The organism is Gottschalkia purinilytica (genome assembly GCF_001190785.1).
GTDB lineage: Bacteria > Bacillota > Clostridia > Tissierellales > Gottschalkiaceae > Gottschalkia_A > Gottschalkia_A purinilytica.
In genome coordinates this window covers 1-57671 of the sequence record NZ_LGSS01000019.1, presented here as the reverse complement: position 1 = coordinate 57671, position 57671 = coordinate 1, and the positions used below count along the sequence as shown (strand labels likewise).

At 29.1% G+C, this 57671-nt stretch carries 50 protein-coding genes, 1 pseudogene and 1 riboswitch; of the genes and pseudogenes, 33 read left to right on the top strand and 18 right to left on the bottom strand.

The annotated features are described in order from the left end of the window. Window positions 1-19: 19 nt before the first annotated feature. The 18 genes from gyrA to dnaA form a co-directional block, all read right to left on the bottom strand. The gene (gene gyrA / locus CLPU_RS14520) at window positions 20-2452 is read right to left on the bottom strand and encodes a DNA gyrase subunit A (RefSeq protein ID WP_050378546.1); all 2433 of its coding nucleotides are present in this window, start codon (window positions 2450-2452) and stop codon (window positions 20-22) included. Window positions 2453-2671: 219 nt separating this feature from the next. Then, window positions 2672-4741, bottom strand: coding sequence for a methyl-accepting chemotaxis protein (locus tag CLPU_RS14515; protein ID WP_050378545.1), 2070 nt, complete (start codon window positions 4739-4741; stop codon window positions 2672-2674). Between the two features lie 322 nt (window positions 4742-5063). Next, entirely contained in the window at window positions 5064-7133 is a 2070-nt protein-coding gene (locus CLPU_RS14510) for a methyl-accepting chemotaxis protein (RefSeq protein ID WP_050378543.1), read from the bottom strand. A 174-nt stretch (window positions 7134-7307) separates the two neighbouring features. After that, complete coding sequence (locus CLPU_RS14505; protein ID WP_050378540.1) at window positions 7308-8150, bottom strand: ABC transporter permease; 843 nt, start codon at window positions 8148-8150, stop codon at window positions 7308-7310. Window positions 8151-8159: 9 nt separating this feature from the next. Beyond that, on the bottom strand, window positions 8160-9104 hold the full coding sequence (locus tag CLPU_RS14500) for an ABC transporter permease (RefSeq protein ID WP_050378539.1): 945 nt from the start codon (window positions 9102-9104) through the stop codon (window positions 8160-8162). Window positions 9105-9270: 166 nt separating this feature from the next. Next, complete coding sequence (locus CLPU_RS14495) at window positions 9271-10866, bottom strand: ABC transporter substrate-binding protein (protein WP_050378537.1); 1596 nt, start codon at window positions 10864-10866, stop codon at window positions 9271-9273. A gap of 200 nt (window positions 10867-11066) precedes the next feature. After that, a complete protein-coding gene (locus CLPU_RS14490; protein ID WP_050378535.1) occupies window positions 11067-12914 on the bottom strand; it encodes a TRC40/GET3/ArsA family transport-energizing ATPase in 1848 nt (615 codons plus the stop codon). A 184-nt stretch (window positions 12915-13098) separates the two neighbouring features. Next, complete coding sequence (gene arsD / locus CLPU_RS14485; RefSeq protein ID WP_050378533.1) at window positions 13099-13407, bottom strand: arsenite efflux transporter metallochaperone ArsD; 309 nt, start codon at window positions 13405-13407, stop codon at window positions 13099-13101. A 12-nt stretch (window positions 13408-13419) separates the two neighbouring features. Continuing rightward, a complete protein-coding gene (locus CLPU_RS14480; protein ID WP_050378531.1) occupies window positions 13420-13821 on the bottom strand; it encodes an arsenate reductase ArsC in 402 nt (133 codons plus the stop codon). A gap of 11 nt (window positions 13822-13832) precedes the next feature. Then, complete coding sequence (arsB, locus tag CLPU_RS14475) at window positions 13833-14900, bottom strand: ACR3 family arsenite efflux transporter (protein WP_050378529.1); 1068 nt, start codon at window positions 14898-14900, stop codon at window positions 13833-13835. A 42-nt stretch (window positions 14901-14942) separates the two neighbouring features. Then, window positions 14943-15284: an ArsR/SmtB family transcription factor gene (locus CLPU_RS14470; RefSeq protein WP_235436193.1), complete on the bottom strand. Its 342-nt coding sequence runs from the start codon at window positions 15282-15284 to the stop codon at window positions 14943-14945. Window positions 15285-15590: 306 nt separating this feature from the next. Beyond that, complete coding sequence (locus CLPU_RS14465) at window positions 15591-16052, bottom strand: GNAT family N-acetyltransferase (protein WP_050378528.1); 462 nt, start codon at window positions 16050-16052, stop codon at window positions 15591-15593. Between the two features lie 280 nt (window positions 16053-16332). Then, complete coding sequence (gene gyrB, locus CLPU_RS14460; RefSeq protein ID WP_050378526.1) at window positions 16333-18243, bottom strand: DNA topoisomerase (ATP-hydrolyzing) subunit B; 1911 nt, start codon at window positions 18241-18243, stop codon at window positions 16333-16335. 33 nt (window positions 18244-18276) lie between these two features. Further along, entirely contained in the window at window positions 18277-18576 is a 300-nt protein-coding gene (gene remB / locus CLPU_RS14455) for an extracellular matrix regulator RemB (RefSeq protein ID WP_050378523.1), read from the bottom strand. A gap of 15 nt (window positions 18577-18591) precedes the next feature. After that, complete coding sequence (recF, locus tag CLPU_RS14450) at window positions 18592-19698, bottom strand: DNA replication/repair protein RecF (RefSeq protein ID WP_050378521.1); 1107 nt, start codon at window positions 19696-19698, stop codon at window positions 18592-18594. Window positions 19699-19811: 113 nt separating this feature from the next. Then, complete coding sequence (locus CLPU_RS14445) at window positions 19812-20021, bottom strand: RNA-binding S4 domain-containing protein (RefSeq protein ID WP_050356385.1); 210 nt, start codon at window positions 20019-20021, stop codon at window positions 19812-19814. Window positions 20022-20159: 138 nt separating this feature from the next. Beyond that, window positions 20160-21257 (bottom strand): DNA polymerase III subunit beta, encoded by a 1098-nt coding sequence (dnaN, locus tag CLPU_RS14440; RefSeq protein WP_050356384.1) that lies wholly within the window; start codon window positions 21255-21257, stop codon window positions 20160-20162. Window positions 21258-21493: 236 nt separating this feature from the next. Continuing rightward, on the bottom strand, window positions 21494-22831 hold the full coding sequence (dnaA, locus tag CLPU_RS14435) for a chromosomal replication initiator protein DnaA (RefSeq protein WP_050356383.1): 1338 nt from the start codon (window positions 22829-22831) through the stop codon (window positions 21494-21496). Window positions 22832-23430: 599 nt separating this feature from the next. Here dnaA and rpmH point away from each other — a divergent pair. The 33 genes and pseudogenes from rpmH (at window position 23431) to CLPU_RS14265 (ending at window position 57592) form a co-directional block, all read left to right on the top strand. Further along, on the top strand, window positions 23431-23565 hold the full coding sequence (gene rpmH / locus CLPU_RS14430) for a 50S ribosomal protein L34 (RefSeq protein WP_050356382.1): 135 nt from the start codon (window positions 23431-23433) through the stop codon (window positions 23563-23565). Window positions 23566-23626: 61 nt separating this feature from the next. Further along, window positions 23627-23968 (top strand): ribonuclease P protein component, encoded by a 342-nt coding sequence (rnpA, locus tag CLPU_RS14425; RefSeq protein WP_050356381.1) that lies wholly within the window; start codon window positions 23627-23629, stop codon window positions 23966-23968. Window positions 23969-23972: 4 nt separating this feature from the next. Next, a complete protein-coding gene (gene yidD, locus CLPU_RS14420) occupies window positions 23973-24182 on the top strand; it encodes a membrane protein insertion efficiency factor YidD (RefSeq protein WP_050356380.1) in 210 nt (69 codons plus the stop codon). A gap of 15 nt (window positions 24183-24197) precedes the next feature. Beyond that, a complete protein-coding gene (locus tag CLPU_RS14415; protein ID WP_050356379.1) occupies window positions 24198-24971 on the top strand; it encodes a YidC/Oxa1 family membrane protein insertase in 774 nt (257 codons plus the stop codon). A gap of 1 nt (window position 24972) precedes the next feature. After that, a complete protein-coding gene (gene jag / locus CLPU_RS14410) occupies window positions 24973-25599 on the top strand; it encodes an RNA-binding cell elongation regulator Jag/EloR (protein WP_050356378.1) in 627 nt (208 codons plus the stop codon). A gap of 581 nt (window positions 25600-26180) precedes the next feature. Next, a pseudogene (locus CLPU_RS14405) lies at window positions 26181-26560 on the top strand (MerR family transcriptional regulator). Continuing rightward, window positions 26553-27728 (top strand): RNA-guided endonuclease InsQ/TnpB family protein, encoded by a 1176-nt coding sequence (locus tag CLPU_RS14400; protein WP_050356377.1) that lies wholly within the window; start codon window positions 26553-26555, stop codon window positions 27726-27728. Before CLPU_RS14405 ends, CLPU_RS14400 begins: the two are co-directional and overlap by 8 nt. A 170-nt stretch (window positions 27729-27898) precedes the next feature. After that, a complete protein-coding gene (mnmE, locus tag CLPU_RS14395) occupies window positions 27899-29281 on the top strand; it encodes a tRNA uridine-5-carboxymethylaminomethyl(34) synthesis GTPase MnmE (protein WP_050356376.1) in 1383 nt (460 codons plus the stop codon). Between the two features lie 32 nt (window positions 29282-29313). After that, a complete protein-coding gene (gene mnmG, locus CLPU_RS14390; RefSeq protein WP_050356375.1) occupies window positions 29314-31224 on the top strand; it encodes a tRNA uridine-5-carboxymethylaminomethyl(34) synthesis enzyme MnmG in 1911 nt (636 codons plus the stop codon). After that, window positions 31217-31933: a 16S rRNA (guanine(527)-N(7))-methyltransferase RsmG gene (gene rsmG, locus CLPU_RS14385; RefSeq protein WP_050356374.1), complete on the top strand. Its 717-nt coding sequence runs from the start codon at window positions 31217-31219 to the stop codon at window positions 31931-31933. Before mnmG ends, rsmG begins: the two co-directional genes overlap by 8 nt. A gap of 131 nt (window positions 31934-32064) precedes the next feature. After that, a complete protein-coding gene (noc, locus tag CLPU_RS14380) occupies window positions 32065-32859 on the top strand; it encodes a nucleoid occlusion protein (RefSeq protein WP_050356373.1) in 795 nt (264 codons plus the stop codon). A 539-nt stretch (window positions 32860-33398) separates the two neighbouring features. Next, complete coding sequence (locus CLPU_RS14375; protein WP_050356372.1) at window positions 33399-34172, top strand: ParA family protein; 774 nt, start codon at window positions 33399-33401, stop codon at window positions 34170-34172. 1 nt (window position 34173) lies between these two features. Then, window positions 34174-35043 (top strand): ParB/RepB/Spo0J family partition protein, encoded by an 870-nt coding sequence (locus CLPU_RS14370; protein ID WP_050356371.1) that lies wholly within the window; start codon window positions 34174-34176, stop codon window positions 35041-35043. 160 nt (window positions 35044-35203) lie between these two features. Then, window positions 35204-36115 (top strand): PhzF family phenazine biosynthesis protein, encoded by a 912-nt coding sequence (locus tag CLPU_RS14365; RefSeq protein WP_050356370.1) that lies wholly within the window; start codon window positions 35204-35206, stop codon window positions 36113-36115. A 625-nt stretch (window positions 36116-36740) separates the two neighbouring features. Then, window positions 36741-37232, top strand: a complete 492-nt coding sequence (locus tag CLPU_RS14360; protein ID WP_050356369.1) for an NADH-quinone oxidoreductase subunit NuoE family protein — start codon at window positions 36741-36743, stop codon at window positions 37230-37232. Between the two features lie 152 nt (window positions 37233-37384). Next, window positions 37385-39262 carry an NADH-quinone oxidoreductase subunit NuoF gene (gene nuoF, locus CLPU_RS14355; protein WP_082154256.1) on the top strand — a complete coding sequence of 626 codons (1878 nt, stop codon included), beginning with the start codon at window positions 37385-37387 and terminating at the stop codon, window positions 39260-39262. A gap of 17 nt (window positions 39263-39279) precedes the next feature. Continuing rightward, complete coding sequence (locus tag CLPU_RS14350) at window positions 39280-40212, top strand: NADH-quinone oxidoreductase subunit G (RefSeq protein ID WP_050356368.1); 933 nt, start codon at window positions 39280-39282, stop codon at window positions 40210-40212. An 18-nt stretch (window positions 40213-40230) separates the two neighbouring features. After that, entirely contained in the window at window positions 40231-42900 is a 2670-nt protein-coding gene (fdhF, locus tag CLPU_RS16825) for a formate dehydrogenase subunit alpha (protein WP_082154255.1), read from the top strand. A 1-nt stretch (window position 42901) separates the two neighbouring features. Further along, window positions 42902-43399 (top strand): ferritin-like domain-containing protein, encoded by a 498-nt coding sequence (locus tag CLPU_RS14335; RefSeq protein WP_050356365.1) that lies wholly within the window; start codon window positions 42902-42904, stop codon window positions 43397-43399. 145 nt (window positions 43400-43544) lie between these two features. Further along, a complete protein-coding gene (fdhF, locus tag CLPU_RS14330; protein ID WP_050356364.1) occupies window positions 43545-46214 on the top strand; it encodes a formate dehydrogenase subunit alpha in 2670 nt (889 codons plus the stop codon). A gap of 1 nt (window position 46215) precedes the next feature. Beyond that, complete coding sequence (locus tag CLPU_RS14325; RefSeq protein WP_050356363.1) at window positions 46216-46713, top strand: ferritin-like domain-containing protein; 498 nt, start codon at window positions 46216-46218, stop codon at window positions 46711-46713. 1 nt (window position 46714) lies between these two features. Further along, window positions 46715-47206: a MogA/MoaB family molybdenum cofactor biosynthesis protein gene (locus tag CLPU_RS14320; protein WP_050356362.1), complete on the top strand. Its 492-nt coding sequence runs from the start codon at window positions 46715-46717 to the stop codon at window positions 47204-47206. Window positions 47207-47221: 15 nt separating this feature from the next. After that, window positions 47222-47821 carry a molybdenum cofactor guanylyltransferase gene (locus tag CLPU_RS14315; RefSeq protein WP_050356361.1) on the top strand — a complete coding sequence of 200 codons (600 nt, stop codon included), beginning with the start codon at window positions 47222-47224 and terminating at the stop codon, window positions 47819-47821. A gap of 19 nt (window positions 47822-47840) precedes the next feature. Next, window positions 47841-48623 (top strand): formate dehydrogenase accessory sulfurtransferase FdhD, encoded by a 783-nt coding sequence (gene fdhD, locus CLPU_RS14310; protein ID WP_050356360.1) that lies wholly within the window; start codon window positions 47841-47843, stop codon window positions 48621-48623. Continuing rightward, a riboswitch (molybdenum cofactor riboswitch) is annotated at window positions 48592-48709 on the top strand. Its footprint overlaps the gene before it by 32 nt. A gap of 276 nt (window positions 48710-48985) precedes the next feature. Next, the gene (locus CLPU_RS14305) at window positions 48986-49888 is read left to right on the top strand and encodes an ABC transporter substrate-binding protein (RefSeq protein ID WP_050356359.1); all 903 of its coding nucleotides are present in this window, start codon (window positions 48986-48988) and stop codon (window positions 49886-49888) included. 116 nt (window positions 49889-50004) lie between these two features. Beyond that, entirely contained in the window at window positions 50005-50694 is a 690-nt protein-coding gene (locus tag CLPU_RS14300; RefSeq protein ID WP_050356358.1) for an ABC transporter permease, read from the top strand. A gap of 1 nt (window position 50695) precedes the next feature. Beyond that, window positions 50696-51328, top strand: a complete 633-nt coding sequence (locus CLPU_RS14295) for an ATP-binding cassette domain-containing protein (protein WP_050356357.1) — start codon at window positions 50696-50698, stop codon at window positions 51326-51328. 1 nt (window position 51329) lies between these two features. Further along, window positions 51330-52556: a molybdopterin molybdotransferase MoeA gene (locus CLPU_RS14290; RefSeq protein ID WP_050356356.1), complete on the top strand. Its 1227-nt coding sequence runs from the start codon at window positions 51330-51332 to the stop codon at window positions 52554-52556. A gap of 24 nt (window positions 52557-52580) precedes the next feature. After that, the gene (locus tag CLPU_RS14285; RefSeq protein WP_050356355.1) at window positions 52581-54473 is read left to right on the top strand and encodes a molybdopterin biosynthesis protein; all 1893 of its coding nucleotides are present in this window, start codon (window positions 52581-52583) and stop codon (window positions 54471-54473) included. 31 nt (window positions 54474-54504) lie between these two features. Continuing rightward, a complete protein-coding gene (gene moaA / locus CLPU_RS14280) occupies window positions 54505-55461 on the top strand; it encodes a GTP 3',8-cyclase MoaA (RefSeq protein WP_050356354.1) in 957 nt (318 codons plus the stop codon). Between the two features lie 3 nt (window positions 55462-55464). Further along, the gene (gene moaC / locus CLPU_RS14275) at window positions 55465-55935 is read left to right on the top strand and encodes a cyclic pyranopterin monophosphate synthase MoaC (protein WP_050356353.1); all 471 of its coding nucleotides are present in this window, start codon (window positions 55465-55467) and stop codon (window positions 55933-55935) included. Between the two features lie 42 nt (window positions 55936-55977). After that, complete coding sequence (locus tag CLPU_RS14270; protein WP_050356352.1) at window positions 55978-56421, top strand: MOSC domain-containing protein; 444 nt, start codon at window positions 55978-55980, stop codon at window positions 56419-56421. A gap of 109 nt (window positions 56422-56530) precedes the next feature. Continuing rightward, entirely contained in the window at window positions 56531-57592 is a 1062-nt protein-coding gene (locus CLPU_RS14265; protein WP_050356351.1) for a hypothetical protein, read from the top strand. Window positions 57593-57671 lie beyond the last annotated feature (79 nt).

Here is a 57671-nt window from a genome sequence, read left to right as displayed (position 1 = left end):
CTCTTTTTATAGTAATATTTTATTCTTCTTCTGCAATAACCTTTGCCACCGAAACAACTCTGTCATCTTTATCTGTTTTCATAAGTCTAACACCTTGTGTAGTTCTACCCATTCTAGAGATATCAGATACTTTTAATCTTATTATAGTTCCAGAGAGACTAATAAGCATAACTTCATCTTCTTTATCTACTATCTTGGCACTTATTAGTTTTCCTGTTATATCTTCTTTTATATTATAAGTCTTAAGGCCCTTTCCACCTCTAGTCTGAATTCTGTAGCTAGAAATTTTAGTTCTTTTACCATATCCACGTTCACTTATTACTAGTAGGTCTTTTCCTTCTTCTATTAAGTCCATTCCTACTATCTTATCTCCTGGCTTTAATGTTATAGCCTTAACCCCTCCAGCTGTTCTTCCCATATCTCTTACATCTTTTTCATTGAATCTAATAGACATACCATAGGAAGTTACTAAAATAATATCATTTTCACCATTAGTTCTTTTAGCACTTATAAGCTCATCATCTTCCTTTAAGCTTATACCAATAAGTCCATTTTTTCTTATATTTCCGAACTTATCTAACTTAGTTTTCTTAATAATCCCCTTTTCAGTAACTAAAGTTAAATAATCATCAGGACTAAATTCTTTTATAGGAATAACTGCTGTAACTTTTTCAGTTGGATTCAATTGTAGAAGATTCACAATTGCTGTACCTTTTGCTTGTCTCTTAGCCTCTGGAATTTCATATGCTTTAAGTCTATATACCCTTCCCTGATTTGTTAAGAATAGTATATTATCATGTGTAGAAGTTATAAATAAATGTTCTACAAAATCTTCTTCCCTTGTTGTCATTCCAGATACTCCTCTTCCACCTCTTCTTTGAGTCTTATAAGTATCTTCTGGAAGTCTCTTTATATATCCAAAGTGAGTTAGAGTTATTGCAACATCTTCTTCTTGTATCATATCTTCTATATCAAAATCTTCCTCTGATGCCGTTATTTCAGTTCTTCTTTCATCTCCGAATTTTTCTCTTATTTCTACTAGCTCATCTTTAACTATTTTATAGATTAATTCGTCACTAGCTAATATTTCTTTTAATCTATTAATTTCTTTTATAAGGTCTTGATATTCTTCCTCTATTTTTTCTCTTTCTAATCCAGTTAACCTTTGAAGTCTCATATCAAGAATAGCTTGTGATTGTTTTTCTGTTAATCCAAACTTACTCATTAGACCTTCTTTAGCTTCTATAACTGTTTTAGAGTTTCTAATTAGACTTATAACTTCATCTATATGATCTAATGCAATTCTTAATCCTTCTAAAATATGAGCTCTTTCTTCAGCTTTATTTAAATCAAATTGAGTTCTTCTTACTATGATTTCTTTTTGATGGTCTAAATAGTGTCTTAAAACTTGTCTTAAATTTAAAACCTTAGGCTGTCCATTTACTAATGCAAGCATTATTATACTAAATGTATCTTGAAACTGAGTATATTTATACAAGTTATTTAAAACAATATTAGGATTAGCATCTCTTTTAATTTCAACAACAATTCTCATTCCCTCTCTATCTGACTCGTCTCTTAAGTCTGAGATGCCTTCTAATTTTTTATCTCTTACAAGCTCTGCTATCTTCTCTATAACTCTAGCTTTATTAACTTGATAAGGAATCTCAGTAACTATTATAGATGCTTTTCCTTTGTCATTATATTCTATTTCCGCTTTAGCTCTAACAGTTACTTTTCCCCTACCTGTTCTATATGCTGACTTTAATCCTTCTCGTCCCATTATAGTTGCGCCTGTAGGGAAGTCTGGACCTTTAATATATCCTATAAGCTCGTCTACCGTAATTTCTGGATTGTCTATCATTGCAACTATACCATTTATAACCTCTGTTAGGTTATGTGGTGGAATAGAAGTTGCCATACCTACTGCTATACCTGAAGATCCATTTACTAGTAAGTTTGGAAATCTACTTGGCAATACTTTTGGTTCTTTTAATGTCTCATCAAAGTTAAGTCCGAAGTCTACTGTTTCTTTGTTTATATCTCTTAACATTTCCATAGATATTTTTGACATTCTAGCTTCTGTATAACGCATTGCAGCAGCACCGTCTCCATCTATAGATCCAAAGTTACCATGTCCATCTACAAGTAAATATCTAGTTGAAAAGTCTTGTGCTAATCTTACCATAGCACCATAAACTGGTGAATCACCATGTGGATGATACTTACCTAGTACATCTCCAACGATACGTGCTGATTTTCTATAAGGCTTATCATGAGTAAAGTTTAACTCATTCATAGCATATAGTATTCTTCTATGAACTGGTTTAAGTCCGTCTCTAACATCAGGTAATGCCCTACTAACTATTACACTCATAGCATAGTCTAAGTAGGACTTTTTCATTTCATCTTCTATATCTATATTGACTATCCTTTGTTTCTCGTCACTCATTAAAATCCTCCTTAAGGTAAAATCCTAAGTATAAAGTAAACCGAAATACATAACTACCCATTTAAATTATAATCTTTATTTTTATAAAAATCAAATTATTGACAACAGTATAGAACTGTTGTCAATATACATATATACTAGGATTATTGACATAAAAGTCACTTACTAACCAAGTAACCTCCTTCTAAATTAGTATGTATAATACTTATAAGGACATTTTTAGACTTTAAAAACTCTAACTATTTCATTTAAATCTTCCCCCATGTTTGCTTGTGTTTCAGAAACATTAGCTATTTCTTTTATGGCATTTGCTATTTCTTCTATTACGATAACCATATCATTTGATTTTGATGTAGTATTCTCAACTGATGCCGCTACAATATCTAATGAAGATTTCACTTTTTCTATTGAATTATATATTTGTTCACTTGTTATATTAAAACTTTTTATAAGCTCTCTTATCATTTCTGCATCTTTTAAATATTGACTCCCTGTATTAACTAGTGATTCATAGTCTTTTATAACAGTGTTATCAAAAAAGTTTAATATATTATTTGCATTATCTGTCATGTTATTAAAAGCACTTTGTACTAAGCTAACTGTATTTTTAATCTCTGCTACTGTGTTTTCTGATTGCTGAGCTAATGTTCTTACTTCTTCCGCAACTACACTAAATCCTTTTCCATGTTCTCCTGCCCTTGCTGCCTCAATTGCTGCATTTAGTGCTAGTAAATTAGTTTGTTCAGCTATACTAGATATGATTTCTGCCATATTCGATATCTCTTCTACAACTTTTGCTTCTTTTATGGCTTTTAGTATTTGTGTTTGATTTTCTTTATACATTTCTTTCCCAAGATTCATAGAGTCCTCAGCATTTTTTCTTAAGTTATATGCTCTATCTTCTATTTCCTTTGCTAATGCATTTCCGTCCTCTACCTTTTTAGTAAGTTCTCCTACCTTTTCTGTAATATCTTGACCTTCATTAGCAGCTATACTAGTTGAAGTATTGTTTTCAATCATAACTGAAGCTATTTCTTGTATGTTAAAACTAATTGATTCTGACTGTGCAAAAACTTCTTCAGTAGTAGCTGATAGTTGTTGGCTCATGGCCCCTAACTCTTGAGAATTATATATTACTTTTTTTATCAGTTCATTTATATTTTCTACAGCCTTGTTAATAGCTTTTTCCAACATTCCAATTTCATCTTTACTACCTATATTTAATTTTTTATCAAAGTGTCCTTCTCCAAAATCTTCTACAAATTTAACTACTTTTTTTAATGGTATTGTTATTTCCCTGGACATATAAATAGTTAAAATTATTCCCATTATAGTTATAATAATGAGTATTACTATTATTGCTTTTGTAATTTTATTTAGTGAACTAAAAGCTTCTTCTGAATGTTGCTCTATAATGAGTCCTACTTTCTGATTACCTAATTTTATAGGTTTACAGAATCCTAGTACATCTATTCCTTCATGATTCTCGTATTCACTTATATGATGTTCTGCTTTATTTTTAGATATGTGTTCTACTAATAGTCTAGATCCTTCAGTATTTACTTTATCTTTTAGTACAGAGTCTTCAGTAAGTTTTCCTCTCTTTGGTTTTGTTAATAATAATCCTTGTGAATTAATTAAATATGCATCTGCTGTTTTTCCTATTTTTTCTACATAGTGCATCATTGAACTTGTAAGATTTTTACCTTCTACCATTGTAGAAAATGTGCCTATTACTTTATTTGGACTTTCAGTGGAATATATAGGTATGGTATAAAACATGGCATTAAGCCCTTCACGTAATTGATATAGATCTTCTAACTTTTCTTTTCCTTCTAAAGCTTGAGATATGTAAGGTCTGTCCTTAATGTCTACCTTTTCTATTACATCTTTGTTAGTTGTTGAATAAACAACTACTCCATTCATATCTGTAATAGAAAACTGATCATATTCCAAGTCTTTTTGCATTTGAGGTAAATATTCTTCTAAATTTGCATAATATTTTTTCCACTCTTCTGATTCGATACTATTATTTTGTAGAAACAATAGTGCATCTACTATGTACTTATTATCTCCTACTACCTTTGTATCATCTTTTAAATATGTAAAAAATTCATTTAGCTCTTCTTCTATTATTTCTGAAAAAGCTATACTACTTTCTAATTGATCATTTCTTATATTCTCACTTACCTTATCAGAAACAAAATATCCCATTACAAGTATTGGTATTAGTCCCACTAAAATAAACATAGCTACTAACTTTTTACCCATACTAAGTCTCTTAAGCATTGTAAATAGTCCCTCCTTGTTTTTTTTATAAGGCTTAAACACTAATAATTATACCATTTTTGTCATATTTTTGTCGTATTTATCATATTATAGTGTAATTATCTCAAATATGTCATCTGCTAAAATAAGATAAGCCTATGTAAATAAGTATAGTAAAGGCTATCTTAAAGGTCTAAAACTCCCTTAAAGATAGCCCACTTTTTATCTCAAAACAATATAATTATCATCTTATAAATAACTATACTATTAAAACTTTTAAATTTATGAAAAATCGTTAGTGTCATTCTTAACTTTTATAGACATTATCAAAATCAAATAATTTTTAAACCTTGAATACCCCAACTATTTCATTTAATTCTTCTGCCATATTTGCTTGTGTTTCAGAAGCTTTAGCTATTTCTTTTACTGCATTTGATATTTCCTCTATTACGATAACCATATCACTTGATTTTGATGTAGTACTTTCAACTGATACTGCTACAGTATCTAGAGAGGACTTTACTTTCTCTATAGAACTATGTATCTGTTTACTTGTTATATTAAAACTTGTTATAAGTTCCCCAATCATTTCTGCATCTTTTAAATATTGACTTCCTGTATTAACTAGTGATTCATAGTCTTTTATAACAGTGTTATCAAAAAAGTTTAATATATTATTTGCATTATCCGTCATGTTATTAAAAGCACCTTGTACTAAGTCAACTGTATTTTTAATCTTCGCTACAGTATTTTCTGATTGCTGAGCTAATACTCTTACTTCTTCTGCAACTACGCTAAATCCTTTCCCATGTTCTCCTGCTCTTGCTGCCTCAATTGCTGCATTTAGTGCTAGTAGGTTAGTTTGTTCAGCTATATTAGATATGATTTCTGCCATATCCGATATTTCTTCTACAACTTTTGCTTCTTCTATGGCTTTTAATATACTTGTTTGATTTTCTTTATACATTTCTTTTCCAAGATTCATAGAGTCCTCAGCATTTTTTCTTAAGTTATATGCTCTATCTTCTATTTCTTTTGCTAATATATTCCCATCTTCTACTTTCTTAGCAAGCTCTCCTATTTTCTCAGTAATATCTTCGCCTTCTGTAGATGCTATATTAGTCGAAGTATTATTTTCAACCATGCTTGTAGCTATTTCCTGTATATTATAGTTAATAGATTCTGTTTGTGCAAAAACTTCTTCAGTAGTAGCTGATAGTTGTTGACTTATAGCTCCTAACTCTTGTGAATTAGATATTACACTTTTAATCAGTTTATTTATATTTTCTATAGACTTGTTAATAGCTTTTTCTAGCATCCCAATTTCATCTTCACTACCTATATCTAACTTTCTGTCAAAGCGTCCTTCTCCAAAGTCTTCTACAAATCCAACTGCCTTTCTTAATGGCTTTGTTATTTGTCTTGACATATAAATAGTTAAAGCTACTCCAAATATAATGACTATACTAACTGTTACTATTATTACTTTTATAATTTTATCTAATGAGCTGAAAACTTCTTCTGAATTTTGTTCTATAACAAGACCTACAGTTTGATTTCCTAATTTCATAGGTTCACAAAATCCTAGTACATCTACTCCTGCATAATCCTTATATTCACTTATATGATCTTCCATTTTATTTTTAGCTATATTTTCTTTTAATAATTTAGTTCCTTTTGTATTTATTTTATCTTTTAATATAGATTCTTCTGTGAATTTTCCCATTCTTGGTTTAGTTAGTAATACACCTTCTGAATTTATCAAATAAGCTTCTGCTGTTTTTCCCATCTTATTTACGTAATTTAGTACAGTACTTGTAAGTGTTTTTCCGTTTACCATTGTAGAAAATGTCCCTATTACTTTATCTGGATTGTCAGGAGAATATATAGGTATAGTATAAAACATTGCATTAAGACCACCTATTATTTTCTCTAGGTCCACTAAAGATTCTTTTCCCTCTAAAGCCTCTGCTATATACCATCTCTCTTTAATATTTAAGTTTTCTATTACATCCTTGCTATTTGTTGAGTAAGCAACTGTACCGTTCATATCTGTAATAAAGAATTGATCATATTCTAATTTTTTCTGTGTTTCTGGCAAGTAGTTCTCCAATATTTTATAATGTTTTTTCCATTCTTCCGATTCAATACTGTTTTTTTCTAAAAATAAAAGTGCATCTAATACATATTTATTTTCTCCTACTACTTTTGTATCATTTTCAAAATCTATAAAAAATGTATCCAATTCTTCCTCGATTATTTGTGAAAAAGCTGTACTATTTTTTAATACATCTTTTTCTACATTTTCATTTACTCTAGTAGACACAAAATACCCTATTATAAGTATTGGTATTAGCCCAACCAGTATAAACATAGCAACTAACTTTTTTCCCATATTAAGTTTTTTAAGCATTCTAGTATAGTCCCCCTTGTTTTCAAAAATAAGGCTTGAATATTAATGATTATAACATTTTTTTGGGACTTTTGGTTAATTTTTTTCTTTTTTTTTATATATTTTTACTTAAAATTAAATTAATTCACATATTTTGTGATTATTTAACGTATTTTTATATATGATGTCTTATTTTTATATATTTTCTTTTGGATTAAGAGATATTTTTAAAATATCTCCTAAAACATTCAAACTTAAAACTGTTAATAGTATTAATATACCTGGAAATATAGATAAATATGGAGCATCACTTATAAACTGTTGAGCATTTTTAAGCATACTCCCCCAAGACGAATAAGGTTGTTGTATTCCTAGTCCTAAGAAACTTAATGAAGATTCTGTAAGTATTGAATTTGCTATATTTATAGTAGAAGCTACTATAACTGTAGACATTATATTAGGAATGATGTGTTTAAACAAAATCCACTTAAAGTCAGCTCCTAATAATTTAGAGCATATTATATATTCTCTCTCCTTTATGCTAAGAGTCTCGGCTCTTACTATTCTAGCTATTTCCATCCATCCAAATGCTCCTATTATTATTACTATAGTTAATATCCCTGGCTTTAAATATGCATTTAATATAAGTATAATAAAAAATCTTGGTATAGACATAAGTATATCTACAAGTCTCATGAGTATGTTATCTACTATTCCTCCAAAAAATCCACTTATTGTTCCAATTAAAATTCCTATAGTTACAGATATACTCATTGACATAATTCCAACTGAAAGAGATACTCTTCCTCCATATAAGGCCCGAGTAAAGTAATCTCTACCTAAGTCATCTGTTCCAAATATATGTTTAATACTAGGCTTTGATAGTTTGTTAAGTATATCTATCTTTTCTGGATCATATGGAGATAAAGGAGCTAATAGGGAAAATACTACAAAAGTTATTATTATCCCTATATATACTTTAGCTAATAAGCTATTATTTATTTGATATTTTATACTTTCTAATATTCTTCTATCCATATTATCACCTCAATACCTTATTCTAGGATCTACAAAATAATAGGCTATATCTGCAATTAGATTCCCTGTTAATAATAATATAGAGGATATCATAGTTGTGGCCATTATAACTGGATAATCAAAGCTAAATACTGCAGAAACACCAAGTCTTCCTATTCCTGGCCAACCGAATATAGTTTCTGTTATAATAGCTCCTGTTACCAATCTAGGTAATGACATTCCTAATATTGTAATAATAGGTAATAGGGAATTTTTTAATATGTGAAAATATAGTACATATTTTCTACTTAATCCTTTTGAATACCCAGTAACAACATATCCTTCTTTTAGTTGTTCTATTACACTAGATCGTATGTATCTTGTAAATACAGCTATATCCATAAAGCTTAGAACTAACGTAGGCATTATACCGTGTCTTATTAAGTCCGTAATAGAATCTACTCCTATAGTTCTCATCCCCATACTAGGTAACATTTTTAACTTAGAAGAAAAAATATATATCAATATAATTCCAAACCAAAAACTAGGTATGGATATTCCTATATACGATATATTACTTATAAGCTTGTCTATAAACTTATTCTTATGAATAGCTGAAATTATTCCAAGTGGTATAGATACTACTATGGCAATTACTAAAGAAGTCCCCATAAGACCTATTGTAGCAGGTAATCTCTCTAGTATTTGATCTAGTACTGATTGATTATTTACATATGAATATCCTAAATTACCTTTTAACAAATTCTTAACCCAGTAAAAGTATTGAACCGTTATGGGTTTATCTAGTCCTAAATCTTTTCTTATTGTCATTACCTGTCTTTCACTCATTTCTGGAGTTATAAAAGAATTTATAGGATCTCCAGGTGAAAGTTGAATTAAAAAGAATGAAATTATTGATATAGCTATTAATATAGGTATAGATTGTAAAACTCTTTTGACTATGGTCTTTTTCATGTGTCCACTCCTAAAGTATAGTTTTAAAAATTAAATAACTTATTAATTAAGTATTGTTTATAAAAGCTCCATATAAAAAGAAAAGACTAATAGAAGAATCATATCTGAATCTATCAATCTTTTCTTAAGATAGTAATTTTGAATTTTATTAATATTTATAATTCACTTATTTTGAGATATATAGTTTTGAAAAATCTTCAAATATATATATTGGTACTATTTTCGCCTCTTCTAATCCTTTTATTTTTTTATCTAAAGCTACAAAAAGCTTTGGATAAGCTATAGGATATATAGGTGCATCTTCTATAACTTTGGTTTGTATATCATGATATAACTTCTCTCTTTTTTCTTTATCTACCTCCACTGAAGCTTCATCCCATTTTTTATCTATATCTTTATCACTATACTGTGAAATGTTAAATTGTTGCCCTGTTTTATATACAGACTTATATGAATCTGGCTCTATTCCCATTACATATCCATTAAAGCATATGTCAAAGTCTTTATTATTTTTATCTAATATTTTTTCAATATATGAATTTTTCTCCATAGGAATAACTTCTAACTCTATTCCTATATCTTTTAATTTTTGTTGAATTATTAAAGCTGAATTTTCTTGTTTTTTAGATGAATTAATATAGGCAAGTTTTAGTTTTAGTCCTTTTTCATATCCAGCTTTTTTTATTAATTCTTTTGCTTTATCTAAATTGTATTCTACAGGCTTAACCTTATCTGAATAGTACAAAGTGTTTGAAGCCAATATAGAGTTTGCCTTATCTGCATATTCTATTGAATCATATGAACCTTTTACAATTTCTTCTTGATTTAATGCATGAGATATTGCATATCTTACATCCTTATTATTTAAAGGTTCACTATTAAACTTGAATATCATATAGTCTATCATTCCTTCATTAATAGCCTCGACATTAAATTTATCTTCTTTTTTATATTTTTCATATTCTTTAGTTGCAATGTATTGTACTGATACTTCTCCATTTTCTAAAGCAACCTTTGCAGTATTAGGATCTGGTATTATTCTAAATGCTACAGAATCTAAGTGTGGCTTACCATTATAGTAATCTTTAAAGTTATCTAGTAAAACAGATTCACCTTTTTTCCACTCTTTAAATTTAAAAGGACCTGAACCTACAGGTGTTTCATTTTTTTTACTTATAGATATATCTGTTTCACCTTCAAATATATGTTTAGGTATAGGATATATTTGTGCTATAGAATTCATAAAAGGAATTGAGATTTCTGGAAGTTTTATTTGAATTGTAGTTTCATCTATTTTAGAGTATTCTACTGGTTTCTCATTAATTATAAGCTTATCTCTTAATTTACTCTTGTGATTTTCATTTAATATAGTATCTAGTGTAAATATTAGGTCATCTGCTGTAAGTGCTTGTCCATCATGCCACTTTAAATTTTTCTTTAGCTTTATAGTATAAGTCATTCCATCTTGAGACAATTTTATATCTTCTGCTAAGTAATTTCTTGTTCCTTCTTTGTCTATTATAATCAATGGATCATATAAAGCTCTGTTTATTGTAAATGATACTCTATCTGTTGCATATAGTGGATTTAAAGTTATAGGATCGGCATCTAAACCAATAACCATTGTTCCTCCATCTTTTGACTTTGTTTCTTGTGAAACATTAACCTTCTCTTCTTTTTTATTTTTACTTTTTCCACATGCTCCTAAGCTTGTTGCTAGTACAAGTACCAGAAATATACTTAGCAGTTTTTTAAGTTTCATTATTACTCTCCCCTTTTGAACTTATTATAGAACATAATGTTATTTTTTGTTAAACAACCTAATTTTAGGTTACCCTTTATTGATTAATTTTTGAAATAGTATATTCCTATTTAACCAATATTTGGTATAGTAAATATCTATACATTAATTTAAAACACATAAAAAATAAAAAAGAAAATCCATTAATGGATTTTCTTTTTTTATTTAAATATACAATCAGCAATATCATTTATCATATCTATACCTTTTATCTCTCTATCAAACATAGGTACCTTTACCAGAGCTACATCTCTAAATATAGTTTTTATTTCATCTATATATTTTAGTTGCATATTCCTTCTATTTTTAAAGAAAGAAGTCTGTGCTTGATTTTCAGGAATTATTAGATTCGCTATTACTAGCTGAGTATTTATATCTAATGTCTCTAATTCTTTAGAAGCTCTATACGCTTCTATTATAGGTGTTTTTTCTGGATACATAACAAAAGCAAATGTTGTTGATTCTTTATCTTTCATCATTTCTATTACTTCGTCAAATCTTTCTTTTTGTTTTTTATCTTCTTCACTTAACTCTGTTGACTCTCCAGCTTTGAATTGTAACTGTTTACTCCAATCCATAGGTAATTCTAAAAGTCTTAAAGTATGACCTGTTGGAGCTGTATCAAATACTATAACTTCAAAGTCATTCCTACTAGCATATTCTATAAACTTCTGAAATGAAGCCATTTCTTCAGTACAAGGTGAATCTAGTTCTTCAGCCATTATTTTAATTGTATTTTCATCAAATTTTTCTCTAGCATCTGAAAGAACAGATTCTTTATACTCTTCTGTAACTTTCTTTTGATCTATCTTTACAGCATATAAGTTATTGATTTCATCTATTTTAGTTATTTCATCATTAACTGGCTTTTCTAATACATTTCCTATATGAGCTGCTGGATCAGTAGTCATAAGTAATGTCTTATATCCTCTGCTAGCAGTCTTTACTGCTGTTATACAAGCCATTGATGTCTTTCCTACTCCACCTTTTCCTGAAAAAAATATGTTCTTTCTTTTACCTTTTTTAGGGTAAATTAAGCTATCTTCAAATGGTTTTTCTTCTATATTTTCTTTTTTCAATATATCTTCTGAAAGACTATCTTCTGCTTCTTTATTCTTCATAACTGATATATCTATACAATCATTAAAAAGTTGTTCACTAAGTTTTATAAGCATATTTAGTCCTTTTACTTCATTATTAAGTAACTGGATAGGTTGTATATCTATATCTTTGAATATATCCATAGTCTTTTTTAAATATTTTTGTTGCATATCATATCTTTCTTTAAAAAATACATTACTTGATTCTTCCTTAGGTATAAGTCCATTTACTATTATTTTTGAAGTTTTTATACCTATTTCTTCAAGTTCTTTAGATGATCTTATAGTTTCTTCTAGAGAAGTTCCTTCTCCTTGCATTACAAAGATAAATTCTGTTTTTTCTTTATTTCTTAATTTTTCGACTGCATCATCATATTTTTTCTTATTATCTTGAATAAGTGATACTGGTCCCATACAAGTTTGGCCACTACCTTGTGAACTAGATTCTATATGTTTACTCCAATCTGCTGGTAACTCTAGTAGTCTTATAGTATGACCTGTTGGAGCTGTATCAAATACTATAATATCGTAACTATCGTCTTCCATAAAGTCTATAAACTTATCAAAAGAGGCCATTTCAACTGTACAAGGACCACTTAATTGTTCATCTACTATCTGAATCATTTCGTCATCAAAAAAATCCCTCATTGGTGCTATAGATCTTTCTTTATACTCATCTGTAGCTTTATCTGGATCAATCTCCATAGCATAAAGATTTTTAACATTATCTATTTGTGTTACTCTATGACCGATTTCTTGTTCAAATACATCTGACAAATTTGCAGCGGGATCAGTCGTAACTATTAATGTTTTTTTACCTTTACTAGCATGATACACTGCTGTTGTACAAGCCATCGATGTCTTTCCTACTCCACCTTTTCCTGAGAAAAAAATAAACTTTGTATCCATTTAAATCATCTCCTAGTGAACTACTTCTAATTTATAGAAGTGAGTAATTTGCCTATTAGTTAGTATCTTCAATAAATTAGATTTCCTTAAGCTCTAATTCTTTTCAAAATCCTATATTACTATTTTATATATCTAAAATTCTTAGATTTTACTTATCAACTTATATAATTAATATTTTAAAACTTTAGTCATTAGATAAATGTAATTCTATCTCTTCTAAAGTAGCATTTTCTCTTTCTTTCATAATCTTACCGTTGACTACTGTTACTGGAAGTATCTTTTTACCATTCTTAGTAACAAGTCTATATATTTCTTCTCTTTCTTTAAACTTTTGAGGTTGTATTGATATAGAATATCTTTCTACCTCTAAACCTGGATATTTCTTTTTAAGTGTCTCTATATCTTCCATAACCTTTACTAGTTTTTGATCAACACTTGGTCCACATATTCCTGTTGGACAGCACATTGGTGGTTCAAATAGTTCTACTATCATTTTGATTCCTCCCTAAATATAATTATTTCTTACTCTATAAATAAGATCTTTTACTTTATTCTCAATTAAATCTCTAGTTTTTCTAAATTCTTTAATAGTTCCTCCAGATGGATCTTCTAATCCCCAATCTTCCTGGCATTTACAAGGAACAAATGGACAAATAACTCCACAACCCATAGTTATTAAAATATCTACTTCTTCTGGTATATCTATTAAAAGTTTTGGGTAGTGATCATCCATAAATATTCCAACTTCTTTCATCACTTCCACTGCCAAAGGTTTAACTTCATGATATTCTTCTGTTCCTGCTGAGTAAATTTCTAAAACATCGCTACCCAAATGTTTTGCCCATCCTTCTGCCATTTGCGATCTGCATGAGTTATGAATGCATACAAAAGCTACTTTTGTCTTCATATTAAACTCCTCTATTTTTCAAACCAATGTCTTGTATTATTTGCAATTCTAACTAGAGCTAACATAAGTGGTACTTCTACTAAAACACCTACTACTGTTGCTAAAGCTGCTCCAGATTCTAAGCCAAATAGTGATATAGCAACTGCTACTGCTAATTCAAAGAAATTACTAGCTCCTATAAGTCCAGCAGGTGCCGCTATATTATGAGGTAATTTCCATGCTTTAGACCATCCATAAGCCACGATAAATATAAAGAATGTTTGTATTATAAGAGGTATAGCTATAAGTACTATGTGAAATGGATTACCTAATATAACTTCTCCTTGGAATGAAAATATAATTATTAAAGTTAAAAGTAAACCTATTATTGTGACATTATCAAATTTCTTTAGAAATACATTTTCAAAGTAATCTAATCCCTTGGATTTTATTATATATTTTCTTGAAAAATATCCTCCTGCCAAAGGTATTATGATGAATAATATAACTGATAAAAACAATGTATCATAAGGTACAGCTACATTACTAACTCCTAACAAAAACGCAACTATAGGAGTAAATGCAACTAGTAGTATAATATCATTTACTGCAACTTGAACTAATGTATAAGCAGGATCCCCTTTAGTTAAATGACTCCATACGAAAACCATTGCTGTACATGGTGCTGCTCCTAGTAAAACCGCTCCTGCTAAATATTGAGATGCTAAATCAGGAGATATTAAATTTTTAAATACTATTTTTAAAAATAAAGCTGCTATTAAATACATAGAAAATGGCTTTATAAGCCAATTAGATACGCAAGTCACTGTTAGTCCTTTTGGCTTTTTAGTAGCTTCTACTATACTAGAAAAATCAATCTTTAACATCATTGGATAAATCATAAGCCATATAAGTACAGCTACAGGAATTGAAACTTGTGCATAGGTAAATTTACTAAGGGTTTCTGGTACTGCTGGTATAAACTGTCCTATTAATACTCCAGCAATAATACAAAGTGCTACCCATATAGTTAGATATTTACCAAAGAATCCTAAAACATTCTCTTGTTGATTTTGATTTGTTTGTATTTTTTTTGACATGATGTATACCTCCTTAATATATTTTTTTAATGAAATTTAACTTTATTCTTCATCACAACAGTTATTCTTTTTAATCTTTTTACATATACAGTCTTCTTTGTATGAAGTTGAGTATTTTATAAAATCACATAATGAATCTACTTTATCTTTGTTTATAGAATAGAACATCCACTTTCCTCTTTTTTCTTTGTTAATAAGACCTGATTGTTGAAGTATTTTCATGTGATGAGATATAGTTGGCTGACTAAGATCTAAGTTATCCATTATATCGCAAGCACACATTTCTCCACATGATAATAACTCTAATATAACAAGCCTATTTGCATCTGAAAGTGCCTTAAATATTTCAACTTTTTCCTCCATTTTCTTTGTTAACTCTTCCATCGTATTCACCCCTTATATATTGATATATATAAATATATCTATGTATTTAGATTATCATTCACATTGATGACTGTCAATATGTTTTATATAAATAGTACAATCTCTATATCCTAATAATTATTTTTATATTATTTATAGTATTGTCCATTGATATTGTTTTTCTTACTTCTTTACAATCAAAAAAGAGTCCTTTTCAAAGACTCTTTCTACATTTTTCATTATTTTTAACTTTTATTTTTCTTCATTATTAAACTTTTTATTTCTATTAGTCACATTTATTATAATATTTCAATATCTTTAACTATTTTATAAATCTATACTAAGTCTTATCATGTCAACACATTCTATACCATTTTCTATAATCTTTTCTTTGTAATGTTTCTTGAAAAAATCTTTATCTACTCCATTTATACGAAATCCACATTTCTGATATAAAGCCAACTGATATAAGCTTGAATTTCCTGTTCCAATTTCTAAAGTTTTTATACCTTCTTTTCTAGCTCTATTTATTGCATCAAATATAAGTTTTTTACCTATGCCTCTTCCTTGATATCTTTCGTCTACTGCAATATTTACTATCTCTAATGTTAAAGGTCTTGTTTTTATTAATACATAGACACCTACTATCTCATTATCAATACAAGCAATATAACAACTTCCTCTATTGCAGTATTCATTAACTATTTCTTTAGAAGGATCTGCTAGTAATAATAAGTCATAAGGAACATTTTCTTTATCTTCTAGTTCTTTTATTATAATATCATCCATACTAATTTCTCCTTTTATATTTATACAAATTACTACAAAATAATCTAAGTTTCACGTGAAACATCGTTTTTTATTTTGTTTCACTAATTATCATAATAATATTTTTATCTATATACTATAATTCTATATATCATGTAATACTTAGTAATTATAGTTTTAAGTTCATAAAAAAGCAAAGGGACATCAATCTAGTTAAATTGATATCCCTTTTATATCCTTTATTAAAATTCTATACTATATTCTAAGTTACTATGATTAAACTACATTCTATAATAATACATTAAATATCTAAATTTCTTACGTATATTGCGTTCTCTTCTATAAATTCTTTTCTAGGCCTTACCTTATCTCCCATAAGAGTAGTAAATATAGCGTCAGCTTCTGCTGCATTTTCTATACTTACTTGATACATTATCCTAGTAGAAGGATCCATAGTAGTATCCCAAAGCTGTTCTGGATTCATTTCTCCTAGACCCTTATATCTTTGAATTGTATATCCTGTTTTACCTAATTCATTAAGTATTTCTTCAAGTTGTCTATCACTATATGCATATCTTTCAGTTTTACCTTTCTTTATTTTATATAAAGGAGGTTGAGCTATATATATATGTCCATGGTCTATAAGAGGCTTCATGTATCTATAGAAAAATGTTAATAAAAGAGTTCTGATATGTGCTCCATCTACATCGGCATCTGTCATTATAACTACTTTTCCATATCTTAATTTTTCTAGATCAAATTCTTCTCCTATACCACATCCAAATGCAGTAATCATAGCTTTTATTTCTTCATATCCTAATATTTTGTCTATTCTAGCTTTTTCAACATTCATTATTTTACCCTTCAAAGGTAATATTGCTTGTGTTCTTCTATCTCTTCCCTGCTTAGCAGAACCACCAGCAGAGTCCCCTTCGACTAGGAATACTTCACATTTAGCAGCATCTCTTTCTGAACAATCTGCTAATTTCCCGGGTAAAGCTAATGTTTCTAATACATTTTTTCTTCTAGTAAGTTCCCTTGCTTTTCTTGCAGCCTCTCTTGCTCTAGCTGCTCTCAAGGCTTTTTCAACTATTAGTTTTGATTCTTTAGGATTTTCCTCTAAAAATCTAGTCATAGCTTCAGCAACTACACTTTCTACAATACCTCTCATTTCACTATTTCCTAGTTTAGTTTTTGTTTGACCTTCAAATTGGGGATCAGAAAGCTTTACTGAAAGTACAGCAGTAAGACCTTCTCTTATATCTTCTCCTGATAAGTTTTCATCTTTTTCTTTTAGCATTCCACTTTTTCTTGAATACTCATTTACAACTCTAGTTAGAGAAGCTCTAAGTCCACTAAGATGAGTACCACCTTCATGTGTATTAATATTGTTAGCAAAACTATAGATATTTTCACTATAATCGCTTGTATATTGCATAGCTAGTTCTACTACAGAGTTATCTTTTTCCCCTTCAAAATATATTATACTGTTATGAATAGGATCTCTATTTTTGTTTAAATGTTCAACAAATGATTTTATTCCACCTTCATAATAGAACTCTTTTTCTTTATTAGTTCTTTCGTCTTTAAAAACTATCTTTACTTTTTTATTAAGAAAAGCTAATTCTCTTAATCTATGCTCTAAAGTTTCATATTTGAAGTCTACTTCTTCAAAGATAGTATCATCTGGTTTGAATGATACTATTGTTCCTGTATCTGATGTATCTCCAACTATCTCTAGTTTAGTTTTCGGTACACCTCTTTCAAATCTTTGTCTATGCTTTTTACCTTCTCTTCTTACCTCAACTTCTAACCATTCTGAAAGTGCATTAACTACAGATACACCAACCCCATGTAGTCCACCTGATACCTTATAAGCACCGTTATCAAACTTACCACCAGCATGAAGCACTGTAAGTACAGTTTCTACAGTAGATTTACCTGTTTTAGGATGTATTTCAACTGGTATACCAATACCATTATCTGAAACAGTAACTGATCCATCAGCATTTATATTAACCTTTATTGTATCACATCTACCAGCTAAAGCCTCATCTATACTATTATCTACAACTTCATAAACTAAGTGATGTAATCCCCTAGGTCCAGTACTTCCAATGTACATACCCGGTCTTTTTCTTACAGGCTCTAGTCCTTCTAGTACCTGTATTTGTTCTGCACCATAATTTATATTATTTTGATTTTCAGACATTTAACGTCCCCCAATCTTTGTTATTTTTTAATTCTAAGCATGTTCTATACTATCTACAAATCCAGCTCTTTTATGAAGAGTTGTTGCTGATATATTTGAACTATATATTATACTTTTTCTTGCTAATTCTGAACCATTCTTACCCTTTTCTATTCTTTCTGTGATTACATAAGACTTTATTCCCTCTTCTACTATATTGAATATGAATCCTTCTTCTTCAGCTATCTTAAAAAATTCTTTAGTTGTATCTGATTTAAAAGCAGACTCTGAATCAATAATAGCAATTACATCTTTCAAAGGAATAACAAAGTCTTTACCTAGATGAAGAAACATAAAAATACCTCCTCCTTAATACAATACGTTTCCTTGCTTTATATAAAATGTGCTTTTACTTATATCTTCAATATCATCTAAATCAATGTCATCAGTAGATGTTATTATTGTTTGGATATCCTTAAAAGTTGAAAGTAAGTATTTTCTTCTATTTATATCAAGTTCTGATAGAACATCATCTAAAAGTAAAACAGGGTATTCTCCTACTTCCATATTTATAAGTTCAACCTCTGCTAATTTAAGAGAAAGTGCAGCTGTTCTTTGCTGACCTTGTGATCCATATATTCTACAAGGCATATTATTTATAATAATATCTATATCATCTCTGTGAGGACCGTATTCTGTAGTTCCTTTTTCTATATCTTTTTCTATATTTTTGTTCAAAATTTCTTTAAACTGTTCTTTCAGCTTATCTTTATTTATATCCTTGATATTAAAAGATGGAACATATCTTACCTCTAATTCTTCGTTAGAGCCTGTCAACTTTTTATGGATTTCTTTTGATATTTTAGAAAGTGTTCTTAAAAAGTTAGTTCTACTTATGATAATCTCTGACCCTATATTAGATAATTGCTCATTCCAAATATCTATTGTCTTTAAGTTATTATTGTCAAATTGAGAACTTTTTAGAAGTTTATTCCTCTGAATAAGTATTTTATTATATTTATTTAGATTGTATTTGTATTTAGGCTTTATTTGGGAAATTTCCGTATCTAAAAAAGTTCGTCTTTCTAGTGGACCTTCCTTCACTAGTTTCAAATCTTCTGGTGAAAATATAACCACATTTAAGTTTCCTATTAGTTCTGAAACTCTATCTAGCTCAATCTTATTAATTCTAATTCTTTTAGGTTTATCTTTTTCAAATTTAATTTCTATATATTTGTTAAAGTTATCTTTTTCAACTTCAATTCCTACATAAGCTTTATCTTTTTTAATATTTATTATCTCTTTGTCTTTACTAGATCTATATGATTTGCCACTTGAGCATATATATATAGACTCTAGTAAATTAGTCTTACCTTGAGCATTATCACCTAAAAAAATATTTATTTTTTTATTAAGTTCAATTTTAAGATTATCATAGTTTCTAAAATTTATTAGTCTAATGCTCTTTACATACACAGGTAACACTCTCCTAGTAAAGTTTTCTAGCTAATACATTATATCATGTTTTGATAAGTCTTGCCGAGAATTAATATTGACCAATACAATTTTTTAATTTCATAGCATAAAAACTATTTTATAGTAAATGTATCTTGATCAGCAACTTCCACTATATCTCCTTTTCTTATCTTCTTCCCTCTTTCAAAAGTAACCTCTCCATTTACTTTTACATCACCATTCTTTATTATAAATTTACTTTCTCCACCTGTTTGTGATATACCAGCAAATTTTAAAAATTGGTCTAGCTTTATAAATTTAGTATTTATTTTAATTTCTTGCATTTTTTATTCCTCCTTAAATATAATAGACACCTAACAAATAGGTGTCTAAAACGAATAAAGATAAAAGTGTTGGTTGGTTTTAAATAAAAAAATTAATGACGCTTAAAAGTTTAAGGTTTTTTTTATATATTTTATATATTAAGCTAATCTTACTGGTAATATTAAGTAAGTATAGCTTTCGTCCTCTACAGGTTTTATGATACAAGGGTTAACATTACTTACTAAATTAAGTATTATCTCTTCACTATCTATAACTCTTATTCCATCTAGTATATATTTTGAGTTAAATGCTATTTGTATAACATTTCCTTCTAGCTCTATAGGTATCTCTTCATAAACATCACCTATCTCTGAGTTTGAAGTTATTACAAGTTTATCGTCTGATACATCAAATTTAACTAAGTTATTTTTACCTTCTCTAGCAAGTAAAGATGCTCTTTCTATACTTTCTTGTATAGACTTAGTTTTTACCTTTACTCTAGATTTATATTCATTTCTTATAATATCTTTATAATTTAAAAATTGTCCTTCTAACAGTCTTGAAGTTATAACAGTATTTCCTAAATTAAATATAATATGATTATCCGTACACGATATTTCTATATCAGAATCATCATCATCTAATATTTTATTTACTTCATTTAATGTTTTACTCGGTATTACAACTTTTATTTCTTCTTTATAGTTAACCGAAGCATTTTTTAAAGCAAGTCTATATCCATCTAATGCTACTAGAGCTGCATTTTCATTATTTATTTCTAAAAGTGCTCCTGTTAGTATTGGTCTAGTTTCATCTTGTGCCGTTGCAAATATTGTTTGTCTAATCATATTTTTTAATAAATCTTTTGGAACTTCAAAAGAATTTTTATTATCTATTTGAGGAAGCTGTGGATATTCTAAAGATGGTTGCCCAACTATATTAAACTTAGATAATCCACAAGTTATATGAACATTATTCTTTTCATCTACTTCTATATTTATTGGTAAGTTAGGTAATTTTCTTATTATATCTCCAAATATTCTTGATGTTATAACAATACTTCCTTCTTCCTCTATATTACAATCTATAGAAGTTTCTATACCTATCTCTAAATCCGTACCAGTTAAAGTTAATTTATCATTTTTTGCATATATTAAAATACCATTCAATATAGGTAATGTTGTCTTTGATGAAATTCCTTTTTGAACTATATTAACACATTTTGAAAGTTCGTTTTGATCTATAGTAAATTTCAACTGTGGATAACCTCCTTCGCTGTTTTTTCTATAAATATATTAACTAAACTTAGTAGTAATAGTAATAGTACCTGTTTATATGTGGATAAGTTATCAAGTAGCACAAAATACAACATGTTAAAGGTGTTAATAACATGTTCATATATATTATACAATTATCCACACAATTAAGCTAGAAGAAAAAAAGAAAAATATATAAACAAAGTATCAACTACTTATCAACATAGGGTTGTTAATTAATTTCCTGTGATTTCTTTAGTCAATTCTTCTATTCTTGATTTTAATTCAGAGCTTTTTTCTATATTATTAGAAATTTTTTCGTAAGCATGTATAACAGTAGTATGGTCCCTGCCTCCAAATTCTTCACCTATCTTAGGAAGGGATAAATCAGTTAACTCTCTACATAGATACATAGCTATTTGTCTAGGATAGGAAATAGCCCTTGTCCTTTTTTTAGAGTTGAAATCTTCTATTTTTACACCCATATTATTACTTACTACTTCTTTTATTAACTTTACATTTATCTCTTTAGGTTTCGTGTTAGATATTATATCTTTTAAAGCTTCAGTTGCTAAGTCTACAGTAACTTCTCTATTAGTAAGAGAAGAATAAGCTACTACTCTAATGAGAGCTCCTTCTAGTTCCCTAATGTTTGATTGAATTCTACTTGCTATATATAGAGTCACATCATTTGGAACGTCTATGTTCTCTACTTTAGCTTTTTTTCTTAATATAGCAATTCTAGTTTCTAGATCAGGTGGTTGGATATCTGCTATAAGTCCCCACTCAAATCTCGATCTTAGCCTGTCTTCTAAAGTAGGAATTTCCTTAGGAGGTCTATCACTTGAAATAATAATTTGCTTATTGGCCTCATGTAGAGCGTTGAAAGTATGGAAAAACTCTTCTTGAGTACGCTCTTTTCCTGCTATGAATTGTATATCATCCACTAGTAGTACATCTACATTTCTATATTTGTTTCTAAATTCTACGTTTCTGTCATCTCTAATTGAGTTTATAAGCTCATTGGTGAACTTTTCTGACGATACATATACTACACTGGCTTTAGGGTTTTGATTTAATATATAATGTCCTATGGCATGCATTAGATGGGTTTTACCTAGTCCAACTCCTCCATATATAAATAATGGATTATAAGCCATTGCAGGAGCTTCTGCAACTGCTAAAGAAGCGGCATGAGCAAACCTATTGCTATTACCAATAACGAAAGTATCAAAAGTATACTTTGGATTTAACTGAGATCTTGATGAATTGATATCATTAATTGGATTACTACTAGGTTGTTCAACGTCACTAGATATCTCTTCACCAGGAATTAAGAAGCTCACTTCAAAATCCGTACCAGATACTTGTTTTAATGCATTTTTTATCAAAGTTAAATATCTAGCTTCCAAGATTCCTTTGGTAAATTCATTAGGAGCACCTAAGACTATATTATTATCATTTATAGTTATAGGTTCAATTGTCTTAAGCCAAGTGTTAAAACTTACATCAGTTAGTTCACTTTTTATGAGTTTGAGAGAACTTATCCAAATTTCATCTAAATTCAAACCCATCTTTTTCCCTCCTATCTATTTAAAAAATTATAGACAGATTAATTTTTTTAAATACTTATATACAGATTTATCCACAATATAATATAATAAAATCAAATAATTTTTTAAATAATAATATTAACATAGAGAACAAAAAATATGTGGATAAAAATTAGAAAGATATGTACAAATACAATAATATGTAATTATTCACAACCATAGTAAAATATGAAATGTGAATAAATAATAGCGTTAATTAGGAAGATTATACAAAATATTATTAATATTATTAAAAGTTATACACAACATTATCCACAGAATGTTGATAAAAATATTGCTGTTAATAAATAATCCACATTGCCATATTATAATAACAGAAAAAAATATAATTATCAACAGTATTATAAAAGATATCCACATAGATAACATATTGTTGAAAAAAATATTAACATATAAAGAAATACATATTAATTACATTTTTTATATATATTTTATATATAATTTCTTGACATTAGATGGTGTTACTAATATAATCAGATATATGTCTAAGTATAATTAAATCGATAGTACGGGTGTTTTTTAATATATAAACACTGATAATTGAAGGAGGTGTACTTTAAGTGAAAAGAACTTATCAACCTAAAAAAAGACAAAGAAGTAGAGAACATGGTTTCAGAAAAAGAATGAGAACAGTATCAGGAAGAGAAATCTTAAGAAAACGTAGAAAAAAAGGCAGAAAAAAATTGTCAGCATAAGGCCGCATTAATGTGGCCTTTTTATTCAATTTAAGGGTTTCTTAAAAGGAGTATTCTAAAAATGGAAAAGAAACAAAGATTGAAGAGTAATAGAGAGTTTAGGAGAGTGTACGACACAGGGAAATCATTTGCAAATAAATACTTGGTTCTTTTTTTTGTTAAAAATGACTTATCTTATAATAGAGTGGGATTTGCCACTACTAAAAAATTAGGAAATAGTGTAGTTAGAAGTAAATTTAAGAGAAGGTTAAGAGAGGCATATAGACTTAACCAAAACAAGATAGGACAAGGGTATGATATGATTTTTTTATCTAGGGCAAATGCTAAAGATATAGACTATAAAGCAGTAGAGAGTGCTGTATTACATCTTGTCAAAATATCTGGATTATTAAAAAAGGACTAATAGTATGAGAACTATAGCTGTGGCTATTATAAAGTTTTATCAAAGATTTATTTCTCCTATGAAACCAAAATCTTGTAGATTTTATCCTACGTGTTCTGAATACTCTATTCAGGCTATAAATAAATATGGAATAATAAAAGGCGGTTTTATGAGCCTAAAAAGAATTTTAAAGTGTAACCCATTTAACCCAGGAGGACATGATCCTTTAAAATAGAGAGGGGGCTACCGAATGATAGATTTATTTGCAAAACCACTAGGTCTTTTACTTAAATTTGTATATGATACATCTGTAAGTATAGGCTTAGACTTTAAGTATTTATCGGCTTATGCTGTTGCTATAATTGTAGCTACAATTATATTTAAGTTACTATTATTACCACTCAACATTAAACAAGCCAAATCTATGAAAAATCTTCAAGTTGTACAACCAAAGCTACAGGAATTACAGAAAAAATATAAGAATGATCCTCAGACTTTAAATGAAAAAACACTTGAATTATATAAACAATATAATGTAAATCCATTAGGAGGATGTTTACCGCTGTTAATTCAATTTCCTATCCTTATCGCATACTTTAGAGTTATGCAACAACCTGTAAAATATGTATTTGGAAATCAAGCTTTATTTGATCAAATAAATAAAGCATTTCTTTGGATAAAGGATATAGCTCTTCAACCTACAGCGATAGTTAATGGAGTTTCTAATGATTTACAGATAGCTGGAATTACTATACCAATTATAGCTATATTATCGGCACTTACAACTTATTTATCTAGTAAAATGATGTCAGCACAGAATCAACAAGGATCTTCAGGACAAAATCAGCAAGCTCAAGCTACTCAGAAGACAATGACTATAGTTATGCCTATAATGTTCTTAGTCTTTGGATATACTTATCCTGTAGGATTTACTCTATATTGGACAGTATCCAATATATTCCAAATAGTACAACAGTATTTTACTAATAAGACTATAGTAAACCTTAAGGGGGAATCTAGTTAAGATGAAGTCTGTAGTTAAAACAGCTAAGACTGTTGAAGATGCTATAAATTTGGCATTGGCTGAACTAGGTGTAGAGAGAGAAGATATAAGTATAGAAATCCTTGAAGAGCCGGCTAAAAGATTTTTTGGACTTATGGGAAATAAGGATGCTAAAATAAAAGTTACAGTAACAAATGATCCTATAACTTTATCAGAGAAATTCTTAAAAGAAGTATTTGAAAAAATGAATATAAAAGCTGATGCTAATATAAATAGAGATGGACAAGATCTCTTCGTAGATATAATAAACATAAATAGTGTAGACAAAGGAATTATAATAGGGAAAAGAGGAATTACGTTAGATTCTTTACAGTATTTATTAAGCTTAATGATAAATAAAAATAGAGAAAAATACATTAGAGTTCTGATAGATACAGAGAATTATAGAGAAAAGAGAGAAGAGACTTTAATAAAATTAGCAAAAAAACTTGCTAGAACTGTTAAAACATCAAGAAGACCTATAAGACTAGAACCTATGAATCCATATGAAAGAAGAATAATTCATTCAGCTTTACAAAATGATTCTGGTATAGTGACTTATAGTGAAGGTGAAGAACCGTTTAGGAGAATTGTAATACAAGCTAAATAATACGAAATAAAAAAGTCTAGTATGAAAAAATACTAGACTTTTTATTTATCAATTTATATTTAGCATATATCAAATAAGTTTTTAAAATGAGTATTTAAAGTTAATTCATTTTTATATGTTGATTTATTAGAAGCTTAGATTCACTTTATAAATATAGGTAAATTACAAATTTTTATATCTAACCTGTGAATTATAGAAATGTTATTAACAAATAATCCACAGGTTAGAAATTTATTATATACCTTCTAATGCTGTGGGTAACTTGATTACAATTTTTTTATTTTAAATAGCATAACTTATCCACAATAAAATTTTATTTTTATATTGACTATTTATAGTAATTAATGTAGTTTTGTAAATTTGATGTTATCAATTATTCAAATAAGATATTATTTTAAATAGTCAAATTTGGTATACTATAAATATGTGTCTAAAAAATAAAGGAAAATAACTCATAGATTAAAATATAGATAATCTAAAAGAAGAGGAAAGCAACAGTTAAAAAATAATTATAAAAGTTTATAGAAATAAATTCAAATATTTCAATATTTAATATATGATTATTTCAAGAGATGATTAGCTTGAAATATTACTCAATTGAAGAGTTTGCAAAACTAATAGGAAAAACAGAACAAACATTAAGAAATTGAGATAAAAATAACACACTTAAACTGCACCATGTTACAAAGAGCGGATATAGATATTATTCACAACAACAGTTGAAAAAATAGTGATTCTATATAAAGATATATTAACAAGATTTGGATTTGAACTTATAGAAAATCTATGTAATAAATATGGAATTAAAATTGAGATTATAGGTAATACAGAAAAGACAGAAGAACAAGAATTAGTTAAGGATCTAATACGAATAGTAACTGTATTTAGTTGTAAGTTACAAGGTAGAAGGGCTAATAAAGCAAAAAAAATGATTAAAGAATTGGTGAACTTAAATGATTAAGGGAATTAAGGTAATGCTTAAACCTAATAATAAACAAAAAATTAAGCTATTTCAAAGTGCAGGAGTATCAAGATTTGCATATAATTGGACATTATCAAGACAACAAGAAAACTATAAAAATGACGGTAAATTCATTTCAGATAGTGAATTAAGAAAAGAATTTACAAAGTTAAAGCAAACAGAAGAATACAAATGGTTAAATAATTATTCTAATAATATAACTAAACAAGCTATAAAAGATGCTTGTGATGCATATTTAAAATTTTTTAAAGGATTAAGTAAATTTCCTAAATTTAAAAGTAGAAAAAGGTCAGCACCAAAATTCTATGTAGATACAGAAAAGATACAATTTAATAAGACTCATGTAAAGTTGGAAAAGTTAACAACTAGTGGAAAAAGAAATAAACAAAAACTAAACTGGTTAGGACTATGTGAACGAGGGAGAATACCCTATGGAGAAAAAATAAAATATATAAATCCAAGAGTATCATTTGATGGACTAAACTGGTGGATTAGTGTAGGTATAGAATACGAAGATACAAAAGAAATACCAACAAATGAAGGCATAGGAATAGACTTAGGAATAGAAAAACTTGCAATATGTTCAAATGTAGAAAAACCTTATAACAATATAAATAAAACTAAAAAGGTAAAAAAATTAGAAAAAAGAAAAAAAAGACTTCAAAGAAAAGTATCAAGAAAATACGAAAAAGGAAGGGAGGGAAACTGTTACAAGAAAACAAACAATATTATAAAACTAGAAAAAAAGCTTAAGTTTCTTAATCAAAGGCTAACAAACATTCGTCATAATTATTCCCATCAAGTAACTAGCGAAATAATAAAACGAAAACCAAGTTTTATTGTAGTAGAAGACTTGAATGTATCAGGTATGATGAAAAACAGGCATTTATCCAAAGCAATACAACAACAAAGATTTTATGAATTTTTCAGACAACTACAGTACAAATCAGAATGGAATAATATAAAACTTATAGTAGCAGATAGATTTTTCCCATCAAGTAAAAGATGTAGTGAATGTGGAAACATAAACAAAGACTTAAAGTTAAAAGATAGAATTTATAGGTGTAGTTGTGGACTTAAAATAGATAGGGATAAAAATGCAAGTTTAAACCTTAAAAACTATGGTCAATTAGTAATTAACCAATAAAAAGGAATTACTAAAGTGTACCCATACGTTAGTGGGGAATTAAAGCCTTTTGAGTATCAAAACCACACGAGTAGGATAAATCCAAAAGTGGATACGGTGAACAAGGAAGGAAACATAAACTTTTATAATATTTTTATAGAGTTTTATAAGTTTTCTGTAACGGTGATAAAATGGATATTGATACTATTGCAGCTATTGCTACTGCACCAGGAGAAGCTGGTATAGGAATAGTAAGAATTAGTGGTAAAAACGCTATAGATATAGGAAATAAAATTTTTAGAAGTAAAAGAGTAAAATCTTTAAAAGAGTGTGAAGAAAGAAAGCTTAATTATGGATATGCAATAGATCCTAAAAATGAAAAAAAGATAGATGAAGTATTAGTTGTTTATATGAAAGGACCAAATACTTATACTAAGGAAGATATAGTTGAAATTAATTGTCATGGTGGAATGGTACCAGTAAGAAGAATACTTGAGGTAGTTCTTGAAAATGGAGCGAGAATAGCTGAAAAAGGTGAATTTACAAAAAGAGCATTTTTAAATGGACGTATAGATTTGGCACAGGCAGAAGCTATAATGGATCTTATAAGTGCTAAGACAGATTCTAGTTTTGATGTTTCACTAAATCAACTAGAAGGTAGTCTTTCTAGAGAAGTATCAGACATGAGAAATACATTACTTGCCATGTTAGCTCATATAGAAGCGTCTATAGACTTTCCAGAGCATGATGTAGAAGAAATAACTTATGGGGAACTTGAAAGCCAAGGAGAAGAAGTTTTAGAAAAAATAAATAAACTCTTAGATACTGTATATACAGGGAGAATATTAAGAGAAGGTATAAAAACTATAATACTTGGAAAGCCAAATGTAGGTAAATCATCTTTAATGAATGCTATACTTAGAGAAAATAGAGCTATAGTTACAGATATACCAGGAACTACAAGAGATATCATAGAAGAATATATTAATATAAAAGGAGTACCTTTAAAGCTAGTTGATACAGCAGGTATAAGAGAAACTGAAGATTTAGTTGAAAAAATAGGGGTAGATAAGGCTAAAGGTATATTAAATGAATCTGATCTAGCTATTGCTGTCTTCGATACATCTAGAGAGTTAGAAAAGGAAGATCTAGAAATAATAGAATTAATAAAAGATAAAAAGTCTATAATACTTCTTAATAAAACAGATTTACCAATAAAAATAAGTGAAGATGAAATAAATAAACTTCTACCTAATAAAAAAATAATAAATACTTCTATGATAAAAGGAAAAGGACTTGATATCTTAGAAGAAACTTTAAAAGACATGTTCTTATCATCAGAAATTCAAATAAAAGATAATACTATAGTTACGAATGTAAGACATAGAAATCAACTATTAAAATCTAAAGAAAACATACAAGAAGCACTAGAATCAATTAGAATAGGGCTTCCAATTGATTGTGTAGAAGTAGATGTGAAAAATTGCTGGGAAAACTTAGGCGAAATTACTGGCGATACAGTAGGAGAAGATATTATAGATAAGATATTTGCTAACTTCTGTATTGGAAAGTAAAAACTAATGAAAATAAGGAGGTTATCCTTTTAATGAATAAAGCTATAGAATATCATGCAGGTAAATATGATGTAATAGTTATAGGAGCTGGACATGCAGGATGTGAGGCAGCACTAGCTTGTAGTAGAATGGGAAAAAATACACTAATACTAACTATGAGTCTAGATGCTGTTGCATTACTTGCTTGTAATCCTGCAATAGGCGGAACTGGAAAAGGACATCTTGTAAAAGAAGTAGATGCTTTAGGTGGAGAAATGGGAATGAATATAGATAATATTTTGATTCAAAGTAGAATGTTAAATACTTCTAAAGGACCGGCTGTTCATTCTTTAAGAGCTCAAGCTGACAAAGTAGATTATCAACTTAAAATGAAACAAGTCTTAGAAAATGAAAAGAATTTAGATTTAAAACAAGGTGAAGTAGTAGAAATTTTTGTAGAAGATGGAAAAGTAACAGGGATATTAACTAAGACAGGTGCAAGATATGATGCAGATGCTGTTATAGTATCTACAGGAACTTATCTAAAGGGAAGGATATTCATAGGGGAGTTAAACTATGAAGGAGGTCCAAATGGATTATTTCCCGCAAATGAATTATCAGAGTGTTTAAAAAAATTAGGATTTAGAATGAGAAGGTTCAAAACAGGTACTCCTGCTAGAATTCATAGAAATAGTATAGATACTAGTAAGATGGAAGCTCAACCTGGTGATGATGAAATAATACCTTTCTCATTTTTAACTGACAAGATAGACGTAGAACAAGTATCTTGTTATTTGACTTATACAAATATAGAGACTCATAAGTTAATAATGGAAAACCTAGGAAGATCTCCAATGTATTCTGGTCAAATGGAAAGTGTAGGACCAAGATATTGTCCATCTATAGAAGATAAAGTTGTAAGATTTTCAGATAAGAACAGACATCAAGTTTTTATAGAACCAGAAGGAAGAAACACTGCTGAAATGTATGTACAAGGAATGTCTACAACTTTACCAGAAGATGTATTATTGAAAATGATGAAAACAGTTGATGGACTTGAAGATGTTGAAATAATGAGAGGTGCTTATGCTATTGAGTATGATTGTATAGATCCTACACAACTAAAGCGATCACTTGAATCTATGGATATAGAGAATTTATTTTTTGCAGGACAGATTAATGGTACTTCAGGATATGAAGAAGCAGCAGCACAGGGTATAATAGCAGGAATTAATACAGTACTTAAATTAAGGGGAGAAGAACCTCTAATACTAGATAGATCAGAAGCTTATATAGGTGTACTTATAGATGATTTAGTTACAAAGGGAACTAACGAGCCATATAGGATGATGACTTCAAGATCGGAATATAGACTTACATTAAGACAAGATAACGCAGATTTAAGGCTTACTGAGAAGGGATATAGGGTCGGACTTGCAACTGAAGAAAGATATAAAAGATTACTTAAGAAAAAAGACGAAGTTGAAAAAGAACTAAATAGATTAAAAGAAAGGAAAATAACACCTACAAAAGAAAATAATGAGCTTTTAGAAAGCTTAGGAACATCAGCTTTAAAAACACCAACATCTCTTTATGATCTTATAAGAAGACCTGAACTATCATACGATCAACTTTCTAAGTTAGATCAAGATAGACCTGATCTTAATAAAGAATCTAGAATGCAAGTTGAGACTCAAATAAAATATGAAGGATATATAGAGAAACAATTAAGGCAAATAGAACAATTTAGAAAGCTTGAAAGTAAAAAGCTTTCTTCCGATATGAATTATGAAGATATAAAGGGATTAAGATTAGAAGCTAGACAAAAACTAAAAGAGATAAAGCCAGAATCAGTAGGTCAAGCATCAAGAATATCAGGTGTTTCACCTGCAGATATAAATGTACTGTTAATATATTTAGAGCAACAGAGAAGAATGGGCAACAGGAGTGAAAATAATGAGTAATGTAGATACATTAAAAAGTGGTATTGAAGAACTAAATATAAGTATCGATAATGAAAAAATAGATAAATTTAATATATATAAGGAACTCCTGAAAGACTGGAATGATAAAATTAACTTAACTGCAATTACAGATGACAAAGAGATTGATATAAAACATTTTTTAGATAGTATTTCCATATTTAAAACTAATAAATTACAAGGAAGTAAAAAGATAATAGATATTGGTACAGGTGGAGGATTTCCTGGGGTACCTATAAAAATAGTAAATGAAGAAGCAGAGGTAGTTTTATTAGATGGGCTTAACAAGAGGTTAAAGTTTTTAGATGAAGTTATAGATAAACTTAACCTAAAAGGTATAACTACATTACATGGAAGAGCAGAAGAATATAGTAGGAAAGAAGAATATAGAGAGGTGTTTGATATAGCAGTATCAAGAGCTGTAGCATCACTTAACACTTTAAGTGAATATTGCATTCCTTTTGTAAAAGTGGATGGATACTTTATAGCTATGAAGGGTCCAGATGTAGAAGAAGAAATAAAGGGTTCTAAAAATGCCATAAAGCTATTAGGAGGTAAAATAGAAGATAAAATAGATATAAAACTTCCTCATAGTGATATAACACATAACTTACTAGTTATAAGGAAAATAAGTCACACTCCGACAAAATACCCTAGAGGTGGAGGGAAACCTAAGAAAAAACCGTTGTAAAATATAAAATTAATAAAAAAAATGTAAAACGAAACTTTAATAATTTTAACTGTTAAGGAAGGAACATAAACCTTTTTGGAGAAATTAAAAATATAAACAGGGGAGAAGTAAATGGGGAGAGGAATGATCTAATGAGTAATTTAAATAACGAGATATGTTACATTCCAATTAAACAAATAAAGCCAAACCCTTATCAGCCTAGGAAAACTTTTAATAGACGTGCCTTGGAAGAACTTAGTCAATCCATAAAAACTTATGGAATATTACAACCTATTAGTGTAAGGAAAATAGGCGAAGAAAGTTATGAGTTAGTTGCAGGAGAAAGGAGATTAAGAGCTTCTGAACTAGCAGAACTAGAAAAAGTACCAGCAGTTATTATTAATGTTAAGGATATAGACTCAGCAGTATTGGCTTTACTAGAAAACTTACAAAGAGAAAATTTGAATTTCATAGAAGAGGCAGAGGGATATCATAATCTTATAGATGATCATGGATTTACACAACAAGAGTTGGCTGAAAAGCTTGGTAAAAATCAATCTACTATAGCAAATAAAATAAGACTTTTAAGGCTACCAAATAGTATAAAGAAAAGTATAGTAGAAAGTGGATTAACAGAAAGACATGCTAGAGCAATGTTAAAGTTACCTGATGAGGAATTACAAGCTTCTGTACTAGAAAGAGTGATAAAAAATGAACTTACAGTTAAGAAAACTGAGAAGCTTATTAATGATATACTTGAAGATTTAACTAAAGAAGAAGAGCCTAAAAATAGACAGAATATAAAAAGTTTAATAAACTTTAGAATATATTTAAATACTATTAAAAATGCGTATACTGCTATAAAAGATAGTGGAGTAGATGCTCAATATGAGCAGAAAGATATGGGAGACTTTATAGAAGTTAAAGTTAAAATTCCTAAAAAGTAATAGTTTCAATATAAATATTTAAAACTAAAAATATTAAAAAACTTAGCTACTAGTGTATATAAAAATATTTCACTATGCTAAGTTTTTTATATTATAAAGATTTTTAAAACACAGTTTTAGGAAGACTTATATTTTTAAATTTTAAATTTCTAAATAAAGCTAATATTAATAAAAAAATACTTTGACAAAATGTTTTTATAGCTAAATAATAGTATATAGAATAGTATGTTTTTAGCGTTTTAATATATATTTTTAAATAAAATATATTGTTTTGATATTTAAACATTTATATGTAATATATCTAAAGGACTTTATAAATCGTATATAGAATATAAAACTATATGTTCTATGTATTTTATTCAATATTCGATATATTTTTAAAGTTGTATGATATAAATATTATAAAAATCTTTACTAAAAAAATAGACTTTATATAATAAAATTCTGAGTCTTATGAAACTATCAGAAATAGTAAGATTTTATGAATTTTATTTATTTTTAACTTAGTATTATATAGGTTCCTAAAATGAGGTGATGGCATGTCCAGACTTATAGCTATATTTAATCAAAAAGGAGGTGTGGGAAAAACCACTACCAACGTTAATTTAAGTTCTTGTGTAGCAAGAAAAGGTAAAAAAGTATTAGTTATAGATATAGACCCTCAAGGTAATACTACAAGCGGATTTGGAATAGATAAAAAAGAAGTTCCTGTGTCAATATATAACGTTCTAATAGATGGAGAAGATATAAAAAATGCTATAATAGAAACTAACGTAGAAAACTTACATTTAATATCTTCAAATGTTGAACTTGCAGGAGCAGAAATAGAACTTACTGGAAAGAAAAATAGAGAAACTATTCTTAAAAAAGCTATAGAGAGTATAAAAGATGATTATGAATATATCTTTATAGATTGTCCACCATCACTAGGATTACTTACAATAAATACTTTAGTAGCAGTAGATAGTGTTATAATACCAATACAATGTGAGTACTATGCACTTGAAGGAGTAAGTCAATTAATGGATACTATAAAGCTTATAAAAAGTAGCTTAAATCCTAGCTTAGAAATAGAAGGAGTAGTTTTAAGTATGTTTGATGGAAGGACTAATCTTTCTATTCAAGTTGTAGATGAAGTAAAAAAATACTTTAGAGGTAAAGTATATACAACTATAATACCTAGAAATATTAGGCTAGCTGAAGCTCCTAGCTTTGGAGTTCCTGTTATAGATTATGATCCTAAATCAAAAGGAGCTGAAGCATATGATGAGCTAGCAGATGAGTTTTTAGATTACTTAGAAGGTGTGATATAAAATGAGTATAAAGAAAAGAGGATTAGGTAAAGGATTATCGGCACTAATTCCTTCAAACTCTTTAGAGGATATGGCTATAGATGAAAATGAAAAATCAGTTGTAGATATAGATATAAATTTAATAGAACCTAATTGCAGTCAGCCAAGAAAGGAATTTAATGAGGAATCTTTAAATGAGCTTTCAGAGTCTATAAAAAGACATGGTGTTATACAACCTATTATATTAAGAAAAAAAGAAAATGGATACGAAATAATAGCAGGAGAAAGAAGATGGAGAGCATCTAATATAGCTGGAATAAAAAAGATACCTTCTATTATAAAAAATATAGAACAACTAGAGGCTACAGAAATTTCTCTTATAGAAAATATTCAAAGAGAAAATTTAAATATTATAGAAGAAGCTATGGCTTTAAAAAGTTTAATAGAAAAATATAACCTTACTCAAGAAGAAGTTGCGAATGCTATAGGAAAAAGTAGACCATATATAACTAACACAATAAGACTATTGAATCTTCAAGATGAAATTATAGATCTAATATTAAAAGGTAAACTATCGAGTGGTCATGGAAGAGCATTATTAGCAATTGAAGATAAAGAAATTCAAAATAAAATAGCTCAAATAGTTATAGAAAAAAACTTAAGTGTAAGAGAAACTGAAAAAATTATAAAAGAAATTAATAATAAAAACGATAATAATATAAAGAAAGAAAAAACAAAAGATCCGATAATACTAGAAATAGAAGAAAGCTTAAGAAGAACACTTGGAACAAAAGTTCATATAGTGACAGGAAAGAAAAAAGGAAAGATAGAAATAGAATACTATGATGATGAACATCTTGAAAGAATACTAGATTTACTATCAAAATCCTAACATAATCTATTAAGAATGATACTACACTTGATCTTAACTCCAATGTATCAAGAAAAAATTATAATAATAAGAAGTTTGTAATTTTGTAATATTAAACAGAGAAATTGTAATTGCTTTTCAAATATGCTTAATAAATATAGGCTTAAGGAGTGTTGAGTAAATGCAAGTGATTATGTATCAGGCTAATGCTTTTGCAGACAAGCCTTTTGGGGGAAATCCAGCAGGGATAGTTCCTGATGCTAGAGACTTAAGTTATGAGGATATGCTTAAAATAGTTCGACTAACTAATTTAAGTAAAGTATCATTTGTAAACCAAGTAGATAAAGATAATTTTGAAGTTAGGTTTTTTACATCAAAAGAAGAAATAGATTTTTGTGGTTATACTACTATAGCTACTTTTTATACATTAGCTAATAAAGGTTATATAACAAATATATCGCAAGGTGTTGTAAAGGTATTTCAACATACTAAAATAGGTACAAACCCAATAGAAATACATTTTAAGGATTGGAATATAGAGAAAGTAGGAATGTATCACAATACTCCTGTTTCCTTAGGTAAATATGATGATGTAGATGAAATAAGTTCAATACTAAGTATAGATAAAGAAGATATAGGAATAGACTTTATAAACATAAAACCTGAAATTCTATTTACCGGGAAATATGATATAATTATTCCAGTTAAAAGTAGAGATATACTGAATAAGCTTCAATTTGATTCACAAAAAGTAAATTCGAACACGATAACAAGAGATTTAGAACGTATAGTTGAACCTAGATTTCATATATTTTCATTGGAAGAAGACGATACTATTAATTGTAGACAGTTTGAATCAATGTCATTTATAACAGAATGTGCTTGTAGTGGTACAGCAAATGCAGGACTTATATATTATTTAAAGAAAAATAATTTAATAAAAAATAGCGAAGTATTGTGTAAACAAGGTGAACAAATAGGAAGACCAAGTCAAATATATTGTGAAATTATTAATGATGAATGTGAGTACCCTATAAAAGTAGGGGGTAGAGGAAATGTATTTTTTGAAGGTGTAGTTACTATTAAAGATTAGTAGAGTATAATATTAAATTTTTAAAGCCATTTTTTATTAATTATAATTGTAGTTCTCTACTTTAATACGGAAATTGTTTCATATTGATAAAATAAATAACTACTTTGGGATATTACAATATTCTAAAGTAGTTATTTATTTTATTAAAAGCTATAATAATTATTTTAAAAGGTTTCATGTGAAACCTTAATATAACTTTAAAGGATAGTGAAATTAACAATAATTTAACAATCATTTAAGGTTAAACATGAAAACGTTAACTTTGTAATATCGTTAAATTCATCAAAAATGGTCATATTTTGCGTTAAAGTTCTATAAATAGTCAAAATACAAGATTATCGTAAGTTTATTATATTTATTTTTATATTTTAAACCTAAGTGCATTTATAGGTACTTAACGAAGCCAATAAAGCAGATATAAGTATGATTAACCTTAAAAAAAATTGTAGATAAATTAACGTTCATTGACACAATGTGTTTATTAATATTAAACTTAAGTTAAGGAATATTTTAGATTAATGGCTTTTGAGGTTTATAAAAAAATAAAAAACTTATATAAAAATATTCTATAGTTCATATATTGAGCATATATGAAGTATATAACAATCTCAAGGGAGGCTAGAAAATGGAATTTACGTTTGATTGGGAGGATAATAAAGAAAACATTAAAAAACTTAATGGAATTATCGAAGATCATAAGGATAAAAAAGGAGCTTTGATGTCAGTACTACACGAGGCACAAGATTTATTTGGATATTTACCTATTGAAGTTCAGAGAATTATTTCTGAAGGACTAAAAGTGCCACTAGCTGAAGTTTATGGAGTTATAACTTTTTATTCACAGTTCACTTTAATTCCAAGAGGAAAATATCAAATAGGTATTTGTCTAGGAACAGCTTGTTATGTTAGAGGAGCTCAGGAGCTAGTAGATAAGGTAAAGAAAGACTTAAGTATAGAAGTCGGAGGAACTACTAGTGATAGAAAGTTCTCTTTACAAGCAACTAGATGTATAGGTGCCTGTGGATTAGCACCAGTTATGTCAGTAAACGATGAAGTTTACGGTAGATTAAAAGCAGAAGACATTCCAGAAATACTAGAAAAGTATAAAAATATGTAATGATGTATTGTTTGTTTTAATTCTAATTAGTTAGTTAATCTTAAAACTATCACATTTCGCTAAAGATTTTTAAACAACTCATTTTTCATTTACCCAATAAATTAGTTTTTAATACAAAATCATAAATAATAAAGTAGTCAGGGGGCAGTGTAATGATAACGCTTGATGATTTAAAAACAATTAAATCTAATACTTTGTCTAGAATATGCTTAAGAAGCAGAGAAGATAAGGCAAATGTTGAAAGTTTATATACAAAGCAAGTACTTTTATGTAGAGGTACAGGATGTACTTCATCTAAATCAGATAAGATAGAAGATGAATTTATCAGATTATTAAAAGAAAAAAATATAGATGACAAAGTAGATATTGTAAAAACTGGATGCTTTGGTCTTTGTGAGGCAGGACCAATAGTAGTTGTATATCCAGAAGGAACTTTCTATAGTCATATAAAAGTAGAAGATGTAGAAACAATAGTTGAAGAAGATCTTATAAAAGGAAATGTAGTTAAAGATTTATTATATAAAGAATCTATAAGTGAAGATAAGATTAAAGCTATAGACGAAGTTACTTTCTATAAAAAACAAGAGAGAGTTGCACTTAGAAACTGTGGACTTATAAATCCTGAAGACATAGATGAGTATATAGCATACGATGGTTATGTTGGACTTTATAAAGCATTAAATGAAATGACACCAGAAAATGTAATTGAGGCTATGAAAGATTCTGGATTAAGAGGTAGAGGTGGTGGAGGTTTCCCTACAGGATTAAAATGGGAATTCACTGCTAAAGCTATTGGAGATAAAAAGTATGTTTTATGTAATGCTGATGAAGGAGATCCAGGAGCATTCATGGATAGAAGTATTCTTGAAGGAGATCCACATTCAGTTATAGAGGCTATGGCAATAGCTGGATATGCTATTGGAGCTGATGAAGGATATGTTTATATAAGAGCGGAATATCCTATAGCAGTTCAAAGATTACAAGTTGCTATAGATCAAGCAAAAGAAAAAGGCTTATTAGGAAAAAATATATTTGGTACAGGATTTAACTTTGACATGGAAATAAGACTTGGAGCAGGAGCATTCGTATGTGGTGAAGAAACAGCGCTAATTGCTTCTATAGAAGGTCAAAGAGGTATGCCTAGAAATAAACCACCATTCCCAGCTAATAAAGGTCTATGGGATAAACCTACTTTAATAAATAACGTTGAAACTTATGCGAACGTTCCTCAAATTATATTAAAAGGATCAGACTGGTTCAAAACATTAGGAACAGAAAAATCACCAGGAACAAAAGTATTTGCCTTAGGTGGAAAAATAAACAACACTGGACTTGTTGAAATACCTATGGGAACTACTTTAAGAGAAGTTATATATGATGTTGGAGGCGGAATACCTGGAGGAAGAAAGTTTAAAGCAATTCAAACAGGTGGACCTTCAGGAGGATGTATAACTGAAGAAAATATAGATACTCCAATAGATTTCGAATCATTAAATGCTTTAGGATCAATGATGGGTTCTGGTGGAATGATAGTAATGGACGAAGATACTTGTATGGTTGACATTGCGAGATTCTTCTTAGACTTTACTGTTGAAGAATCTTGTGGAAAATGTACTCCTTGCCGTGAAGGAACTAAGAGAATGCTAGAAATCCTAGAAAAAATAACAGATGGTAAAGGTGAATTAGAAGATATAGAGAAACTAGAAAGCTTAGCGGAGACAATTAAACTTTCATCATTATGTGGACTAGGTCAAACTGCACCAAACCCAGTACTATCTACACTAAACTACTTTAGGGATGAATATTTAGCTCACGTACAAGAAAAAAGATGTCCTGCAGGGGCTTGTCAATCACTATTACAATACTTTATAACAGAAGATTGTATAGGATGTACAAAATGTGCTAGAAATTGTCCTGCATCATGTATAGACGGAAAAGTAAAACAAAGACATGTTATTGATGTTGAAAAGTGTGTGAAGTGTGGTGCTTGTGTAGAAGCATGTCCTGTTAATGCAGTAATTAAGAAATAAGACTTAGGGGGATTATGATGAGAAACTTAACTCTTACTATAGATGGGCAAAAAGTAACAGTGCCTGAAAACTATACGATTATTCAGGCTGCTGAAAAAATTGGAATAGAAATTCCTGCATTATGTTACGATCCTAATCTAGAAGTAGTATCAGCTTGTAGATTATGTGTAGTTGAAGTTGAAGGAGTTAATAAGCTTCAAACTTCATGTTCTATAAAAGTTGAAGATGGAATGGTTGTTCACACTAATACTGAAAAGGTACTAGCTATCAGAAAAGAAATATTACAGCTTCTTTTAGATAATCATCCAAATGATTGTTTAACTTGTCAGAAAGCTGGAGAATGTTTGTTACAAAGATATGCTTATACGTATAATGTTAAGTTTAGAGAACATGATGGAGCTAGAAAAGAGCACATTGTAGATACATCAAGTCCATATATATTAAAGGATGAAGATAAATGTATCTTATGTGGTAAATGTGTTAGAACTTGTGCACAAGTTTCAGATAGAGCTGTACTTTCATTTGCACAAAGAGGATTTGATACAAAAATAGTAGCAGATGCTGATTTGAGCTTTGAGGAATCTAGTTGTGTGTCATGTAATAGATGTGTAACAGTATGTCCAGTTGGAGCACTTTTAGATAAGAGAATTATAGGAAAGTCTAGAATATGGGACGGAGAAGTAGAAGAAGTTAGATGTAAAGTTTGTGATTATGGTTGTGACTTTGAAGTATTAACAAAAAATAATAAAAAGGTAGCTGTAAGAGCTAAATCACCTTCAAATGGAAGACCTTTATGCTTAAAGGGAAGACTTACATCTGAGCTACTATATCTTGATAATCCACAAGAACCTTACAAGAAAGAAGACGGTAAATTTGTTAAAACTACTTGGAAGGAAGCTTTAGGACTAGGAGACGTACTGGATAAAATAAACTCAATAGATGATAAGTAAAGCTAGGAGGAAAAGCCGATGGTAAAAATAACTATCAACGGCAAAAGCTATGAAGTCCGTGAGAATATCACGGTACTTCAAGCTTGCCAAGAAAATAATATAAATATACCTACTTTATGTCATGATGAAAGATTAGAACCAGATGCTTCTTGTAGACTATGTGTAGTAGAAGTTGAAGGAAGAAATAATCTTATGACATCATGTTCTCTTAAAGTAGAAGATGGTATGAATATACAAACACATAGTGAGAAAGTAATAAAGTCAAGAAGAGATATTCTAGATCTTTTATTTTCAAATCATCCGAATGACTGTTTAACTTGTAGCAAATCAGGAGACTGTAAATTACAAGATTATTGTTACGATTATGGAGTTGTAGAAGGAAGTTTTAAAGGAGAAAAAAGAAACTTACCTATAGATGATAGTAATCATTTCTATTACTACGATCCAAATAAATGTATCTTATGTGGTAAATGTGTTAGAGTATGTAATAGTCTACAAGGAACATCAGCTATAGGTTTAAATGAAAGAGGATTTGAAACCCATGTAGGAACTCCATTTGAAAATGGACTAGAACATTCAACTTGTGTTTCATGTGGAAACTGTGTATCAGTTTGTCCAGTAGGGGCACTAATGCCTAAGTCTAGAGAGAGATTCAGAAAATGGGATACTAAAAAAGTAAGAACAACTTGTTCATACTGTGGAGTAGGTTGCCAATTAGACTTAATAGTGTCTAATGATAAGGTAGTTGGAGTAGAGCCTCATAAGGGAAATCCTAATGATGGTCTATTATGCGTAAAAGGTAAGTTTGGTTATCCTTTTATAAACCATAAAGATAGACTTAAAACTCCTCTTATAAAGAAAAATGGTAAATTTGAAGAAGCCTCATGGGAAGAAGCACTTAGTTTGATAGCATCAAAAATGAAAGAAACTAAGGACAAACATGGGGCTAATGCTTTGGGTGGGTTTAGTTCAGCAAGATGTACAAATGAAGAAAACTACCTATTCCAAAAGCTATTTAGAGCTGCTATAGGAACTAATAACGTAGATCATTGTGCACGACTCTGACACGCTTCTACAGTTGCAGGTCTTGCAACTACATTAGGAAGTGGAGCTATGACTAATAGCATAGACGAAGTTGTAAATAATGATGTTATATTTGTTATTGGATCAAATACTACAGAAAATCATCCAGTTATAGGAACTAAAATGAAACAGGCTAAGAAAAAAGGAGCTAAAATAATAGTAGCTGATCCTAGAAAAATAGAGCTTGCAGATAAAGCCGATATATTCTTACAAATCAAGCCTGGAACTAATATAGCACTTTTAAATGGAATGATGAATTATATAATTGAAAATGAACTTTATGATAAATCTTATATAGAAGATAGAACTGAAAACTTTGAAGAACTTAAAGAATCTCTTATAGAATATACACCTGAGAAGGTAGCAGAAATATGTGGTGTAAATAAAGATGATATTATAAAAGCAGCTAAAATGTATGCAGAATCAGATAAAGCAGGAATATATTATGCAATGGGTATAACTCAACATATAACAGGAACACACTCTGTAATATCTATATCAAACCTAGCACTTATGTGTGGGAATATAGGTAAAGAACACGCAGGGGTAAATCCACTTCGTGGACAAAATAACGTACAAGGTGCTTGTGATATGGGAGGACTGCCAGCAGACTTACCAGGATATCAAAAAGTATTTAAAGAAGAGATAGCTGAAAAGTTTGAAAAAGCTTGGGATGTTAGCTTATCAAGAGAAGTAGGAATGTCTATATCAGAAATGCTTGATAACGTTAAGTTCTTATATATAATGGGAGAAAACCCTATGGTATCAGATCCTGACATAAACCATGTTAAACACGCATTAGAAGAAAAGGACTTTATAGTTGTTCAAGATATATTCTTAACAGAAACTGCAGAATTAGCTGATGTTGTATTGCCAGCGGCATCATTTGCTGAGAAGGATGGAACATTTACAAATACAGAAAGAAGAGTTCAAAGAGTAAGGAAAGCTATCGAACCAGTAGGAGAAGCTAGAGCAGATTGGCAGATACTAATGGAGATTATGAATAGATTAGGATATTCTAAAAAATATAGAAATCCTTCGGAGATAATGGAAGAAATAGCAAGCGTAACACCACAATATGGCGGTATAACTTACGATAGAATAGAAGCTGAAGGATTACAATGGCCATGTCCAGACGAAAATCATCCAGGTACTAAATATCTACACAAAGAAGCTATAGCAAGAGGTAGAGGATTATTCTTCCCAGTTTACCATACAGGTAGTGCTGAAACTACAGATAAAGAATATCCACATATATTAACTACAGGTAGGGTACTTTATCATTATCACACTAGAACTATGACAGGAAGAGTAGAAGGTTTAGATAAATTAGTACCAGAGTCATATATAGAGATAAATGAAATAACAGCAAATAAGCTAGGACTTAAAGATGGTGAAAAAGCTAAAGTTACATCAAGAAGGGGTAGTATAGATATAAAAGTTAAAGTTACAGATATAGTAGATGAAGATGTAGTGTTTATACCATTCCACTTTGCGGAAGGTGCTGCAAATTACCTTACAAATACTAAACTTGACTCTATTGCCAAGATACCAGAGCTTAAGGTTGCAGCAGTAAAAATAGAAAAGTTACAAAGGAGCTGTTAAAGTGAAAAAGTATGAACAAGTAATAAGATATGCTATGCAAATGGAACTTGATGGAAGTAGCTTTTTTAAAGAAAAGGCTGGGCAAGTTTTAAGTGAAACTGCCAAAGAGTTATTTTTAACATTGGCTGATGTTGAAATGGATCATTATAATTTCCTAAAAAAGCATTTAGATAAGTATATGGAAAATGATACATTTGAGATAGATGGAAGCTTTGCAGATATAGATAAAGATATATTTGAAAAAAGAGCAGAAAAGGAACATGTAGATGCTGCTTTAAAGGAAAGTGATGTTCCGGATATAACTATATTAAGAATGGCTTATCTAATTGAAAGAGATTACAAAGAGTTTTATGAAAAAGCTTCTAAAGAAGCAGATGATCCTGTTATAAAAGAACTTTTTGAAATGCTGTCAGGCTGGGAAGCAGGTCATGAGTCTATATTCAAAGAAGAATATGATAGAAGAATGAAAGAATATATGACACTTCCTTGGGGAGGATAAGAATTACTTTAAGATCAGTTTTCAAATTTAATTCTATATATTTAACATATTTACAAGATTCTCTATTTTATTAAGTATAGCACACCCTAATTGTAGGTAAACTAATTTAAATAAGTTAAAGTATTATAATTAGGGAGAGAAAGATATGGTAAATATAGTTATTAACGGAAAGCAATATGAAGTCCATGAGGATATTACGGTACTTCAAGCTTGTAAAGAAAATGGAATAGATATACCTACTTTATGTTACGATGAAAGACTAGAGCCAGATTCTTCTTGTAGATTATGCGTTGTTGAGGTTGAAGGAAAAAGAAACCTTATAACATCTTGTTCTCTTAAAGTAGAAGATGGTATGAATATAGAAACACATAGTAAAAAAGTAATAAAAGCAAGAAAAGATATTCTAGATCTTTTATTTTCAAATCATCCAAATGACTGCTTAACTTGTGAAAAATCAGGTAACTGTAAATTACAAAATTACTGTTATGATTATAATGTTAAAGCAGGAAGTTATAAAGGTGAAAAAAGAAACCTACCAATAGATGATAGTAATCACTTTTATTACCATGATCCAAATAAGTGTATCTTATGTGGTAAATGTGTTAGAGTATGTAGTGATTTACAGGGAACATCAGCTATAGGATTAAATGAAAGAGGATTTAGAACTCATGTAGGTACTCCATCTAAAAATGGACTAGAAGATTCAGATTGTGTTTCATGTGGAAACTGTGTATCAGCATGTCCAGTAGGAGCACTAATGCCTAAGTCTAGAGAGAGCTTTAGAGAATGGGAAACTAAAAGTACCTTAACAACTTGCCCTTACTGTGGAGTAGGTTGTCAATTAGAGCTAATAACTAAAGGAAACCAAGTAGTTGACTCTAAACCATATAAAGGACCATCTAATAATGGACTTTTATGTGTAAAAGGTAAATTTGGTTATCCTTTTATAAATCATCCAGATAGACTTAAAACTCCTCTTATAAAGAAGAATGGTAAATTTGAAGAAGCTTCATGGGAAGAAGCACTTAATCTGATAGTTTCAAAAATAAAAGAAACTAAAGAAAAATACGGAGCTAATGCTTTAGGTGGATTTACTTCAGCAAGATGTACAAATGAAGAAAACTACCTATTCCAAAAGCTATTTAGAGCTGCCATAGGAACTAATAACATAGATCACTGTGCTCGTCTTTGTCATGCTTCTACAGTTTCAGGACTTGCAACTACATTAGGAAGTGGAGCTATGACAAATAGCATAAATGAAGTTCTTGATTCAGATGTTATATTTATTATAGGTTCAAATACTACAGAGAATCATCCAGTTATAGCAACTAAAATGAAACAGGCTAAGAAAAAGGGAGCTAAAATAATAGTAGCTGATCCTAGAAAAATAGAACTTGCAGATAAAGCTGATATATTCTTACAAATTAAGCCTGGAACTAACATAGCAGTTTTAAATGGAATGATGAACTATATAATTGAAAATGAACTTTATGATAAAGATTATATAGAAGAAAGAACTGAAAACTTTGAAGAAGTTAAAGAATCTCTTATAGAATATACACCTGAGAAGGTAGCAGAGATATGTGGTGTAAATAAAGATGATATCATAAAAGCAGCTAGAATGTATGCAGAATCAGATAAAGCAGGAATATATTATGCAATGGGTATAACTCAACATATAACAGGAACAAACTCTGTAATGGCAATATCAAACCTAGCACTTATGTGTGGAAATGTAGGTAAAGAAAATGCAGGAGTAAATCCACTTCGTGGACAAAATAATGTACAAGGTGCTTGTGATATGGGAGGACTGCCGTCAGACTTGCCAGGATATCAAAAAGTGTTTAAAGAAGAGATAGCTGAAAAGTTTGAAAAAGCTTGGGGTGTTAGTTTACCAAGAGAAGTAGGAATGACTATGTCCGAAATACTTGATAGTGTTAAGATGCTGTATATAATGGGAGAAAATCCTATGTTATCAGATCCTGATATAAATCATGTTAAACATTCATTAGAAAGGATCGATTTCTTAGTTGTTCAAGATATATTCTTAACAGAAACTGCAGAATTAGCTGACGTTGTTTTACCGGCAGCATCATTTGCTGAAAAAGATGGAACATTTACAAATACAGAAAGAAGAGTTCAAAGGGTAAGAAAAGTTATTGAATCAATAGGAGATTCTAAAGCAGATTGGCAGATACTAATGGAGATTATGAATAAGCTAGGATATCCCCAAAAATATAGACACCCTTCAGAGATAATGGAAGAAATAGCAAGTGTAACACCACAATATGGCGGTATTACTTACGATAGGATAGAAACTGAAGGGATACAATGGCCATGTTTAGATAAAGATCATCCAGGTACTAAATATCTATACAAGGATGCCATAGCAAGAGGGAAAGGATTATTTTTTCCAGTTTATCATACAGGTAGTGCTGAAACTACAGATAAGGAATATCCATATATATTAACTACAGGTAGGGTACTTTACCAATACCATACTAGAACTATGACCGGAAGAGTAGAGAAGTTAAATGAAAAAGTACCAGAATCATATATAGAGATAAATGAAGTAACAGCAAATAAGCTAGGAGTTAAAGATAGTGAAAAAGTTAAGGTAACATCAAGAAGAGGTAGCATAGATATAAAAGTTAAAGTTACAGATATAGTAGAAGATAATGTAATGTTTATACCGTTTCATTTTGCAGAAGGTGCCGCAAATTACCTTACAAATACTAAGGCTGACTCTGCTGCTAAAATACCAGAACTTAAAGTTGCAGCAGTGAATGTAGAAAAAATACAAAGGAGTTGCTAAAATGAAAAAGTATGAACAAGTAATAAGATATGCTATGCAAATGGAACTTGATGGTCATAATTTCTTTAAAGAAAAGGCAGAACAGGTTCTAAGAGAAACTGCCAAAGAATTATTCTTAAGTTTAGCTGATATTGAGATGGAACACTATAATTTTTTAAAGAGACATTTAGATAGGTATATAAAAAATGACACATTTGAAATAGATAAAAATTTTATAAATACAGATAAAGATATTCTCGAAGAAAGAGCAAAAAAAGAGAAGATAGATGAAGCTTTAAAGGAAAGTGATGTTCCAGATATAACTATACTAAGAATGGCTTATCTTATTGAAAGAGATTTTAAAGAGTTTTATGAAAAAGCTTCTAAAGAAGCAGATGACCCTATTATAAAAGAACTTTTTGAAACACTATCAAATTGGGAAGCAGGTCATGAGTCTATATTTAAAGAAGAATATGATAGAAGAATAAAGGAATATATGACACTTCCTTGGGGAGGATAAAATGTTTAAAGTAGGTATAATTACAGCTAGTGATAAAGGATCTAAAGGAGAAAGAGAAGACTTAAGTGGTAAAACTATAATCGAAATAGTAGAGTCTAAAGGGTACAAAGTAGAAAAATATACTATTGTTCCTGATGAAAAAGATATGTTATCACAACAAATGATATATATGTCAGATGAACTTAATGTAGATCTTATTTTAACTACAGGTGGAACTGGATTTAGTAAAAGAGATGTAACTCCAGAAGCTACTCTAAATGTAGTAGATAGATTAGTTCCAGGTATACCAGAAGCAATGAGATACTTTAGCTTACAAATCACTCCAAGAGCTATGCTTTCAAGAGCTATGGCAGGAATAAGAAATGATAAAACTCTTATTATAAATTTACCTGGTAGTCAGAAAGCTGTTAGAGAAACTTTAGAATATATTATAGATTCAGTTCATCATGGACTAGAGATTCTAACTGGCAGGACAAGTGAGTGTGGGAGATAGAGTTGAGGAGATACTATGGAAAAGTTTAAGACGGCTGTTATTTTAGCTGGAGGAAAAAGTAGCAGAATGGGATTTGATAAGCAGTTTCTAAGAATAAAAGAAAGAAGGCTTATGGATATTGTCATAAATAAGCTTAAAGAAGAATTTGAAGAAATAGTTATAGTTACAAATAAGCCAGAATACTATGTAGGACTTTCAGATAAGATAACAAGTGACATAATAAAAGGTATGGGTCCTTTAAGTGGTATTCATGTAGGACTTAAGAATGCAAGTAGTAGGTATTCTTACTTTATAGCTTGTGATATGCCTAACGTAAATTTAGAGTATATAAGATATATGAAAAAGAAGATAAATGAACTTAATCCTAAAGCTTGTATAACCAGGCTAGGAGGTTGGATAGAGGCGTTTAATGGTTTTTATTCAAAGGATTTAGTTGAAGAAATAGAGGAACACTTAAAAGAAGACAAAAGATCGGTAAATTCGTTATTAAAAAAGGTAGATACATTATATATAGAAGAAGAACAAGCAAGAAAATTTAGCCCCAAATGGGAAATGTTTATTAATTTAAATACTAGAGAAGAACTAGATAATTATATAAAAAACTATTCAAATTAAAGTTAAATGGAGCGATATTATGAACGAAGTTAAGGAAGTTGATATTATAAGAATAAAAGATAACGATGTAGCTGAAGAAACAGATGAAGTTATAGTTGAATATCCTTTTACAATATTTCTAAATGATAATGAGTTTATAACTCTTCTTTGTACACCAAGTTCTTTAGAACATCTAGCTATAGGGTTCCTACATTCAGAAGGTCTTATAGGTACAAAAGAAGATATATTAGACGTAAAAATAGATCATAAAAAAGGTATAGCTTATGTATATACTAAAAATAAAACAAACTTAAAAGAAAAACTATATGGTAAAAGAACTATAACTACAGGTTGTGGTAAAGGTACAGTTTTTTATAATGTCATAGACTCTTTTAAATCTAAGAAGATAAAACATGACTTTAAAATAGACAAGGAAGATATTATAAGACTTATAAGAATCTTTAATAAAGAGTCAGAACTTTTCTTAAAAACAGGTGGTGTTCATAGTTGTGCCTTATGTGATAAGGACAATATATTAATATTTGAAGAAGATATAGGAAGACACAATGCACTTGATAAAATTCTAGGAAAAACTTTAATGGAAGATATAGACTTAAAAGATAAAATGATTTTAACAAGTGGAAGAATATCTTCAGAGGTTTTAATAAAGGTAGCTAAAAGGGGAATACCAGCTATAATATCAAGGTCAGCTCCAACTAATTTAACTGTAGAAATGGCTAAAGATCTTAATATAACTTTAATAGGTTTTGTTAGAGGCCGAAAAATGAATATATATTCAAATTTTCCGAGTCTAAACTTCTAAGGTTTAAACTATGAAGTTAGGCCCATGGGTATAAAGAGAAATTTTTATGCCTCCCACTCTTGGAAAGGAAGGTTTGAGTATGTTAACTATGCATACTCAAAAATAGTCCTTTTCATAAGGACTATTTTTTTTATATATAAATACGAGAATCTATCAAAACAATTATAAAAATATAATAGACATTTATAGCAGTGTTAAAAGCTGTGACATTTATTACAAGAAATTTTATTAGGTATGTTCATTGATTTTTCTCTTATTTTCTAAAAAAAATGCTTTTTATAAGAGTATTATAATTCAAGAAATTAAGAGGACTCAATATACATATAACTTAAAAGAACTAGAGCATATATAAGGAGGACAAGATGAAAAAGTTACTTAGCGTTATTTTATGTGTTTTATTATCATTTTCTTTATTAGCTGGATGTAGTAATAGCAATAAGAATGAACAAGAAAATAAAAACGCAACTACAAAAAATGAACAAGAAAAGAGCAAAGATACTAGTGATAAAAAAGAAAAAGGTAGTATAATACTTGCTACTACAACGAGTACTGAAGATAGTGGTCTTTTAGATTATTTACTTCCTAAATTTAAAGAAGAAACAGGAATAGATGTAAAAGTAGTTTCTGTTGGTACTGGTCAAGCATTAAAAAAGGGTGAAGATGGTGATGCAGATATACTTCTAGTTCATGCTAAATCAGATGAGGAAAAGTTTGTGAAAGAAGGACATGGACTTCAAAGACATGATGTAATGTATAATGACTTTATACTAGTTGGACCTAAAAATGATCCACTAAAATTAAAAGAAAATTCACCAAATGATATAGTAGCTGGATTAAAAACAATATCTGATAAACAAGGAACTTTTGTATCAAGAGGAGATGAATCTGGTACACATAAAAAAGAATTAAAGCTTTGGGAAACTGCTAATTTAAAACCAGAAGGAAAATGGTATGTATCAGCAGGTAGTGGAATGGGAGAAGTATTAAAGATAGCTAGTGAGAAACAAGGATATACGATAACAGATAGAGCAACATACTTAAAATTAAAAGACACTTTAGATTTAGACATAGTAATAGAGAAAGAAGATAATCTTTATAATCAATATGGTATTATACCAGTAAATCCTAATAAAAATAAAAAGATAAATAAAGACGGTGCAAAAGAATTTGAAGAATGGATACTTTCAGAGAAAACTCAAAAATTAATAGGTGAGTATGGTAAAAAAGAATTTGGACAATCTTTATTTATACCAAATGCTAAATAGATTTTAGGGTATAAACATAGTAAAATTCTAAATTTTGTATATAAGTTTAGCTATTTAGTACAAGATTTAGAATTTTTACTATATTATTTTAATTTAATTTGTTAAAGGAGTATGTTATGGACTATATACTAGACGGAATAAAGGAATCTATAAGACTTTTATTAAGCTTTGATAAGGAAGTATATAGTATTATTGGACTATCAGTATTTGTTTCTTCATTTGCAACAATAATATCATCTACAGTATGTATTCCCTTAGGAATATATCTAGGAATAAAGGAGTTTAAAGGGAAAAAGCTCTTATCTCGAATCTTATATACTTTTATGAGTATCCCATCAGTCATAGTAGGTCTTTTCATAGCTATACTACTTTCAAGAAGAGGACCTTTAGGATTTCTTGATATTCTATATACACCTACAGCTATGATAATTGCTCAAACAGTTTTAGTCGCACCTCTTATATTAGGACTGACATATAATATGTCAAAAAGTAGAGGACATATTATAAAGAAGACAGGAACTACATTAGGTGCTAATACATTTCATATAATTTTACTTATAATAAAGGAATTAAAAGTAGATATATTTATGAATATAGTTACATCATTTTCAAGAGCTATATCAGAAGTTGGAGCAGTTATGATAGTTGGAGGAAATATAAAAGGACATACAAGAGTAATAACAACGTCAATTTCTATGTTAAACTCAATGGGAGATTATCCAATGGCAATAGCATTAGGAATAGTTCTGCTTATAATTTCTTTTGGAATAAATAGTATCATATATTCCTACAATGTGGAGGATTAACATGAATGTACACATAAGAAATTTAAAAAAATATTATAATGAAAAAAATATATTAAATATAGACGAGATAAAAATAGATTCAGGAAAAATAACTGGTATATTAGGACCAAATGGAGCTGGTAAAAGTACACTTCTTAATATAATAGCAGGATTAGATGATATTTTTACTGGTGATATAAGATATGATGATAGGAAATTAAATAAAAATATATATAAAAATATAACATTAGTAAGTCAAAAGCCTTATTTATTTAAGAGAACTGTGTATGAAAATATCCTATATCCTTTAAAATTAAGAGGATTCAAAGAAAGAGATATAAAAGATAAAGTGAGAAATATATTAGAAGAGCTAGAAATAACAAACATAGTAAATAAGAAGGCTAATCTTCTGTCAGGTGGAGAGTCTCAAAAAGTTTCATTAGCTAGAGCTTTAGTTTTTGAACCAAGACTTCTTCTTCTAGATGAGCCTACTTCAAATATAGATGTGAAATCATTAGAAATGATAGAGAGAAAAGTGATACAATTTAATAAAAAAGAAAATTCTACTATAGTTATAGTTACTCACAATTTAAATCAAGCAGAAAGAATGTGTGATGAAATAATAAATATTGAAAATGGAAAGGTAGGATTCTAAATTGAAATTTTTCAAAGTTGTGTCAATTGAAGAAGGTAGAGAAATAGTTATAAAAAACTTTAGAGATTATAAAATAGACACTGAGAATATAGATATTTTAAATGTCTTGGATCGTATATTAGCTGAAGATATAGTTTCTGATATATGTGTTCCCGAATTTGATAGATCATCTGTAGATGGATATGCAATAAAAAGTAGAGATAGTCATGGAGCTAGTGAAACTATACCTAGTATGCTGAATTTAATAGGCGAAGTAAAGATGGGAGAAGATTCTAAAGCCGAGGTTAACTTTGGAGATGCAGTTTATGTACCTACAGGTGGCATGATACCTAAAGGAGCAGACTCAGTTGTAATGATAGAACATGTAGAGCGGTTAGATGATAGTAATATAATGGTATACAAGCCTGTGTCATCAGGGGAAAATGTAATATTTAAAGGTGATGATACAAAAAATGGAGATGTAGTCCTAGAAAAAGGAAAGAAGTTAAATCCTCAGGACATAGGGGCATTAGCATCTCTTGGAAAATCTAAAGTAAAAGTATACAACAAGCTTAAATTTTATATTATATCTACTGGTGATGAAATTGTAGATATAGATGAAAAAATAGAAAAAGGAAAAATAAGAGATATAAATAGTTATGCACTATATTCACTAATAAAAAAAATAGGTGGAGAAGTAGTAGAAAAAAAGATAGTTAAAGATAATTTTGATATGCTAAAAGAAGAGGTTCAAAAGGGATTAGATACTTCAGATATAGTAATAATGTCAGGTGGAAGTTCAGTAGGAACAAGGGACTTTACTCATGATGTTATAAATTCATTTGAGGGTAAAGGAGTTTTGGTACATGGAATATCTATAAAACCAGGAAAGCCTACTATAGTAGGAGATGCCAATGGAAAGATAATATTTGGATTACCTGGTCACCCAGTATCATCTATAGTAGTGTTTAAAGCTTTTGTTGAACCTATTATAAAAAAACTTATGAATATAAAGGATCAGGTGAATAAAACTAGAGCCATAATTGATTTTAATTTTCGTTCATCACCAGGAAAGACAACGTATCAGATGGTTTCATTAGAAGAAAGAGATGGGAAACTATATGCAACTCCTAGATTTGGAAAATCAGGAATGATTACTTTACTGTCAAGTTCAAATGGATATATAGTTATACATTCTGATGAAGAAGGGGTATACAAGGGAGAAGAAAGGGAAGTCTACCTTCTATAGAAGCTGATAAGGAGAATCTGTGATATGAAAAAAGAAGAAAGAAATGTTTATATAGATAACATAGACGTAGGAAAAGCAAAAGAGCTTTATTTCAAAAAAATATATAGAAATATAGACTGGGAAGAAGTAGATACTGTAGATGCATTAGGAAGGATAACATATGAAGCTGTATATGCAAAAAAGTCATCTCCTCACTATAATGCCGCAGCTATGGACGGAATATTAGTAAAGTCAAAAGATATGGTAGGCGTTACAGAATCTACGCCTAAAATATTAGAAGAAGGTAAAGATTATAAATATATAAATACAGGAAATCCTATAGAACCACCATTTGATGCTGTTATAATGATAGAAGAGGTTATAAACTTAGATGATGGAAAAATAAAAATAATAAAATCTGCTTATCCTTGGCAACATATAAGACCTATAGGAGAAGATATAGTAGCTACAGAAATGATAATACCATCGAAACATAAAATAAGACCAATAGACTTAGGTGCTTTGGTATGTGGTGGTATAGAAAAGGTTAGGGTTTATAAAAAGCCTAATATAGGGATAGTTCCTACAGGTTCAGAAATAGTAGAAGATATAAATACTGTAGATGTAGGTAAAATATCTGATTCTAATTCCCTAGTATTTGAAGGCCTTATAAAAGAATATGGAGGAGTTCCAAAAAGATACAGGCCTGTAAAAGATGATTATGACATATTAAAAAGAGAAATACTAAAGTGTTCAGAAGAAAACGATATTATATTAATAAATGCAGGATCATCTGCTGGAACAAAGGATTTTACAGTGAAAATTATTAAGGAGATAGGTGAAGTAGTAGTTCATGGAATTGCACTAAAACCAGGAAAGCCAACAATACTGGGTATAATTAATAATAAACCTATAATAGGGATACCTGGATACCCTGTATCCTCCTACCTTGTATTTGAAACATTTGTAAAACCTATTATATATAAATATACTGGTCAAGAAGAAGAAAAGGAAGAAATTGAACAAGCAATTATATCCAAAAGAATAGTATCTTCATTTAAAAATAAAGAATTGGTTAGAGTAAACTTAGGAGTAGTAAAAGATAGGCTTATCGCAACTCCTTTAACTGGAGGAGCAGGAGTAACTATGAGTCTGGTAAAAGCTGATGGTATAGTTACAATACCTCGAAATACTGAAGGTGTTGAAGGTGGAGAAACTGTAGATGTAAAGCTACTAAAGCCAATAAGTAAAATAAAGGATACTTTAGTTTCAATAGGGAGCCATGATTTGATAATGGATGTAATATCTGATATGACTAAGTTATCATCTGGACATGTAGGAAGTATGGGCGGTATACTTGCAATGAAAAGGGGAGAATGTCACATTGCCCCTATACATTTATTAGATATAGAAACAGGAGAATATAATATAAGCTATGTAAAAAAATATTTTCCTAATGAAAAAATGGCAATTATAAAAGGTGTTAAAAGAATCCAAGGCTTTATAGTAAATAAAGGTAATCCTCATAATATTAAGGATTTTAATGATCTTATTAAAGATAATATAACATTTATTAATAGACAAAAGGGATCGGGTACGAGAATATTACTAGATTATAATTTGAAAAAATTAAATATAAATCCTGATAGAATAAAAGGATATGATAGAGAAATGAATACTCACATGGCTGTATCTATGGCAGTAAAAACTGGAGGAGCTGATGCTGCACTAGGAGTATTATCATCAGCTAAGGCCTTAGATTTAGACTTTGTAGAAGTTACCTATGAGGAATATGATTTTTTAACTTCTTTTGAATATTTACATGATAAAAAAATTATGAACTTTATAGATGTAATAAAATCTCAAGAGTTTAAGAGTAAAATTAAAGAATTAGGCGGATATGAAATATCAAATATAGGTGAAGTTATATCTTTATAAATATTAAACTTAAGATAAGTAGGTGATCATTATGAAAGATTCGTTCGAAAGGGATATAAACTATTTAAGAATATCTATAACTGATTTATGTAATTTAAGATGCAAATACTGTATGCCAGAAGATGGTATCAATAAGATTAATCATGAAAATGTACTGACATTTGAAGAAATATATGAAATATCAAAAAATTTAGTTTCACTAGGAATAACAAAAATAAGAATTACAGGTGGAGAGCCACTAGTAAGAAATGGAATCGTGGAATTAGTAAGAAAGATATCAAGTCTTGATAAGGTAAAAGATTTATCAATGACTACAAATGGAATACTTTTAAAGAAATATGCTAAAGATTTGAAAGAAGCGGGTTTAGATAGAGTTAATATAAGCTTAGATACACTAAATGAAGAGAAATACAAAGATATAACTAGAACTGGAAATTTGAAAGATGTATTAGATGGAATTGAGGAAGCTAAAAAAGTAGGACTCAATCCAATAAAAATAAATGTTGTATTGATAGACGGGTTCAATATAAATGAAATAGAGGACTTTGTATATATCACACAAGCTGAAAAAATTGATGTTAGATTCATAGAACTTATGCCTATAGGTGAAGGACTAAATTGGAATAAAAACAGCTATTTATCTGGTAACATAGTTTTAGAAAAAGTGAAGGAACTAGTAAAGGTAGAGAGTGAAGATATTTCATCTCCAGCAACTTACTATAAACTTCCTAATGGAAAAGGGAGAGTAGGTATTATAAGTCCTATGTCATGTAAATTCTGTAGTAACTGTAATAGATTAAGACTTACTTCACAAGGTAAATTAAAGCTTTGTCTTCACTCAGATGAAGAAATAGATTTAAGAAAGTCACTTCGAGATGGAGAAGATTTAAAAAAGGTAATAAGAGAAGCAATACTAAAGAAACCAGAGGAACATCAGTTGGAAAAAGGAGTATATACTAACAAAAGTATGTTTCAAATAGGAGGTTAGATTATGGAATTTACTCACTTTAATGAAAGCGGAAGAGCTCACATGGTAGAAGTTACAGAAAAAGATGATACTAAAAGAGTAGCGATAGCAAAATGTTCTATAAAGATGAAAAAAGAAACTATAAAAATGATAAAAGAAGGACTTATAAAAAAGGGAGATGTTCTTTCTGTAGCTCAAATAGGCGGAATAATGGGAGCAAAGAAAACAAGTGATCTCATACCTATGTGCCATAATATATTTTTAACTGGGGCAGATATAAGATTTAATATATTAGAAGATGAAATAGAAATAGAGTCAGAAGTAAAAACAATAGGTAAGACTGGAGTAGAAATGGAAGCGTTAACAGCAGTAACAATTGCCAGTCTTACAATATATGATATGTGTAAAGCAGTAGATAAGGATATGGTTATAAGTAATGCGAGATTAATTAAAAAAACCGGAGGAAAATCTGGTGAATATTTAAGAAATGAGTAATTAATTAGTTAATAATACTACCTAGTTTAGGGGGAATAAATTATGAAAATAGAAGGAAAAGTTTTACAGATAAATAAGAGTGATAAAAAAGGAGTATCTAAGAGTCCAATAAATGAAGGGAACTTTATAGAGGACTTTGGATTAGAAGGAGATGCTCATGGAGGAAAATGGCATAGACAAGTTAGTTTACTTGGAATAGAAAGTATAAACAAAATGAAAAATATGGGAGTAGAAGGATTAGATTATGGAGCATTTGCAGAAAATATTACTACTGAAGGAATAATTGTATATGAGTTACCTATAGGAACTAAATTAAAAATAGGAGAAACAATACAAGAAGTTACTCAGATAGGAAAGGAATGTCATAGCAAGTGTAATATAGCTAAAGAAATAGGAAAATGTGTAATGCCTAATGAAGGAATCTTTACTAAAGTATTAAAAGGTGGTAAGGTAAAAGCTGGAGATAAAATAATAATTTTGGAGTAATTTAAAAAAAAGTATTGGAATTATATGTAAACAAGTGTAAAATTAATTATAGCATTGTGATTTAAAGTCAATTTAACTATTATAAAAGGTAACACAGGAGGACATGCTTATGAGAAAAAAATTAATTTTTCTAACTTGTTTACTAATGATCATAGTGATATTTGTAGTAAAAAAGAACATTATTAAGTCTAGTGCTGATAATATACGATATGAAGTATTTAACTTGGATTTGAACTATAAAAAAGTAAATAGTCCGGCTTTAAGAGATAATGAACTATACTTTTCTACAAATAGTAAGAATAGTGGATTTTTAAACGAGATAGTCAAAATGGATGTTAATACTAAAAAGGCAAGAACTATTTATAAGTCTAATTTCAATGAGTCAGCAATAGAAGGTATTGAAGTAAATAAGGATTGGCTAGTATGGGTTGATTCAAATACTGGTGGACATATGTGGAATATAATGTCGATGAATATGGAGACTGGGAAAATCCAAAAAGTATTTGAAGCTAACAGTTACAAAAAACAACTACCGTATCTTTATGATCATTATATAGTATGGGTTCACATGGATATAAATAAAGAAGGATTTATACGTATTCTTGATTTAAATACTAATACTTATAGGGATATAGAAGGGTTAAACAATGTAGATGCGTATAACACTTCTTTATATATGGAAGACAATAAAATAATATGGTCAGACTTGACAGATGGAAAACCGTATTATAAAGCTTATGATATCAGTAGAGAAGTACTAGAAGTATATCCAGCAGAATTTTTATATCCTAGTTATGCTAAGTATAATAATAATAAAATATTTTCGATAAACTTTAATGATCTTAATGAATGGGAAGATCAAAGTTTTGGATATTATGATATCAATAAGAATAAGTATGAAGAGTTTGATCCTACAATAGGTACTATTAATCGTTATAGTCTAAAAGAAGATAAATTAGCTTTTTTAGATAAAAAAGCTAATGTCTCACTTTATAGCATAAAGAAAAATAAAAAGTTGATTTTTAAAGAAAAGTATAATGAAAATAAAAAAATTCCTAAAGATATTAGCTTTGATTATAAAGGAAATCTTATAGTTCAATATTCTCCACTTAATAAGGAAGAAGAATCTTATAAAAATATGTTATCTATTTACTATCTAAAATATAAATAATTTAAATATAAAAGAGGCTGATTTTGATCTGACCCCAAAAAGTTAGACATAATAAATTAAGCTACTAGTAAGGATTGTT

Coding starts and splice junctions, on each gene's coding strand:
- CLPU_RS14415 (WP_050356379.1), top strand. CDS start 24,198: ATGATAGATTTATTTGCAAAACCACTAGGTCTTTTACTTAAATTTGTA.
- arsB (WP_050378529.1), bottom strand. CDS start 14,900: ATGTCAAAAAAAATACAAACAAATCAAAATCAACAAGAGAATGTTTTA.
- CLPU_RS14515 (WP_050378545.1), bottom strand. CDS start 4,741: ATGCTTAAGAGACTTAGTATGGGTAAAAAGTTAGTAGCTATGTTTATT.
- mnmG (WP_050356375.1), top strand. CDS start 29,314: ATGAATAAAGCTATAGAATATCATGCAGGTAAATATGATGTAATAGTT.
- CLPU_RS14360 (WP_050356369.1), top strand. CDS start 36,741: ATGGAATTTACGTTTGATTGGGAGGATAATAAAGAAAACATTAAAAAA.
- CLPU_RS14350 (WP_050356368.1), top strand. CDS start 39,280: ATGAGAAACTTAACTCTTACTATAGATGGGCAAAAAGTAACAGTGCCT.
- CLPU_RS14500 (WP_050378539.1), bottom strand. CDS start 9,104: ATGAAAAAGACCATAGTCAAAAGAGTTTTACAATCTATACCTATATTA.
- CLPU_RS14305 (WP_050356359.1), top strand. CDS start 48,986: ATGAAAAAGTTACTTAGCGTTATTTTATGTGTTTTATTATCATTTTCT.
- fdhF (WP_050356364.1), top strand. CDS start 43,545: ATGGTAAATATAGTTATTAACGGAAAGCAATATGAAGTCCATGAGGAT.
- CLPU_RS14465 (WP_050378528.1), bottom strand. CDS start 16,052: ATGGATGATATTATAATAAAAGAACTAGAAGATAAAGAAAATGTTCCT.
- yidD (WP_050356380.1), top strand. CDS start 23,973: ATGAGAACTATAGCTGTGGCTATTATAAAGTTTTATCAAAGATTTATT.
- CLPU_RS14495 (WP_050378537.1), bottom strand. CDS start 10,866: ATGAAACTTAAAAAACTGCTAAGTATATTTCTGGTACTTGTACTAGCA.
- CLPU_RS14375 (WP_050356372.1), top strand. CDS start 33,399: ATGTCCAGACTTATAGCTATATTTAATCAAAAAGGAGGTGTGGGAAAA.
- moaA (WP_050356354.1), top strand. CDS start 54,505: ATGAAAGATTCGTTCGAAAGGGATATAAACTATTTAAGAATATCTATA.
- remB (WP_050378523.1), bottom strand. CDS start 18,576: ATGTTTCTTCATCTAGGTAAAGACTTTGTTATTCCTTTGAAAGATGTA.
- CLPU_RS14370 (WP_050356371.1), top strand. CDS start 34,174: ATGAGTATAAAGAAAAGAGGATTAGGTAAAGGATTATCGGCACTAATT.
- gyrB (WP_050378526.1), bottom strand. CDS start 18,243: ATGTCTGAAAATCAAAATAATATAAATTATGGTGCAGAACAAATACAG.
- fdhD (WP_050356360.1), top strand. CDS start 47,841: ATGAACGAAGTTAAGGAAGTTGATATTATAAGAATAAAAGATAACGAT.
- CLPU_RS14445 (WP_050356385.1), bottom strand. CDS start 20,021: ATGCAAGAAATTAAAATAAATACTAAATTTATAAAGCTAGACCAATTT.
- CLPU_RS14470 (WP_235436193.1), bottom strand. CDS start 15,284: ATGGAAGAGTTAACAAAGAAAATGGAGGAAAAAGTTGAAATATTTAAG.
- jag (WP_050356378.1), top strand. CDS start 24,973: ATGAAGTCTGTAGTTAAAACAGCTAAGACTGTTGAAGATGCTATAAAT.
- gyrA (WP_050378546.1), bottom strand. CDS start 2,452: ATGAGTGACGAGAAACAAAGGATAGTCAATATAGATATAGAAGATGAA.
- rsmG (WP_050356374.1), top strand. CDS start 31,217: ATGAGTAATGTAGATACATTAAAAAGTGGTATTGAAGAACTAAATATA.
- noc (WP_050356373.1), top strand. CDS start 32,065: ATGAGTAATTTAAATAACGAGATATGTTACATTCCAATTAAACAAATA.
- CLPU_RS14320 (WP_050356362.1), top strand. CDS start 46,715: ATGTTTAAAGTAGGTATAATTACAGCTAGTGATAAAGGATCTAAAGGA.
- arsD (WP_050378533.1), bottom strand. CDS start 13,407: ATGATAGTAGAACTATTTGAACCACCAATGTGCTGTCCAACAGGAATA.
- CLPU_RS14315 (WP_050356361.1), top strand. CDS start 47,222: ATGGAAAAGTTTAAGACGGCTGTTATTTTAGCTGGAGGAAAAAGTAGC.
- rnpA (WP_050356381.1), top strand. CDS start 23,627: ATGGAAAAGAAACAAAGATTGAAGAGTAATAGAGAGTTTAGGAGAGTG.
- CLPU_RS14270 (WP_050356352.1), top strand. CDS start 55,978: ATGAAAATAGAAGGAAAAGTTTTACAGATAAATAAGAGTGATAAAAAA.
- CLPU_RS14400 (WP_050356377.1), top strand. CDS start 26,553: ATGATTAAGGGAATTAAGGTAATGCTTAAACCTAATAATAAACAAAAA.
- CLPU_RS14300 (WP_050356358.1), top strand. CDS start 50,005: ATGGACTATATACTAGACGGAATAAAGGAATCTATAAGACTTTTATTA.
- CLPU_RS14490 (WP_050378535.1), bottom strand. CDS start 12,914: ATGGATACAAAGTTTATTTTTTTCTCAGGAAAAGGTGGAGTAGGAAAG.
- dnaA (WP_050356383.1), bottom strand. CDS start 22,831: ATGGGTTTGAATTTAGATGAAATTTGGATAAGTTCTCTCAAACTCATA.
- CLPU_RS14365 (WP_050356370.1), top strand. CDS start 35,204: ATGCAAGTGATTATGTATCAGGCTAATGCTTTTGCAGACAAGCCTTTT.
- mnmE (WP_050356376.1), top strand. CDS start 27,899: ATGGATATTGATACTATTGCAGCTATTGCTACTGCACCAGGAGAAGCT.
- CLPU_RS14480 (WP_050378531.1), bottom strand. CDS start 13,821: ATGAAGACAAAAGTAGCTTTTGTATGCATTCATAACTCATGCAGATCG.
- CLPU_RS14265 (WP_050356351.1), top strand. CDS start 56,531: ATGAGAAAAAAATTAATTTTTCTAACTTGTTTACTAATGATCATAGTG.
- CLPU_RS14325 (WP_050356363.1), top strand. CDS start 46,216: ATGAAAAAGTATGAACAAGTAATAAGATATGCTATGCAAATGGAACTT.
- CLPU_RS14510 (WP_050378543.1), bottom strand. CDS start 7,133: ATGCTTAAAAAACTTAATATGGGAAAAAAGTTAGTTGCTATGTTTATA.
- nuoF (WP_082154256.1), top strand. CDS start 37,385: ATGATAACGCTTGATGATTTAAAAACAATTAAATCTAATACTTTGTCT.
- CLPU_RS14285 (WP_050356355.1), top strand. CDS start 52,581: ATGAAAAAAGAAGAAAGAAATGTTTATATAGATAACATAGACGTAGGA.
- CLPU_RS14505 (WP_050378540.1), bottom strand. CDS start 8,150: ATGGATAGAAGAATATTAGAAAGTATAAAATATCAAATAAATAATAGC.
- moaC (WP_050356353.1), top strand. CDS start 55,465: ATGGAATTTACTCACTTTAATGAAAGCGGAAGAGCTCACATGGTAGAA.
- CLPU_RS14295 (WP_050356357.1), top strand. CDS start 50,696: ATGAATGTACACATAAGAAATTTAAAAAAATATTATAATGAAAAAAAT.